Origin of the sequence: Janibacter limosus NBRC 16128 (genome assembly GCF_001570985.1) — a bacterium.
Lineage (GTDB): Bacteria > Actinomycetota > Actinomycetes > Actinomycetales > Dermatophilaceae > Janibacter > Janibacter limosus.
In genome coordinates, this window is the sequence record NZ_BCSS01000022.1 from 1 (window position 1) to 55,670 (window position 55,670).

55 protein-coding genes and 1 tRNA gene are annotated in these 55,670 nt (G+C 70.5%); 24 read left to right on the forward strand and 32 right to left on the reverse strand.

Annotation, left to right across the window (positions count from 1 at the left end; translation table 11 throughout):
• Both JLI01S_RS17130 and JLI01S_RS09585 read left to right on the forward strand, forming a co-directional pair.
• On the forward strand, positions 1 to 947 hold a 947-nt coding region (locus JLI01S_RS17130; RefSeq protein ID WP_369407375.1), incomplete at its 5' end, for a DUF6801 domain-containing protein.
• Between the two features lie 158 nt (positions 948 to 1,105).
• On the forward strand, positions 1,106 to 1,897 hold the full coding sequence (locus JLI01S_RS09585) for a class F sortase (protein ID WP_068263815.1): 792 nt from the start codon (positions 1,106 to 1,108) through the stop codon (positions 1,895 to 1,897).
• On the opposite strand, the gene JLI01S_RS09590 is transcribed toward JLI01S_RS09585, so the two are convergent.
• The 9 genes from JLI01S_RS09590 to dacB form a co-directional block, all read right to left on the reverse strand.
• The gene (locus JLI01S_RS09590; protein ID WP_068263817.1) at positions 1,890 to 2,363 is read right to left on the reverse strand and encodes a DUF3180 domain-containing protein; all 474 of its coding nucleotides are present in this window, start codon (positions 2,361 to 2,363) and stop codon (positions 1,890 to 1,892) included. The two genes, JLI01S_RS09585 and JLI01S_RS09590, sit on opposite strands and share 8 nt — an antisense overlap.
• Positions 2,363 to 3,217, reverse strand: coding sequence for a 2-amino-4-hydroxy-6-hydroxymethyldihydropteridine diphosphokinase (folK, locus tag JLI01S_RS09595; protein ID WP_068263821.1), 855 nt, complete (start codon positions 3,215 to 3,217; stop codon positions 2,363 to 2,365). The genes JLI01S_RS09590 and folK overlap by 1 nt, the downstream gene beginning before the upstream one ends.
• Positions 3,214 to 4,071 carry a dihydropteroate synthase gene (gene folP / locus JLI01S_RS09600; protein ID WP_245634581.1) on the reverse strand — a complete coding sequence of 286 codons (858 nt, stop codon included), beginning with the start codon at positions 4,069 to 4,071 and terminating at the stop codon, positions 3,214 to 3,216. The genes folK and folP overlap by 4 nt, the downstream gene beginning before the upstream one ends.
• Positions 4,068 to 4,643, reverse strand: a complete 576-nt coding sequence (folE, locus tag JLI01S_RS09605; RefSeq protein WP_068263824.1) for a GTP cyclohydrolase I FolE — start codon at positions 4,641 to 4,643, stop codon at positions 4,068 to 4,070. Before folE ends, folP begins: the two co-directional genes overlap by 4 nt.
• A gap of 4 nt (positions 4,644 to 4,647) precedes the next feature.
• Positions 4,648 to 6,762: an ATP-dependent zinc metalloprotease FtsH gene (gene ftsH / locus JLI01S_RS09610; protein ID WP_068263827.1), complete on the reverse strand. Its 2,115-nt coding sequence runs from the start codon at positions 6,760 to 6,762 to the stop codon at positions 4,648 to 4,650.
• Between the two features lie 193 nt (positions 6,763 to 6,955).
• Complete coding sequence (gene hpt / locus JLI01S_RS09615; protein ID WP_068263829.1) at positions 6,956 to 7,507, reverse strand: hypoxanthine phosphoribosyltransferase; 552 nt, start codon at positions 7,505 to 7,507, stop codon at positions 6,956 to 6,958.
• Positions 7,508 to 7,535: 28 nt separating this feature from the next.
• A complete protein-coding gene (gene tilS, locus JLI01S_RS09620; protein ID WP_068263832.1) occupies positions 7,536 to 8,540 on the reverse strand; it encodes a tRNA lysidine(34) synthetase TilS in 1,005 nt (334 codons plus the stop codon).
• A gap of 1 nt (position 8,541) precedes the next feature.
• Positions 8,542 to 9,585: a zinc-dependent metalloprotease gene (locus JLI01S_RS09625; protein ID WP_068263834.1), complete on the reverse strand. Its 1,044-nt coding sequence runs from the start codon at positions 9,583 to 9,585 to the stop codon at positions 8,542 to 8,544.
• 46 nt (positions 9,586 to 9,631) lie between these two features.
• Positions 9,632 to 11,023 carry a D-alanyl-D-alanine carboxypeptidase/D-alanyl-D-alanine endopeptidase gene (dacB, locus tag JLI01S_RS09630; RefSeq protein ID WP_068263835.1) on the reverse strand — a complete coding sequence of 464 codons (1,392 nt, stop codon included), beginning with the start codon at positions 11,021 to 11,023 and terminating at the stop codon, positions 9,632 to 9,634.
• A gap of 86 nt (positions 11,024 to 11,109) precedes the next feature.
• On the opposite strand from dacB, the gene JLI01S_RS09635 reads away from it, so the two are divergent.
• The gene (locus JLI01S_RS09635) at positions 11,110 to 11,736 is read left to right on the forward strand and encodes an inorganic diphosphatase (RefSeq protein WP_068263838.1); all 627 of its coding nucleotides are present in this window, start codon (positions 11,110 to 11,112) and stop codon (positions 11,734 to 11,736) included.
• On the opposite strand, the gene JLI01S_RS09640 is transcribed toward JLI01S_RS09635, so the two are convergent.
• Positions 11,720 to 12,166, reverse strand: coding sequence for an SRPBCC family protein (locus tag JLI01S_RS09640; RefSeq protein WP_068263842.1), 447 nt, complete (start codon positions 12,164 to 12,166; stop codon positions 11,720 to 11,722). The genes JLI01S_RS09635 and JLI01S_RS09640 overlap by 17 nt on opposite strands.
• A gap of 39 nt (positions 12,167 to 12,205) precedes the next feature.
• Here JLI01S_RS09640 and JLI01S_RS09645 point away from each other — a divergent pair, with 39 nt between their 5' ends.
• From JLI01S_RS09645 to JLI01S_RS09675, 7 genes are all read left to right on the forward strand, one after another.
• Positions 12,206 to 13,096, forward strand: coding sequence for an alpha/beta fold hydrolase (locus JLI01S_RS09645; RefSeq protein ID WP_068263846.1), 891 nt, complete (start codon positions 12,206 to 12,208; stop codon positions 13,094 to 13,096).
• A 15-nt stretch (positions 13,097 to 13,111) separates the two neighbouring features.
• A complete protein-coding gene (locus tag JLI01S_RS09650; RefSeq protein ID WP_068263946.1) occupies positions 13,112 to 13,531 on the forward strand; it encodes a hypothetical protein in 420 nt (139 codons plus the stop codon).
• Between the two features lie 74 nt (positions 13,532 to 13,605).
• Positions 13,606 to 13,682: transfer RNA gene (locus tag JLI01S_RS09655), tRNA-Thr, on the forward strand.
• A 225-nt stretch (positions 13,683 to 13,907) separates the two neighbouring features.
• A complete protein-coding gene (locus JLI01S_RS09660; RefSeq protein WP_068263849.1) occupies positions 13,908 to 15,029 on the forward strand; it encodes a glycosyltransferase family protein in 1,122 nt (373 codons plus the stop codon).
• Positions 15,026 to 16,111: a glycosyltransferase gene (locus tag JLI01S_RS09665; protein WP_068263855.1), complete on the forward strand. Its 1,086-nt coding sequence runs from the start codon at positions 15,026 to 15,028 to the stop codon at positions 16,109 to 16,111. Before JLI01S_RS09660 ends, JLI01S_RS09665 begins: the two co-directional genes overlap by 4 nt.
• Entirely contained in the window at positions 16,108 to 17,103 is a 996-nt protein-coding gene (locus JLI01S_RS09670) for a glycosyltransferase (RefSeq protein WP_068263857.1), read from the forward strand. The genes JLI01S_RS09665 and JLI01S_RS09670 overlap by 4 nt, the downstream gene beginning before the upstream one ends.
• The gene (locus tag JLI01S_RS09675; protein ID WP_068263860.1) at positions 17,100 to 17,909 is read left to right on the forward strand and encodes a glycosyltransferase family 2 protein; all 810 of its coding nucleotides are present in this window, start codon (positions 17,100 to 17,102) and stop codon (positions 17,907 to 17,909) included. The genes JLI01S_RS09670 and JLI01S_RS09675 overlap by 4 nt, the downstream gene beginning before the upstream one ends.
• Positions 17,910 to 17,936: 27 nt before the next feature.
• Here the strand turns inward: JLI01S_RS09675 and JLI01S_RS09680 are convergent, their stop codons facing one another.
• Positions 17,937 to 18,596 (reverse strand): lysophospholipid acyltransferase family protein, encoded by a 660-nt coding sequence (locus JLI01S_RS09680; RefSeq protein WP_068263948.1) that lies wholly within the window; start codon positions 18,594 to 18,596, stop codon positions 17,937 to 17,939.
• Between the two features lie 157 nt (positions 18,597 to 18,753).
• Between JLI01S_RS09680 and JLI01S_RS09685 the strand changes: the two genes are divergently transcribed.
• Positions 18,754 to 19,215, forward strand: coding sequence for a hypothetical protein (locus JLI01S_RS09685; RefSeq protein WP_068263863.1), 462 nt, complete (start codon positions 18,754 to 18,756; stop codon positions 19,213 to 19,215).
• A 22-nt stretch (positions 19,216 to 19,237) separates the two neighbouring features.
• Here JLI01S_RS09685 and JLI01S_RS09690 read toward each other — a convergent pair whose 3' ends face one another.
• The 3 genes from JLI01S_RS09690 to tmk all read right to left on the reverse strand — a co-directional run bounded on the left by JLI01S_RS09690 (position 19,238) and on the right by tmk (position 22,670).
• Positions 19,238 to 20,806, reverse strand: coding sequence for an alpha/beta hydrolase (locus JLI01S_RS09690; RefSeq protein ID WP_084349342.1), 1,569 nt, complete (start codon positions 20,804 to 20,806; stop codon positions 19,238 to 19,240).
• A gap of 77 nt (positions 20,807 to 20,883) precedes the next feature.
• Complete coding sequence (locus JLI01S_RS09695) at positions 20,884 to 22,056, reverse strand: DNA polymerase III subunit delta' (protein WP_068263866.1); 1,173 nt, start codon at positions 22,054 to 22,056, stop codon at positions 20,884 to 20,886.
• Positions 22,053 to 22,670 (reverse strand): dTMP kinase, encoded by a 618-nt coding sequence (gene tmk / locus JLI01S_RS09700; protein ID WP_068263867.1) that lies wholly within the window; start codon positions 22,668 to 22,670, stop codon positions 22,053 to 22,055. The genes JLI01S_RS09695 and tmk overlap by 4 nt, the downstream gene beginning before the upstream one ends.
• A 60-nt stretch (positions 22,671 to 22,730) precedes the next feature.
• Between tmk and JLI01S_RS09705 the strand changes: the two genes are divergently transcribed.
• Entirely contained in the window at positions 22,731 to 24,071 is a 1,341-nt protein-coding gene (locus tag JLI01S_RS09705) for a serine hydrolase domain-containing protein (RefSeq protein WP_068263868.1), read from the forward strand.
• A 24-nt stretch (positions 24,072 to 24,095) separates the two neighbouring features.
• Here JLI01S_RS09705 and JLI01S_RS09710 read toward each other — a convergent pair whose 3' ends face one another.
• The 4 genes from JLI01S_RS09710 to topA form a co-directional block, all read right to left on the reverse strand.
• Positions 24,096 to 24,533 (reverse strand): pyrimidine dimer DNA glycosylase/endonuclease V, encoded by a 438-nt coding sequence (locus JLI01S_RS09710; RefSeq protein WP_068263954.1) that lies wholly within the window; start codon positions 24,531 to 24,533, stop codon positions 24,096 to 24,098.
• 293 nt (positions 24,534 to 24,826) lie between these two features.
• Positions 24,827 to 26,395, reverse strand: coding sequence for an AMP-binding protein (locus JLI01S_RS09715; RefSeq protein WP_068263871.1), 1,569 nt, complete (start codon positions 26,393 to 26,395; stop codon positions 24,827 to 24,829).
• Between the two features lie 7 nt (positions 26,396 to 26,402).
• Complete coding sequence (locus tag JLI01S_RS09720; RefSeq protein WP_068263874.1) at positions 26,403 to 26,855, reverse strand: SCP2 sterol-binding domain-containing protein; 453 nt, start codon at positions 26,853 to 26,855, stop codon at positions 26,403 to 26,405.
• An 89-nt stretch (positions 26,856 to 26,944) separates the two neighbouring features.
• On the reverse strand, positions 26,945 to 29,725 hold the full coding sequence (gene topA, locus JLI01S_RS09725; RefSeq protein WP_068263878.1) for a type I DNA topoisomerase: 2,781 nt from the start codon (positions 29,723 to 29,725) through the stop codon (positions 26,945 to 26,947).
• 156 nt (positions 29,726 to 29,881) lie between these two features.
• Between topA and JLI01S_RS09730 the strand changes: the two genes are divergently transcribed.
• The gene (locus JLI01S_RS09730) at positions 29,882 to 30,676 is read left to right on the forward strand and encodes a dioxygenase family protein (protein ID WP_157074899.1); all 795 of its coding nucleotides are present in this window, start codon (positions 29,882 to 29,884) and stop codon (positions 30,674 to 30,676) included.
• Positions 30,677 to 30,795: 119 nt separating this feature from the next.
• Positions 30,796 to 31,185 carry a DUF4878 domain-containing protein gene (locus tag JLI01S_RS09735; RefSeq protein ID WP_068263884.1) on the forward strand — a complete coding sequence of 130 codons (390 nt, stop codon included), beginning with the start codon at positions 30,796 to 30,798 and terminating at the stop codon, positions 31,183 to 31,185.
• Positions 31,186 to 31,254: 69 nt separating this feature from the next.
• Here JLI01S_RS09735 and JLI01S_RS09740 read toward each other — a convergent pair whose 3' ends face one another.
• The 3 genes from JLI01S_RS09740 to JLI01S_RS09750 all read right to left on the reverse strand — a co-directional run bounded on the left by JLI01S_RS09740 (position 31,255) and on the right by JLI01S_RS09750 (position 35,612).
• Positions 31,255 to 32,766 carry a N5-glutamine methyltransferase family protein gene (locus tag JLI01S_RS09740; protein WP_068263888.1) on the reverse strand — a complete coding sequence of 504 codons (1,512 nt, stop codon included), beginning with the start codon at positions 32,764 to 32,766 and terminating at the stop codon, positions 31,255 to 31,257.
• 29 nt (positions 32,767 to 32,795) lie between these two features.
• Positions 32,796 to 35,132 (reverse strand): sodium-translocating pyrophosphatase, encoded by a 2,337-nt coding sequence (locus JLI01S_RS09745; protein ID WP_068263891.1) that lies wholly within the window; start codon positions 35,130 to 35,132, stop codon positions 32,796 to 32,798.
• 126 nt (positions 35,133 to 35,258) lie between these two features.
• Positions 35,259 to 35,612 (reverse strand): STAS domain-containing protein, encoded by a 354-nt coding sequence (locus JLI01S_RS09750; protein WP_068263957.1) that lies wholly within the window; start codon positions 35,610 to 35,612, stop codon positions 35,259 to 35,261.
• 18 nt (positions 35,613 to 35,630) lie between these two features.
• On the opposite strand from JLI01S_RS09750, the gene JLI01S_RS09755 reads away from it, so the two are divergent.
• On the forward strand, positions 35,631 to 37,955 hold the full coding sequence (locus JLI01S_RS09755) for a DEAD/DEAH box helicase (protein WP_068263895.1): 2,325 nt from the start codon (positions 35,631 to 35,633) through the stop codon (positions 37,953 to 37,955).
• 19 nt (positions 37,956 to 37,974) lie between these two features.
• On the forward strand, positions 37,975 to 38,490 hold the full coding sequence (locus JLI01S_RS09760; protein WP_068263898.1) for a hypothetical protein: 516 nt from the start codon (positions 37,975 to 37,977) through the stop codon (positions 38,488 to 38,490).
• Positions 38,491 to 38,533: 43 nt separating this feature from the next.
• Here the strand turns inward: JLI01S_RS09760 and JLI01S_RS09765 are convergent, their stop codons facing one another.
• From JLI01S_RS09765 to JLI01S_RS09800, 8 genes are all read right to left on the reverse strand, one after another.
• Positions 38,534 to 38,923, reverse strand: coding sequence for an Rv3654c family TadE-like protein (locus tag JLI01S_RS09765; protein WP_068263901.1), 390 nt, complete (start codon positions 38,921 to 38,923; stop codon positions 38,534 to 38,536).
• Complete coding sequence (locus tag JLI01S_RS09770) at positions 38,910 to 39,242, reverse strand: TadE family type IV pilus minor pilin (RefSeq protein WP_068263903.1); 333 nt, start codon at positions 39,240 to 39,242, stop codon at positions 38,910 to 38,912. Before JLI01S_RS09770 ends, JLI01S_RS09765 begins: the two co-directional genes overlap by 14 nt.
• Before the next feature lie 19 nt (positions 39,243 to 39,261).
• Positions 39,262 to 39,453, reverse strand: coding sequence for a DUF4244 domain-containing protein (locus JLI01S_RS09775; RefSeq protein WP_068263906.1), 192 nt, complete (start codon positions 39,451 to 39,453; stop codon positions 39,262 to 39,264).
• 163 nt (positions 39,454 to 39,616) lie between these two features.
• Positions 39,617 to 40,168 carry a type II secretion system F family protein gene (locus JLI01S_RS09780; protein WP_068263908.1) on the reverse strand — a complete coding sequence of 184 codons (552 nt, stop codon included), beginning with the start codon at positions 40,166 to 40,168 and terminating at the stop codon, positions 39,617 to 39,619.
• Entirely contained in the window at positions 40,165 to 40,842 is a 678-nt protein-coding gene (locus JLI01S_RS09785; RefSeq protein WP_068263911.1) for a type II secretion system F family protein, read from the reverse strand. Before JLI01S_RS09785 ends, JLI01S_RS09780 begins: the two co-directional genes overlap by 4 nt.
• Complete coding sequence (locus tag JLI01S_RS09790; RefSeq protein WP_084349343.1) at positions 40,839 to 41,876, reverse strand: TadA family conjugal transfer-associated ATPase; 1,038 nt, start codon at positions 41,874 to 41,876, stop codon at positions 40,839 to 40,841. The genes JLI01S_RS09785 and JLI01S_RS09790 overlap by 4 nt, the downstream gene beginning before the upstream one ends.
• The gene (locus JLI01S_RS09795) at positions 41,873 to 42,589 is read right to left on the reverse strand and encodes a CpaE-like family protein (RefSeq protein ID WP_157074900.1); all 717 of its coding nucleotides are present in this window, start codon (positions 42,587 to 42,589) and stop codon (positions 41,873 to 41,875) included. Before JLI01S_RS09795 ends, JLI01S_RS09790 begins: the two co-directional genes overlap by 4 nt.
• A gap of 274 nt (positions 42,590 to 42,863) precedes the next feature.
• The gene (locus JLI01S_RS09800) at positions 42,864 to 43,718 is read right to left on the reverse strand and encodes a Fic family protein (protein ID WP_068263918.1); all 855 of its coding nucleotides are present in this window, start codon (positions 43,716 to 43,718) and stop codon (positions 42,864 to 42,866) included.
• Positions 43,719 to 43,750: 32 nt separating this feature from the next.
• On the opposite strand from JLI01S_RS09800, the gene JLI01S_RS09805 reads away from it, so the two are divergent.
• The 6 genes from JLI01S_RS09805 (at position 43,751) to JLI01S_RS09830 (ending at position 49,765) form a co-directional block, all read left to right on the forward strand.
• Positions 43,751 to 44,950 (forward strand): sensor histidine kinase, encoded by a 1,200-nt coding sequence (locus tag JLI01S_RS09805; RefSeq protein ID WP_174521315.1) that lies wholly within the window; start codon positions 43,751 to 43,753, stop codon positions 44,948 to 44,950.
• A 10-nt stretch (positions 44,951 to 44,960) separates the two neighbouring features.
• Positions 44,961 to 45,722, forward strand: coding sequence for a LytR/AlgR family response regulator transcription factor (locus JLI01S_RS09810; RefSeq protein WP_068263919.1), 762 nt, complete (start codon positions 44,961 to 44,963; stop codon positions 45,720 to 45,722).
• A complete protein-coding gene (locus JLI01S_RS09815) occupies positions 45,719 to 46,090 on the forward strand; it encodes a hypothetical protein (protein ID WP_068263920.1) in 372 nt (123 codons plus the stop codon). The genes JLI01S_RS09810 and JLI01S_RS09815 overlap by 4 nt, the downstream gene beginning before the upstream one ends.
• Complete coding sequence (locus JLI01S_RS09820) at positions 46,087 to 47,610, forward strand: sodium/solute symporter (protein ID WP_068263928.1); 1,524 nt, start codon at positions 46,087 to 46,089, stop codon at positions 47,608 to 47,610. Before JLI01S_RS09815 ends, JLI01S_RS09820 begins: the two co-directional genes overlap by 4 nt.
• A 194-nt stretch (positions 47,611 to 47,804) precedes the next feature.
• The gene (locus tag JLI01S_RS09825) at positions 47,805 to 48,146 is read left to right on the forward strand and encodes a DUF485 domain-containing protein (protein ID WP_068263931.1); all 342 of its coding nucleotides are present in this window, start codon (positions 47,805 to 47,807) and stop codon (positions 48,144 to 48,146) included.
• A 2-nt stretch (positions 48,147 to 48,148) separates the two neighbouring features.
• A complete protein-coding gene (locus JLI01S_RS09830; protein WP_068263933.1) occupies positions 48,149 to 49,765 on the forward strand; it encodes a monocarboxylic acid transporter in 1,617 nt (538 codons plus the stop codon).
• 57 nt (positions 49,766 to 49,822) lie between these two features.
• Here the strand turns inward: JLI01S_RS09830 and bioB are convergent, their stop codons facing one another.
• Positions 49,823 to 50,899, reverse strand: a complete 1,077-nt coding sequence (gene bioB, locus JLI01S_RS09835) for a biotin synthase BioB (RefSeq protein WP_218005493.1) — start codon at positions 50,897 to 50,899, stop codon at positions 49,823 to 49,825.
• A 112-nt stretch (positions 50,900 to 51,011) separates the two neighbouring features.
• On the opposite strand from bioB, the gene JLI01S_RS09840 reads away from it, so the two are divergent.
• Positions 51,012 to 51,590 carry a TetR/AcrR family transcriptional regulator C-terminal domain-containing protein gene (locus tag JLI01S_RS09840; protein ID WP_068263936.1) on the forward strand — a complete coding sequence of 193 codons (579 nt, stop codon included), beginning with the start codon at positions 51,012 to 51,014 and terminating at the stop codon, positions 51,588 to 51,590.
• Between the two features lie 62 nt (positions 51,591 to 51,652).
• On the opposite strand, the gene JLI01S_RS09845 is transcribed toward JLI01S_RS09840, so the two are convergent.
• Both JLI01S_RS09845 and JLI01S_RS09850 read right to left on the reverse strand, forming a co-directional pair.
• Complete coding sequence (locus JLI01S_RS09845) at positions 51,653 to 52,363, reverse strand: hypothetical protein (RefSeq protein WP_157074901.1); 711 nt, start codon at positions 52,361 to 52,363, stop codon at positions 51,653 to 51,655.
• A gap of 67 nt (positions 52,364 to 52,430) precedes the next feature.
• Entirely contained in the window at positions 52,431 to 53,351 is a 921-nt protein-coding gene (locus tag JLI01S_RS09850) for a phenylalanine 4-monooxygenase (RefSeq protein WP_068263963.1), read from the reverse strand.
• Positions 53,352 to 53,626: 275 nt separating this feature from the next.
• On the opposite strand from JLI01S_RS09850, the gene acs reads away from it, so the two are divergent.
• On the forward strand, positions 53,627 to 55,561 hold the full coding sequence (gene acs / locus JLI01S_RS09855) for an acetate--CoA ligase (RefSeq protein WP_068263942.1): 1,935 nt from the start codon (positions 53,627 to 53,629) through the stop codon (positions 55,559 to 55,561).
• Positions 55,562 to 55,670: the final 109 nt, after the last annotated feature.

Here is a 55,670-nt window from a genome sequence, read left to right on the forward strand (position 1 = left end):
CCCGCCTCTCGGCGGGTGCCGCCCTCGTCACCGGGCTCGGCATGATGGGCCTCGCCACGGCCGTCCCGGCCCAGGCTGCCACCGTCACGCAGAACTACGAGTGCAGCTTTGACGTGCTCAACGTCGGCGTCACCTACGACGCGGCTCCGGTCCAGGTCGAGCTGACGGCCGATGTGCCCGCCACCGTCGAGGTCGGCGACGAGATCAACTCCGCCGTGACCGCCACGGTCACCATCCAGGACGAGCAGCGCAACGCTCTCTACGGTCTGCTCGGTGTGCGCGCGGTCGACGGCCCGGACGCCGCCGGCGCAGCCGCAGAGGACGGCGGGCTCAACACCAAGAACGCCCGCAACCAGGCCAGCTTCACCTTGAGCAACGGCACCGACTCGGCCGAGGGCATCATCCCCCTCGAGGTCCCGGTCACCGCGGTCCCCGACTCCGGCGAGCTCGTCGTCGTGGCCACTGGTGCGGTTGCCCCGATCTCGGCCGACGGCGTCGGCACCTACACGGTCGATGCCGGTGACTTCCAGGCCTACATCCGCGGCTACGAAAATGCGGATGGCACCGGGTACAAGACCAACATCACCATGGACTGCACCAATGTCTCGGAGATCACGGAGATCGCGACCGTCGAGGTCACCGAGGCCACCGACGAGCCGACCGACCCGGACCCGAGCGGCACGCCCACGGACGAGCCGACCGACCCGAGCGGCACGTCGACCGACGAGCCGACCGATCCGAGCACCACGCCTGAGCCGAGCGCCACGGTCGGCGACGGCGACGACGGTTCCACTGACCCCCAGACCCCCGGTGTCGTCCAGACCGATGACGCGTCCGTCCTCTCCGGCGACGACAACGCCGCGCTCCTGCTCGGTGGGGTCCTCCTCGCCGGTGCCGGTGCAGGCGCCGTGACCATCGCGCGTCGCCGCAGCGGTTCGCAGCACTGAGGCAGCACCACTGACATCCGTCAGTGACTGACGGCACGGGCCGTCGGGTCGGGATCACTCCCGCACCCGGCGGCCCGTACCGTTGTCCCGGGGGAACTTCTGACCGATCATGGACGTTTCACCTCATCGACTGCTCGTGAAGATCATCAGGAGGACCTGTGCCGACCCCACCGACGCGTCGCCAGCGCTGGCGGGAGCGCAAGGAGTACCGACGCACGACTGCTGTGCTCGCAGCAGCCGTGGCCGTCCTCCTGGGAGGCGGCGTCGCGGCCGGCACGTGGTGGTCACAGCAGGACGACGAGGCCGCGCTCTCCCCCGGCACCTATGTCCCGCCGAGCAGCATCATGCCGCCCTCCCAGACCATCACCTCGTCGTCGTCGACGGCGACGACGACGACGACGAAACCCAAGAAGAAGACGTCCTCGTCCACGGCGAGCTCGACGACCACGGCGAGCCCGACCGCCACGGCCGCGCCGGTGCAGGCCCCGCCCGGGAGCCCGACGCGGGTCCAGGTGACCTCGGGAGGACGCGAGCTCGTCGACGCGAGCCTCGGACCGACGAAGCTCGACGCACAAAAGGTGCTGGCTCCCCCCTTCGGCACCGCAGGGTGGTACGCCGAGCCGGGGTGGCCCAAGCCCGGCCACAAGGGCGCCAGCATCCTCGTGGGGCACATCAACCATGGCGGCAACCCCGATGTCTTCTGGAACCTGCCGAGCGTCAAGCTCGGTGACATCGTCACCGTCACCTACGGCTCAGGCTCCGCGGTGAAGTTCAAGATCACCCGCTCTGAGCCCGCGTCCAAGAAGGGCGTGCCCCAGGACGACTCGATCTGGGACTGGGACAACCCCAATCCCGTGCTGCGCCTGATCACCTGTGACCCCGGAACCCCGCTGAGCGGTGGCCACTACGAGGGCAACTGGGTGGTCTGGGCAGACCAGATGGTCAGCTGACGCCCGAGCGGGACGAAGGGTCCTCGTCGTCATCGTCGATGCGGCACCACCGCTGGACGAGCAGGCCCGCGCTGCCCAGCACCACCGCGCCCAGGCCCGCGACAGCCCACTTGAGGGCCAGCCCTCCACGGCCGGCAAACCCGGCGTCCGGAGCGAGCGCGATCGCCTGGCCGAGGTGCAGACCTGCGATGACGGCGCCGGTGAGGGCACTGGCCTGGGCCAGACCCAGGATGCGGGCCGCGACGACCGGCTCGACGTGCGTGCGGCCGTGACGCATGCGCCACATCCGCAGGCCCATCCCCAGCACGACAGCGCCCATCCCGAGCAGGACCACCCCGGCGAGCCAACCCACCCGCAGCGGGGGGTGCCCACCGGCGATCCACCAGCGGCCGAAGGCCCAGCTGAGCACCGCCGCAGCGGCGAGCACGACCGTGACGGTCGACCACCGCAGTCCGCGGTCCAGCATCAGACCTCCTCGATGTCGCTCGAGTCGACGCCCGCGAGCAGGTCGAGCACCGGGACGACCCGGCCACCGACGCGCAGGTGCGCCCCGGGGTCGACCCGCGACCAGGGCTGCAGGACGAAGCCACGCTCGTGTGCCCGCGGGTGGGGCAGGGTGAGCAGCGGGTCGCCGCTGACGACGTCCGTGCCCGAGGCCGGGTCGCCGTACTGGATCAGGTCGAGGTCGAGCGTGCGCGCACCCCAGCGGATCTCGCGGACGCGACCGTGGCGGGCCTCGACGGCGTGGAGTGCGGCGAGCAGCTCGTGCGGTGCGAGAGCGGTCCTCGCGACGAGGACCGTGTTGGTGTACCGGGGCTGGTCGGGCCCGCCGATCGGATCCGTGCTGACGAAGGGGGCCCGGCGCACCGACTGCACGGCATCACCGAGGTCGTCGATGGCCGACTGGAGCGTGCGGGATGCGTCACCGAGGTTGGCCCCCATGGCGATGACGACCGGCACGGCGCGGGTGCGGTGGATGGTCACGGCCACATCGCCGAAGGGCACGCCGACCGGGGCCGACGGCTTGTGCACGGTGACCTCGACGTCACGCACTCCGGGACGGGCCAACGCGTCGCCGGCAACCTGCTCGGCGAGGGACTCGATGAGGTCGAGCGAGGGCCCCTCGATGCGGCGGACGACATCGGCGCCGACCTCGGCGTAGTTGATCGTCCGGGCGAGGTCGTCGGTGGCCCCTGCGGACGCCAGGTCGAGGTGGAGCACGACATCGACGACGAAGTCCTGACCCTCACGCTTTTCGTCCGCGAGCACGCCGTGGAAGCCGCGCGCGCGCACACCGAGCAGGCTGATCCGGTCCGTCACGAGCTCAGCTCTCCCAGCGCGGTGGCGACGTCGATCGCGTCGACCGTGGCGGTGACATCGTGTACGCGCACGCACCACACGCCGGCCCGGGCGGCCCGGGCGCTCGTGGCGGCCGTGACCACGGCGCGGGCGTCGAGGGGTCGCTCGTCGCCCTCCGCCCGCCCCACGCTGCCGAGGAAGCCCTTGCGCGAGGTGCCCAGGAGCACGGGGTGTCCGAGGTCGACGACCCGCTCGAGATCCGCGAGGAGCTGCCAGTTGTGCTCGGCGGTCTTGGCGAAGCCGATCCCGGGGTCGAGGACGAGCTGGTCGCGAGCGGCTCCCGCGGCCAGGAGCACGTCGACCCTCGCCATCATCTCTGCGCAGACCTCGGCGACGACATCGTCGTACTCCGCGCGGGTCTGCATGTCGTGGGCATGTCCGCGCCAGTGCATGACGACGAAGGGAGCGCCGCTCGCCGCCACGAGCGCGGGCATCGACGGGTCGGCGAGGCCGCCGCTCACGTCGTTGATGATCACGGCGCCGGCGTCCAGCGCGGCCCCGGCCACGCTGGCTCGCATGGTGTCGATCGAGACGGCGATCCCGTCGGCCGCGAGGGCCTCGACGACCGGCACGACGCGACGCAGCTCCTCGTCCTCAGAGGGGCGCTCGGCACCCGGTCTGGTGGACTCACCGCCGACATCGACGATCGTGGCGCCCTCGGCCACGAGCTCGCGTCCGTGGGCGATCGCGGAGTCGGTCTCGATCCATCGGCCGCCGTCGCTGAAGGAGTCCGGCGTGACGTTGACGACCCCCATGACGACCGGTCCCGGTCGCTGGTGCGCGGCCGCGATCCGATCGAGGACCGCGTGGGTCACCGAGCGGCCCCGGAGAGCAGGGCCATCGCCTCGGCCCGGGTGGTGGAGTCGCGCAGCTGACCGCGTACCGCGGAGGTGATCGTCTTGGCGCCGGGCTTGCGCACACCACGCATCGACATGCACAGGTGCTCGGCCTCGACCACGACGATGACCCCGGCGACGTCGAGGTGCTCGACGAGCGCGTCAGCGATCTGGCTGGTGAGGCGCTCCTGCACCTGCGGCCGCTTGGCGAAGAGGTCAACCAGGCGCGCGATCTTGGACAGGCCGGTCACCTTGCCGCTGGTGCCGGGCGTGTACCCGACGTGCGCGACCCCGTGGAAGGGCACGAGATGGTGCTCGCAGGTGGAGTACAGCTCGATGTCCCGCACGATGACGAGCTCGTCGTGATCGATGTCGAAGGTCGTCGAGAGCAGCTCTGCCGGATCGGACCGCAGCCCGGCGAAGACCTCCGCGTAGGAGCGGGCCACCCGGGCGGGGGTGTCGACGAGACCATCACGGTCGGGGTCCTCCCCCACCGCGATCAGGATCTCGCGCACGGCCGCCTCGATGCGGGCCAGGTCGACATCGGACATGAGGTCAGCCGTGCCCGTTGTCGTCGCCGTCGACGCCCTCGCCCGGCGCGACCTGACGGATCTCGGTCGTGGGGCGCTCCTCCTCCGTCGGGATCGTCGCGCCTTCCTCGGCAGCGCGGTCGATCGCCCGGGTGACGCCGGGGTCACTCTGCGGCGTGCTGGTCTGTCCCTGCTCGCTGTCGCGGGCGCGCATGGCGGCCTGCTCGGCGGGCGTGAGGACCGGCGGGATGTCGGAGATCGTGCGGTACTCGCTGCTCAGCCACGTCGGACGCTTGGGCCGCTTGCGCACCTCGGCAAAGACGACCTCGAGGTCCTTGGTGTTGAGCGTCTCGTGCTCGAGGAGCTCGAGGACGAGGCGGTCGAGGACGTCCCGGTTGTCGTTGAGCGCGTGCCAGGCCTCGTCGTGGGCCTCCTCGATGAAGCGGCGGACCTCCTGGTCGACGATCCCCGCGATCTCCTCGGAGTAGTCACGCTGGTGGCCCATGTCCTTGCCGAGGAAGACCTCGCCGCTGGACTGGCCGAGCTTGACCGCGCCGATCTTTTCGCTCATGCCGAAGTCGGTGACCATCCTGCGGGCCATCGACGTGGCCTTCTCGATGTCGTTGGAGGCACCGGTGGACGGGTCGTGGAAGATGATCTCCTCCGCGACGCGGCCGCCGAGGGCGTAGGCGAGCTGGTCGAGGATCTCGTTGCGAGTGGTCGAGTACTTGTCGTCCAGCGGCATGACCATCGTGTAGCCGAGCGCGCGGCCACGCGGGAGGATCGTGATCTTCGTGACCGGAGCGGTGTGGTTCATCGCCGCGGCGACGAGGGCGTGCCCACCCTCGTGGTAGGCGGTGATCTTGCGCTCCTGGGCGCTCATGATCCGGGTGCGCTTCTGCGGCCCGGCGATGACACGGTCGATGGCCTCGTCAAGGATCTCGTCGTCGATGAAGTGCTTCTCGAGGCGGGCCGTGAGCAGCGCTGCCTCGTTGAGGACATTGGCCAGGTCGGCACCGGTCATGCCGGGGGTGCGACGGGCCACGGTCAGCAGGTCCACACCCGGTGCCATCGGCTTGCCGGCCGCGTGCACCTCGAGGATGCGGTGGCGGCCGATCATGTCGGGGTTCTCGATGGCGATCTGCCGGTCGAAGCGACCCGGACGCAGCAGCGCGGGGTCGAGGATGTCGGGGCGGTTGGTCGCCGCGATGAGGATGACATTGGTCTTGACGTCGAAGCCGTCCATCTCGACGAGCAGCTGGTTGAGCGTCTGCTCGCGCTCGTCGTGACCGCCGCCCATACCGGCACCGCGGTGACGGCCGACGGCGTCGATCTCGTCGACGAAGATGATCGCGGGGGCATTGGTCTTGGCCTGCTCGAAGAGGTCACGCACGCGGCTGGCACCGACGCCGACGAACATCTCGACGAAGTCCGAGCCGGAGATCGAGTAGAAGGGCACGCCCGCCTCACCGGCGACGGCCCGCGCCAGCAGGGTCTTGCCGGTACCCGGCTGGCCGTAGAGCAGCACGCCCTTGGGGATCTTGGCGCCGACGGCCAGGAACTTGCTGGGCTCGCGGAGGAACTCCACGATCTCCTGCAACTCCTCGACGGCCTCGTCCGCGCCGGCCACGTCGACGAAGGTCACCTGGGGGGTTTCCTTGCTGGCCAGCTTGGCCTTGGACTTGCCGAACTGCATGACCTTGGAGCCGCCGCCCTGCGCCTGGCTGAGGATGAACCAGAAGAGGCCCACGAGCAGCAGGAGGGGCAGGATCGAGAAGAGCAGGCTCGACCAGACGCTGGGCGACTCGACGGTGTCATTGCGCACCCCGTCGACATTGGCCTCGACGAGCTTGAGCATCTGACCGGCTCGCGCGTCGATGAACTCGGTCTCGACCTTGGTGGCGTCCTTGACCGACTCGTCGTCGGAGTAGGTCTGCCCGTCCTTGAGGTCGAGCTGCAGGAGGTTGTCCGTGGTGAAGTGGGCGTCCTTGACCTTGCCCTCGGTCACGAGCTTCTCCGCTGCGGAGGTGTCCACGCGCGCGTACTCGTTGCTGTTGCGCGTCGTGAACATCAGGACGAAGACTGCGATGAGCAGCAGGGCCCAGAATGCGGGTGCGCGAAAGATCTTCTTGGCGTTCATACGGGTACGGGGGCTCCCCGGACTTCCTGACTCGACGACGTGGCGACCACCGGCGACGCCGGGGACATCAGGACGAAACTACCTGACCCCCGCCATCCAGCGGTCACCAGACCAACGACCACCATGGCGGCCGTGTTCCCGCAGGCTCCACGAACCCGAGCTGACCGGCCGGAAGCGGGTGCGGGGCGGCGACCTACGAGTAGACGTGCGGCGCGAGCGTCGCGACGTCACGCAGGTTGCGGTAGCCCTCGGCGTAGTCGAGGCCGTAGCCGACGACGAACTCGTTGGCGATGTCGAAGCCGACCCAGCGGGTGTCGATGTCGACCTTGGCCGCCTCGGGCTTGCGCAGCAGGGTGAGGATCTCGACGGACGCGGGCGAGCGGGAGTCGAGATTGGCGCGGATCCACGACAGCGTCAGACCGGAGTCGATGATGTCCTCGACGATCAGCACGTGCTTGCCGCTGATGTCGGTGTCGAGGTCCTTGAGGATGCGCACGACGCCCGAGGACTTGGTGCCGGAGCCGTAGGAGCTGACCGCCATCCAGTCCATCGGGGCGGACCCGGGCAGGTGGCGCATGAAGTCGGCCATGACCATGACCGCGCCCTTGAGGACGCCGACGAGCAGCACGTCCTTGCCCTGGTAGTGCTCCCAGACCTCGGCTGCCAGCTCAGCGAGCCGCGCCTGGATCTGCTCCTCGGTGATGAGCACCTCGACGAGGTCGTCCTGGATGTCCTTGGAGTCCACAGCTCTCCTTTGTCGGGTCGGGCCGGATTCATTGTCCACCAGGCGCGCGCCCGATGCGCACCCGGTGGTCGGCTCGGCTCACCCGTAGGTCGCCGGGCAGGTGGAGGGGCCCCTGGCCGTGCCAGTCCGTGAGCAGGCGGTCGCAGCCGGCGACGTGCGCCGCACTCAGTGCACCGACCGGCGCACCGGCCCGCACGAGGAGTCGTCGCCACACGCGGGAGCGAAGGGCGGGAGCCAGCTCGACGAGATCCGTCACGGGGATGCCAGCGGGGTCGTCGTCGGGAGTGGCCCGTTCCGCGAGGTCGTCGAGCAGGTCGGCGTCGTCGCGCAGCAGGTCGGCGCTGCGCGCCAGCGCATCGGTGAGGCCCGGGCCGAGGTCCTCCTCGAGGATCGCGAGCGCCTGACGGACGCGGACCCGGGTGTAGGACCGGTCGGAGTTCATCGGGTCCTCCCAGGCCATGAGGCCCCACGCTGCGCAGGCCTGCTCGGTCGTCGAGCGGGGCAGGTGCAGCAGCGGCCGGACGAAGGGGGTCCCCTCCCGGACGACGAGGTCCGCCATCCCGGCGAGTGACCGGGCGCCCGAGCCGCGGGCCAGGCCCAGCAGCACCTGCTCCGCCTGGTCGTCGCGGGTGTGACCCAGCAGGACGACGTGTGCGGGGTGCTCCTCGCCCATCGCGGCGGCCGTCTCGGCGAGAGCGGTGTAGCGCGCCTCGCGGGCCTCCGCCTCGAGTCCGTCACCGGAGGAGGTGACGACGGCCTGCACGACCGCGACCGGAGCGAGCCCGAGGTCAGCGCACTGCTGCGCTGCGAGCAGCGCCGTGTCGGCGGACTCCTCTTGCAGCCCGTGATCGACGACGATCGCTCCGACGGTCACGTCGTGGGCTGCACCCTCCGCAGCCAGTGCCCCGGCGAGGGCCAAGGAATCGGTGCCACCGCTCACCGCAGCGAGCGCCAGCGAGCCCGCCGGGAGGCCGGCGAGGACCGCGCGGACCCCCCTTCGGCAGTCGGCCTGGGAGGGGTGGCCAGCGCCCACCTCAGCCGTGCACCCGCCGCACCCAGGCGGCGGGCTCGGTGATCTCGAGGGCGGTCGGCAGGGTCTCCGGGGAGGTCCACACGGCGTTGAAGCCGTCGACCCCGACGCGCTCGTGCACCTCGCGGACGAAGACCGCGCCGTCGCGGTACTGGCGCATCTTGGCCTCGAGGCCGAGCAGGCGACGCAGCAGGCGGTCGGCGGCTCCGGCCCCCTTGCGGCGCTTGGTGAAGCGTTCGCGGATGGTCGCCACGGTCGGCACGTGCTCGGGGCCCACGTCGTCCATCACGACATCGGCGTGGCCCTCGAGGAGGGACATCACGGCGGTGACCTCGGCCATGCGCTCGCGCTGCTCCGGGGTGATGACGAGCTCGGCGAGCCCCTGTCCGTCCCCGCTCAGGACCCGCGGCAGCTGGGTGGCGACCTGCTCGAGGCGCGACTTGAGCGACTCCGCGTCCGGCATCAGGTCCCCGGCGAGGCCTCGGGCACTGTCGATGATGTGCTGGCGCAGCCACGGCACGGCCGTGAACTGCACGCGGTGGGTCTCCTCGTGCAGGCACACCCAGAAGCGGAAGTCACGCGGCACCGCGGACAGCTCACGCTCGGTCGTGACGATGTTGGGCGCGACGAGCAGGAGCGCCGGAGTGCCGTCGGGCGCGATGTCGTACTGGCCCAGGACCTTGGTGGAGAGGAAGGCGAGCATGCCGCCGGCCTCCGCCCCGGTGAGCTTGGACCCGATGGCCTGTGCCGGCGCCCACGGCTCCTTGTCCCGCCGCTCGGCCATCGTCCGCAGCGCGGGGTCGAGCAGCGCTGACATGGAGTCGGCGTTGACCTCGATCCAGGTCGGCCGGTCGACCACCAACGGGGCAGGCGCGTCACCGGGCGCGGTCAGCCGCGAGGTGGCGGCGACCGGAGCGACGGCTGCGGCGGCGAGCTCTCGGATCTCGGCGACCGTCTCGGCAGCTTCCTCGTGGCTCACGTCGGGCCCCGGCGGGACGAGCCGCGCGCCGGCGGACTTGGCGAACTTCCAGTCGACGTATTGGGTCACGTGCCCACAGTACGGAGCGGGGAGCCATCGCCCAACCGGCGAGGTCTCAGCGGCAGCCGCAGGCGGTGAGGTCGGCGACGATCGTGTCGAGCGCCGCTCGGGCGCCGAGCGTGCCCGTCGTCGACGGGACGCGGTCGGCGATGAGGACGAAGGTGAGCAGCCGCCCGTCCGCCGTGGTCGTCGTGCCCGCGAGCGCGGAGGTCCCCGTGAGGGTGCCCGTCTTGGCCCGGGCGATGCCCGCGGCGGGGTGCGACTCGTCGGTGTCGTAGCGGTGGTGGAGGGTGCCGGTGAGGCCGGCGATCGGCAGCTCGGACAGCACGAGGCTCATCGTCTGCGCGGAGCCGGTGATCCCGAGCTGCATGACATCGGAGATGACCCTGGCCGGGATGGCCTGACCGGAGCTGAGACCGCAGCTGTCCTTGAGCTTCACTCCCGTGAGGTCGACCCCCGCGTCCTCGAGGCTGGTGTGCACCCAGGCCGCGACGTCCGCGAAGGAGCTCCCCGCGCCGTCGGCGACCGCGGCCTGCCGGGCCACATTTTCGGTCAGGGCGTTGTCGCTGTCGTCCAGGGCGAGGGCGAGCACATCGCCGAGCGGAGCGGACTCGACGGACCCGAGCTCCTCGGCGCCCTGCGGGGCCGCCTGCTTCCACGACGACGCAGAGTTGTCGACCGAGACCGTGACGCCGGCCTTCTTCAGCTGTGCCGCGAAGGCCTTGAGCACGGCCCGCTCGGGAAACTTCGGTGAGGCGTTGAAGGGCTCGGGCCGGTCCCCCGCCAGACCCACCATCGACACGCCCTGGGTGTAGCCGTCCGCCACGTCTGCCATGTCCCACGTCGGGGCGTAGCGCTCACCGGCCGCGTACGTGGAGTCCAGGCGAAGGGAGAGGCGAGCTCCCCCTTGCGTCCCCAAGGAGTCAGCGACCTGCTGGGCCAGGTCCGCCAGCCCGGCCCGACCCTCGACCTTGGTCGGGTCGCCGGCCCCCTTGGCGAGCATCGTGTCGCCGGACGCGACGAGCACCAGCTCGTCCTCGTCGCGCACGACGGTGGTCGTCATGGTGCGGGTGAGGTCAGTGCGCTCGGACACGGCAGCAGCCGTGAGCAGCTTGGCCGTGGACGCCGGGGTCTGCGGGCGGTCCGCACCCTTGGAGTAGAGGGTCTCGCCACTCAACGCGTCGCGCACGACGACGCCGACCCGAGGGCCGAGCTGCTTGTCCTGAACGTCCGTGCGCAGGGCCCTCGTCAGGCCAGCCTCTGTGGGTGCGGGCGCGTCCTTGGCCGCGGGGGGCAGGACCACCGTCGGCTCGACGGACTGCGGGACCTGCTCGGAGACGGCCTCGTCGATCGTCAGGACACCCGGGACCTGGTCGTAGGCGTCGGCCGCGCCATAGCCGATTGCGAGGGCTGCGACAGAGGTCACGGCGATCAGAGCACGTCGCACGTGCGGCCCCTTGCGGTGTTTTGACGGTGGTGGTGGAACACTGGCCTCGAGAATAGTTCACCGTCACCGAGACAAGGGGCACACCTGTGGAGTTCGACGTCACCATCGAGATCCCGAAGGGCCAGAAGAACAAGTACGAGGTCGACCACGCCACCGGGCGCATCCGCCTCGACCGCATGCTCTTCACCTCCATGGCCTACCCGAGCGACTACGGCTACGTCGAGGACACCCTCGGCGAGGACGGCGACCCGCTGGACGTGCTCGTCCTCCTCGACGAGCCCACCTGGCCCGGCTGCCTCGTGCGCGCCCGGCCGATCGGGATGTTCCACATGCGTGACGAGGCCGGTGGCGACGACAAGGTCCTGTGCGTCCCCGCGGGCGATCCGCGCAAGGAAGGCATCAAGGAGCTCGAGGACATCAGCGAGTTCGACCGCTTGGAGATCCAGCACTTCTTCGAGACCTACAAGGACCTCGAGCCCGGCAAGTCCGTCGAGGGCGCCCACTGGGTCGGTCGCGAGGAGGCCGAGCAGACCGTCCTCGAGGCCATCGAGCGCGCCAAGGCCAATGGCATGAGCACTGCCCGCTGGAACATGCCGGCCGGTCACACGCAGCAGAAGGACGTGACCCACTCGGAGGACGACATCAAGGCCGCCGCTGCCCGGGCACGCGACGAGCTCGCCACCAAGGAGAACCCGCTCAGCGACAGCGAGTGATCTCCTGAGCCAACCCGTGGCGGCCCTGTCGCATCATCCACGCGTGGTTGGCCCGCAGCACAGCAGGCGCGAGGGTCGCCGCCCGGGACAACCGGGCGGCGACCCTCACCTCTTGGTCGAAAATCGCCGTCGTCGTCCCTCCGCCCGTGACGATCGACCACTGGGCCCACCCGGTGAGGTCACCGTCGACGGCGACGCGCAGGCGGCCCCCTTCGCGGTCCTCGATCTGGCGGGTGAGGACCAGGTGCAGGGTGACGGGCAGCAGGCTGCGGATCCGCGCCCGACCGGACCGGTCGTCCAGCGCCTCCACCGATCGGACCTGGGACCACCATCGCGGGTAGTGCTCGATGTCGACGAGCGCGGCGACGACCGGCTCGGCAGGACCGGGCAGCGACCACTCGTGGTGGAAGGCAAAGCGCTGGGTGGTCACACTCCCATCCAAGCGCACATGTGAACTACGGTTCGACTCGTGCGCTACTACTCTCGTGACGGCCTGACCTTCGACGTCGACGACTCCGGACCCGCAGGGGCGGATCTCGTTGTCCTGCTGCACGGTTGGCCGCAGGACCGCACCGCGTGGAGCAAGGTGACGCCCCTGCTCAGCGCCACCGGCGTGCGGGTCATCGCCCCGGACCTGCGTGGCTACTCCCCCGGCGCGCGCCCGGGCAACCACCTCGACTACGTGATCACCGAGATGGTCGACGATGTCGTCGCGCTGCTCGACGAGGCCGGCGCCGAGCGGGCCCACATCGTGGGGCACGACTGGGGCGGGGCGCTCGCCTGGGCCGTGGCGGCCCGGGCACCGGGGCGCGTCGCGACCCTCACGGTGCTGTCGACGCCGAGCCCGGCCGGGATGGCGCACGGCGTGCGCTCCGGTGATCAGCTCAAGCACAGCTGGTACATGGCGCTCTTCGCGCTGCCGGTGCTGCCCGTGCTGTTCTTCCGCCTCTTCGCCCAGCAGATCCTCGAGCGGATCGGCATGCCGCGCGAGCGCGCCGCGTACGACGCTCGCCGGCTGAAGACGCCGGGCGCGGCCGAGGGCACCTTCGCCTGGTACCGGGCGGCCCTCTCCCCCACCCTGATGTGGCGCAAGCGTCGGGCGAAGGGGGCTCCCCGCCGCAGCGTGCACCGTCGCGTCATCCCCACCGCCTTCGTGTGGGGCAGCAAGGACCCGGCCTTCTCCGAGGTCTCGACCGCGCACACCGTGGAGCAGCTGCGCCGTCGTGCCGGCGACCGGCCCGAGCTGGCGATCACCCGCGAGCTGAAGACCGGCCACTGGCTGATGGAGACCCACCCCGAGGTCATCGCCGAGGTCGTCCTGGAGCGCATCGCGGACGTCGGCGACCAGCTCGCGAGCTGACGCCGGATGTCGTCCATGGCGATCGCCCGCCGGAGCCTGCTCATCGCCTCGCTCGCGATGGCCACTGCCGCGTGCGGCCGCCGGAGCGACATCCCGGCCGTGCAGGCTGCCCTGCAGCAGGCGGTCGAGTCCCTGCCCGCCTGGCGCAGCGGAAGGATCCAGTATCAGGACTCCACCTCGGCCGGGACCACGATCAGCGGGGTCCTCAGCCTCGCCGGTGACGACCGTGACGCGGCGGCGGCCAGCCTCGTCTCGGTCCTCGAGGCAATCATCCGCACGTACGTGGACCAGCCGAGGACGCGCACGGCCTTCGTGCGGGTCGAGGGGCACCCCGAGGGCGACCAGAGCACCCGGGTGACGGCGGCGGACGTCCTCGCGCCGGCAGAGGGCGCGAATGTCACCACCGACGACCTGGTGGAGCATTTCGGGCTCTGACGTGGGCCACCACCGCCCGATTCGGTCCGATGCCCCCGGATCCGTATACTCGTGCCTCGCGTCCTCGGGCGCACGCCGCCTTAGCTCAGTCGGCTAGAGCGTCTCACTCGTAATGAGAAGGTCGTCGGTTCGATTCCGACAGGCGGCTCCACCTGAAGCCCCCGGTCCTCCCGACCGGGGGCTTCGTCGTGCTCGCGGGTGTCGTACTGCAGTTCGCCCGGCCGTCCCGGCTGCGCCCCAGGAAAACTGGGGCCACACCCCCTTCGCGATCGTGAGCTGCAGTACGACACGCGAGGGGATGAATGCGCTCGGCAGGGGGTAAGTGGAAGGACTGCGGGCCATCAGCCCGCGGCATCTGGCTGCCCGAGGAGGATGGATGACCCAGCGAGCGTCACTGGAGCAAGGGAGCGTGCAGCCTGCGGACCGGATCACGGTGGCCTCCGTGCCGGGTTCGCACGTCTACGTCCGGCACATCGCTGCACTGGACGAGGAGAGGCCGACCGTCGTCCGGCTCGACGACCCTGACCCGGATGCCCCCGGCCGGTCCACCGTGGAGAAGTGGTGGCCGCCGGTCATGCTGGACCCCGCCTGGCTGCGCGAGGCGGACTACGACCTGCTGCACGTCCAGTTCGGCTTCGATGCCCGCGACCCGGCCCAGCTGGAGGAGGCACTGTCCGTCGTCGCGGAGCGGGGCGCTCCCTTCGTCTACACGGCCCACGACCTGCGCAACCCGCACCACCGCGACAGCAGCACCCACGCGCGCCAGCTCGACGTGCTCATGGACCACGCGGACGCGGTCATCACGCTGACGTCTGGCGCAGCCGACGAGATTTGGCGACGGTGGAGTCGTGAGGCGCTCGTCCTGCCGCACCCGCACGTCGTCGACTTCCCGACGATGCGCGCCCAACGTGCCCGCCGGGCCGCGGCGGGCGTCCCGGCCGACTTCCGCGTCGGCCTGCACGTCAAGAGCCTGCGCGCCAACATGGACCCGCTCGCGATCCTGCCGACGCTCGAGGAGACGGTGGCTTCCCTGCCGGGAGCCGTGCTCGTGGTCAACGGGCACCGCGACGTCCTGGACCGCGACGGAGCACGCCGCGACATCGAGTTGGCCGACCATCTCGAGGAGGCGCAGCGCAGCGGCCGTCTCGAGCTGCACGTGCACGACTTCCTCGACGACGCCTCCCTCTGGGACTACCTCGGCGGCCTCGACGTCTCGGTGCTGCCCTACCGGTTCGGGACCCACTCCGGTTGGCTCGAGGCCTGCCGCGACCTCGGGACGAGCGTCGTCGCACCCACCTGCGGCTACTACGCCGAGCAGGGGCCGGTCCTGTCCTACGAGATGGACGAGGAGGGCTTCGACCCCGAGAGCCTGTCCCGCGCCATCACCCTCGCCTACGAGGAGGGCCCCGCTGCGGCGGCAACCGTCGGGCAGCGACGGCGTCAGCGTGCCGAGATCGCGGCTGCCCACGAGTCCCTCTACCGGAGGCTCCTGTCATGAGCAGCACGTCCCGCACGCTGCGGATCTGCCTCATCGCCTCCAGCCGGTTCCCGGTCAGTGAGCCCTTCGCCGGAGGACTCGAGGCGCACACCCACGCCCTGGCGAGGGAGCTGCGGCGACGGGGTCACGCGGTGACGCTCTTCGCCAAGGCGGGATCGGACCCGGACCTGGACGTCCACGAGCTGCCCCTGGCCGTCTACACCCCTGACGAGACGGCCCGCAAGGACGTCGCTGCACCGCCGGCGACCTGGATGGACGAGCACCATGCCTATCTCGGGCTCATGCTCAACCTGATGAAGGGCGGCAGGCAGGACTTCGACCTGGTCCACAACAACAGCCTGCACCACCTGCCGGTCGCCATGTCGTCCGCTCTCGACATCCCCGTCGTCACCACTCTCCACACGCCGCCGCTGCCGTGGCTGACCTCCGCCGTCGAGTTCGCCGGCCCCAACTGCCACTTCGTCTCCGTCAGCAAGGCGACCGCCCTCGCCTGGGCGCACATCGTCTCGAGCACGGCAGTCCCCAACGGGGTCGACCTCGAGCAGTGGCGTCCCGGACCGGGAGGCGGTCCTGCGGTCTGGTCGGGACGCATCGTCCCGGAGAAGGCCCCCCACCAGGCGATCCTCGCGGCGCGACGTGCCGCGATCCCGCTGCGGCTGGCCGGGGAGGTCCTCGATCGCACCTACTTCGAGCGCGAGGTCGAGCCCCTGCTCGGCGACGATGTCGAGTACGTGGGGCACCTGGCGCACGGCGAGCTCGTGGAGCTGGTCAGGGAGGCGTGCGTCGCGCTCGTCACGCCGGCGTGGGAGGAGCCCTTTGGTCTCGTCGCCGCGGAAGCGATGTCCTGCGGCACCCCTGTCGCGGCGTTCGCCCGCGGGGCACTCACGGAGCTCGTCACCCAGGACACCGGGGCACTCGCCACGCCCGGGGACGTCCAGGGCCTGGCCGATGCCATGCACCTCGCCGCGGCGCTGGACCGACGGCAGGTCAGGCGTGTGGCCGAGATGCGCTTCTCCCACCGCGCCATGGTCGACGGCTACGAGAGCGTCTACCACGACGCACTGGAGACCAGCGGCGCGTGATCGGCTACTACGTGCACCACCACGGCTCCGGGCACCTGCACCGGGCCCGGGCCGTGGCCGACGCCTGGGGAACTGAGATCACCGGGCTGTCCACCCTCCCCCGCCCCACCGGATGGCCGGGCGAGTGGGTGCAGCTGGCGGACGATGCTCCGGTGGGCGATGCTCCCGCGGACGAGGACCGTGACGTCGCTGCACGCGATCACCTGCACTGGGCCCCGCTCGGGCATCCCGGGCTGTCCAGCCGGATGGCGCACCTCGCGTCCTGGCTGGACGCCGCGCGGCCCGGCCTGCTCGTCAGCGATCACTCCGTCGAGGTCACCCTGCTCGCACGCCTGCACGGCGTGCGCGTCGTCGGCGTCGTGCTGCCGGGTCTGCGTTCCGACCCTGCGCACCTCCTCGGGTACGGGGTCTGCGACGCGCTCGTGGCCATGTGGCCCGACGGAGCTCGCATGCGCACCGGTCTACCGCCCGAGCTGCGCTCGCGCCTGCGATGCCTTGGCGGGATGTCCCGCTTCGCCCCCGTCACGCACCCCGAGGAGCGCGACCCGGTCCCCCGGGTGGCCGTCCTGTGGGGACGAGGCGGCGACGGACCGCCCCTGAGGGAGATCGCGACAGCCCGTGAGCAGACCCACGGGTGGACCTGGACCGTGCTCGGGGGCGAGGACTGGGTGGGCGATCCCTTCACCGTCCTCCGCTCGGCCGACGTCGTGCTCACCCACGGCGGGCAGAACGCCGTCGCCGAGACCGCGGCCGCCCGACGCCCGGCCATCGTCGTCCCGCAGGCTCGCCCCTTCGACGAGCAGAGCCAGATGGGGCACGCGCTGACCGACGAAGGGTGGCCGGCCGTGGTCTGCCCCTCACTCCCCTCGCGTGGTTGGCCGGAGTTGCTGGAGCGAGTCCGGGCGCTCGACGGACAGCGGTGGGGACCGTGGTGCGACGGCCGCGCCGCCGAGCGCTTCGCCCAGGTCCTGCGCGAGGTCGATGCACCATGAGCACCGTCGCCACCGTCACCATCGCGCACGGACGCCACGGGCACCTGGCCAACCAGGCCGCGAGCCTCGATCTCGGCACCCGCCAACCGGAGCACCGCGTCGTGGTCGCCATGGACGATCCTCGGATCGATCTGCGGAGTGCGCACGTGGTCCACCTCCGCACCGGGTCCGCGGAGCTGCCTCTCGCGGCTGCCCGCAACCTGGGGGCCGAGCGTGCGCTCGACCTCGGGGCAGAGGTCCTGGTCTTCCTCGACGTCGACTGCCTGGCGGGCCCCCGTCTCGTCGAGGACTACGCGCTCGCGGTGAGCGAGGAGCCGGACGTCGTCTGGTCGGGCCCGGTCACCTACCTCCCGCCGCCTCCCGCGCACGGGTACGACCTCGCGGCACTCGAGCAGGAGGACGACCCGCACCACGGCCGTCCGGCGCCCCGGCCCGGAGAGCGAGTCCCCAACCCCAGACCAGAACTCTTCTGGTCGCTCTCCTTCGCGGTCGCGCACGACACCTGGTCGCGGATCGGCGGCTTCTGCGAGGAGTACACCGGCTACGGCGGGGAGGACACCGACTTCGGTCGTCTGGTCGAGGCCCGGGGCGCGCGCCACGGCTGGGTCGGCGGTGCCCGCGCCTACCACCAGCACCACGACGTCGAGTCGCCTCCTGTCAGGCACCTGGACGCCATCCTGCGCAACGGGGCGGTCTTCAACGATCGCTGGGGCGAGTGGCCGATGACGTCGTGGCTCCACGAGTTCGCGGACATGGGGCTCGTCGAGTGCTGTGACGGTCACTGGCAGCGGACGGACTCGGCGTGACGCCGCACCAGTGACGTGTCGGTGTCGCTAGCGCTCACTCCACATCTGCTTGGCGTGCGCGATCTCAGTACGGATGGCGTCCATGACGACGTCGGTGACCTCGCGAGCAGCAGCATCGTCGGTGCGACCGGCCCACGCTGACAGATCGAGGCGGGGGCCGACGGACAGGCACGCCGTGTGACGGTGCCAGAGGTGGTGGTGCCCCTGCTGGGGTCCCCACGTGCCGATCGGGATCACGACTGCCTCGGGGTGACGCAGGGCGAGACGAGCGGCACCGGTCCGCGCGGGCCCCGGCATCCGGTCGGGCTCAGTCGTGAGTCGCCCTTCGGGGTAGAGCGCGACGAGCGCGTCCCGGCCGAGCAACTCGGAGGCGCGGTCGAGGGCATCGCCCGCTGACGCCGAACCTCTCGCCACCGGGATCTGCCCGGTGGCTCGCGCCAGCGCGCCGACACCCGGCCAGCCGAAGACCTCCTGCATCACGAGGAAATGCGGGAAGCGGCGATGCCCGATCGCCACTCGCGCCACGGCGAGCGGGTCGCTCATCGTGAGGTGATTGGCCACGACGATCACTGGCCCGGTGCGGGGGATCCCTCCCGCCCGGAATCGCACCCGGTGGGCCACCTTGGCGATGAGCCACACCAGCACGAAGCCTGTGGCGTTCTTGACGTGCCGACGTGGTGAGGTCACCCACGCATTCTGACCCATGGGTCCCAAGAGCTGGCCCACCTTCGTCCACGAACTGCCACGTCGCACGCCGGCCCGACGGGGCCCGCCTCACGACCCTGGATCCATGGGGGATGCGGATAGCCTCACTGGAACAACCCGACTCCAGAGAGGCCCACTCATGCGCGCACCTCACCAGATCGACACGCCCTTCCCTGCTCCCGCAGACGCAGTCTTCGACAGCGCCCTCGGCGTCGTGCAGAACACGAAGAACCTGCAGATCCTCGCTGTCCACACCCAGGGGCGAAGGCTCGTGGCGCTGGAGAAGTCCAAGATGTCCAACCCCAAGATCTTCGTCGTCGGGGTCGATGAGCAGGACGGCAAGGGCCAGCTGCACGTCGTGGTCGGGTCCGACCCGCGCACCCGCAAGGCCCTGATGGACGGCAAGTTCAACAAGACGGCGGCCGGCAAGTACGTCGAGGCCGTCGAGGCTGCCGTCTCGGGCGCAGCGCCTGCACCCAGCACGCCGGTGACCAACCACTACGTGCAGAAGAAGAACCAGGTGCCGTGGGAGGACCCGACGGTGGAGCCGGACATCGACCTCGGCTTCTCGTGGCTGGGCCTCGTGGCCCACATGCACTGACGAGCCGTCCCGGACAGCACGCTCACTCCGCGCAGGTCAGCGCGTCCCCATCAGGCGTCTTGCCGGTGAGCCAGTACTGGTCCACCGCCTTGTCGACACAGTCGTTCTGCCGCATGTACGCAGTGTGGCCATCCCCCTCGTGGGTGATGAGCGCGGAGTCTGCCAGCTGGTCGTTGAGCTGCTCGGCCCACTCGTAGGGAGTTGCCGGGTCGCGGGTGGTGCCGACGACGAGGATCGGGTCGGCTCCCTTCGCGTCGACCGTGTGGGGCGTGTTGGTCGCCGCCAGAGGCCACTGAGGGCACGGGGACTCCGAGGCCAGCGCGCGGCCCCAGATCGGTGCGGCCTCGACCGCCTTGTCGATGAGCGCCGCCTTGTCGACGTCCTTCTCCCCCCGGTCGAGGCAGTTGACGGCCGGGAGCGCCTCCAGGAGGTTGGAGGCGTACTGACCGCCCGCGTCCCGACCGGCGTAGGTGCGACCGAGCTCGCTGAGCGGTCCGCCGTCACCGTCCTCGGCGCTCACGAGGGCGTCGGTCAGCTGCGACCACATGCCCTGGTCGTAGAGGGCCTGCGCGATCCCCCACGTCGCCCACCCCTCGGTCAGCTCGATGCCCGCGGAGGCCGGCAGCGGCGAGGCATCGAGCTCCTCGAGCAGGTCCTCCATGGTCCTGACGACCTCGTCGACGCTGTTGCCGAGCGAGCAGTCGTTGTCCACGCAGTCCTGGGCCCATGCCTTGGTCGCCCGATCAAAGCCCTTGGCCTGACCGATGACGACGTCCTCCGCTGTCGCGTCGGGAGGTATGACCCCGTCGAGCACGAGACGCCCTGCCCGGTCGGGGAAGAGCTCTGCATAGGTCGCCCCGAGGTAGGTGCCGTAGGACTTGCCGAGGTAGGTCAGCTTGCCGTCGCCGAGCACCGCACGGAGCACGTCCATGTCGCGGGCTGCCTCAGCCGTGGAGACGTGCCCGAGGAGGTCACCGCTCTTGGTCGTGCAGCCCTCCGCGAAGGTCTTCTGCTCCGCGTCGTCCGCCGTCCGCTCCTCCGGGGTGTCGGGCGTCGGGTCCTTGGCCAGGTAGTCGTCCATGTCCTCGTCGCTCAGGCAGTCGACCGGCGACGAGCGCGCCACGCCCCTGGGATCGAAGCCCACGATGTCGAAGTTGCGCCGGATCTGCTCGCTGACGACATAGTCCGCCGCAGCTGCGTAGTCGACACCCGACCCGCCGGGACCTCCCGGGTTGACGACGAGCGACGCCGCGGCCTCCTTCTTGGCCTTCATCCGCAGGATGGCGATCTCGATCGTCTCGCCCTCCGGGTCCTCGTAGTCCACCGGCACCTTGAGCTGCGCGCACTCCCCCGCCCCGCGCTCGCAGTCCCCCCACTCGAGCTCCTGGTCGTAGAAGGGCTCCAGCCCGTGCGTCCCCTTGGGCGGCGTCCGGTCCCCTGACGACAGGCCCGTCGGCGCGGTGTCGGGCTCGAAGAGCGAGCAGCCCGCCACCGGCAGGAGCAGTGCCACCGACATCGCAGCGACACGAAGGCGTCGTCGTGAGGTGCGAGGGACGAGCCTCGAAGGGGAGCGGCTCACGCGAAGACTCATGGCGCAGACGCTACCTGCGCGGCAGGGCCCGGCACGAAGGCGACGGGCCGCACCGACGGATGGAAGCCGCCGCCCACCTATCGACGCGCGGGCAGCTGCAGCGAGACCGCCATGGCCTCGAGCGCGAGGAGCGGCGCGACATTGGCCGCGATGCGATCGCGAGCGGTGGCGATCGCCTCCATGGCGATGAGCAGGCCCTCGCCGCTGAAGGAGCGCGCAACCTCCTCGACGACCGGCCTAGCGTCCTCGTTGACCAGGGCCACGGGTGACCCGGCGAGCTGGACGAGTGCGTCGCGGTAGACCGACAGCAGATCGACGAGGGCGCGGTCGATCATGTCGCGGGTGAAGCGGGTGGCTCGGGTCTTTTGCTCCTTCTCCAGCGCAGAGACCTGCGCCCGCACGTGCGGCGGCTGCGTCCGTGCGCTCGGGTCGGCGCCGAGGGTCTCGAGCAGGCGCTGCTTCTCGGCAGCACCCCGGGTCTCGAGGGTGCGATCGCGCTCCTGCTCTGCGATCTGGAGCAGGTCGGCGGCGGCCCCGACGGCGTCGGAGACCCCACGGATGCGCGCAGCCATCGTGATCGTGTCGCGCCGACGGATGCGCGCGCCCTCGTCGGTGGCCAGTCGCTTGGCCAACCCGATGTGGCTCTGCGCGGCCCGCGCGGCATAGGTGGCCATCCCGGGGTCGATGCCGTCGCGACGCTGCAGCAACTTGGCGACCTCGGCGACGGGCGGCGTGCGCAGCCGCACGTGCCGCGAGCGCGAGCGCACCGTGATGAGCACGTCCTCGAGGCTCGGGGCGCACAGCAGCCACACGGTCCGGGGCGTCGGCTCCTCGAGCGCCTTGAGCAGCGCATTGCCCGACTGCTCGGTCAGACGGTCCGCATCCTCGATGAGGATGATCCGGTAGCGACCGACGCTCGGCGACCGGCCCGCCAGCTGGACGAGGTCACGGGTCGCGGCGACGCCGATCGAGAGCGCCTCCGTGGCCAGCAGGTCGACATCGGCGTGCGTCCCGTCGAGCGCGGTCCGGCACTCCCGACAGTCGCCGCAGCCGCCGGCGGGACACAGCAGGGCCCCGGCGAAGGCCCGCGCCGCCGTGGAGCGTCCGGATCCGGGAGGGCCGGTGAAGAGCCAGGCATGGGTCATCGCGGCGGCGTCGCTGACAGCCCGCTGCAGGGTGTCGATGGTCTCGGACTGGCCGACGACATCGCGCCAGATCGGGGCCTGCTGCCCTGCTGCCGGGACGCTCACAACAGCCCCTCCTGAGCCAGCCGCTGGAGGACCTGCGCGGCGATCTCCTCGGCCCGGGCAGAGCCGTCGACGACGAGGTACCGCTCAGGGGCTCCATGCGCCATGGCGAGGAAGTGCTCGCGGACCGCGGTGTGGAAGGCGTCGGCCTCCGACTCCATCCGGTCGTGCGTGCCACCGCGACGTCGCCTCCCTTCGCTCGGGTCGACGTCGACGAGCACGGTGAGGTGCGGAGTCAGCCCACCGACGGCCCAGGACTGCAGGTCGGCGACCTCCTGCGCGCCCAGCGAGCGCCCGGCGCCCTGGTAGGCGACCGAGGAATCGGTGTAGCGATCGGTGACGACCACCGCTCCGCGGGCGAGCGAAGGGAGGATCACCTCCTGCACGTGCTGGGCCTTGTCGGCGGCAAAGATCAGCGCTTCGGCGCGCGGCGTGATGGCCTCGCCGTGCAGCACGAGGTCACGCAGCGCGGAGCCGAGCGTCGTGCCACCGGGCTGGCGGGTCACGACGACCTCGCGGCCGGCCGCCTCGAGCGCCGCCACGAGGTGACGCACCTGCGTCGACTTGCCCGCGCCGTCGCCGCCCTCGAAGGCGATGAAGTACCCACTGTCCGTCACGTCGTCGACCCTATGGCACCGGTCGGACACCCGGCGCCAGCCGGCGATACGTTGGGGATCATGAGTTTCAGCGACGAGACCACCCGAGCCCTCACCCTCCGCGCCCTGACCGCCCAGACCGACGGCCGCGTGCCGGGCCTCGCGGCCGGTGTCGCCCGCGCCGGGGCCCTGGAGTGGTCCACCGGCATCGGCTCGATCGACCTGGCCTCTCCCGGCGACGCACCGGACGCGGACACCCAGTACGCCGTCGCCAGCAACTCCAAGACCTTCACCGCCGTCGCGATCATGGCGCTGCGCGACGAGGGCCGGCTCGACCTCGACGACACCGTCGAGACGCACCTGTCCGACAGCTCGCACGCGCGCGTGACGATCCGCCAGCTGCTCTCGCACACCTCCGGGATGCAGCGCGAGCCGATCGGCGATGTCTTCGACACGATGGTCATGCCCAGCCGCGAGGAACTGCTCGCCGGCTGGTCCGAGGCCGAGCGCGTCGGCCGTCCGCACGACCGGTGGCACTACTCCAACCTCGGCTTCTCCGTCCTCGGCGAGATCATCTCCCGCCTCGACGGGTGCTCGTGGGAGGACTCGATCCGGCGCCGCATCCTCAACCCGCTCGAGATGACGCGCACCGGGACCGTCCCGGCCGGGCGGCGGACGAAGGGGTACTACGTGCCCCCCTTCGCCGATGTCCCGCTCGACGAGCCGGTCTTCGAAGCGCACGCCATGGACCCGGCCGGTGGTCTGCGCTCGACCCTCACCGACATGGCCCGGTGGGGCGGCTTCATCGCGGCCCCGGTGGACGAGGTCCTCTCCCCCGACACCCTCGAGGAGATGTGCCAGCCACAGGTCATGGCGGACACGGTCGGCTGGACCTCAGCGTGGGGCTTGGGGCTGCAGCTCGTCCGCCACGAGGGACGCACCTGGGTCGGCCACACCGGCGGTTGGCCGGGATCGATCACCGGCGTCTTCACCGAGCGGGCCTCTGCGACAACGGGGCTGATCTTCATGAACAACTCTGCACCCGTCCCGCCCGGCACCGCAGCCATCGATCTCGGCACCATCGCGATCGAGCGTGAGCCCGTCGTCCCCGAGCCCTGGCAGCCCGGCACCACCGTCCCCGAGGAGCTCGTCCCGCTGCTCGGGCACTGGTACTCGGAGGGATCCCACTTCGTGCTCTCGGTGCGGGAGGGCAAGCTCGAGGCACGCGTGGCAGGTCAGCCCAAGGAGCAGCCGCCGTCGGTCATCGAGCCCGAGGGCCCCGACCGCTACCGCACGATCTCCGGTCGTGAGAGCGGCGAGCTGCTGCGGGTCCAGCGCGATGCGTCTGGTGCGGTCAGCCACTTCAACTGGGCGACCTACCGCTTCACCCGCGAGCCGCTCGCCTTCGGCGCCTGGCTGTGAGCCGGGTCCGGCCCTGAGCCGACCTCACGGCAGGACGGCCCGCTCCCACGAGGCGATCGGGCCGTCCACGACGTCGAAGATCGGGTGCGCTCGCACCGGCTCTCCCTCCAGACGCGCGGCCCACTCGGGGGCTCGCTCGCGGCACTTGGCGAGCAGGTGGGCCCGCTCGAGGTCGAGCTGTCCTGCGGTGACCGTCATGCGCAACGAGGGGTTCGGCTCCCCCACGAGGCGTGTGCGGTCGAAGCGGTAGCCCCGCTGGTCCGCCTCGCCCGCGAGTCCGGACAGCCAGGTGACGACGCCCGTCACTGGCTCGTCGAGGTCGCGGAAGCGCTCGAGCTGCGGGTGGCGGGTGTAGCCCTTCGTCCGCCCGAGCAGCACCGCCTGGGCGAGCAGGCCCTCACGCCAGCCCGAGACCAGCGCCGCCCGGTCCAGCTGGCTCGGATCCAGGCTCCACAGCCGCATCGCCACTCCGATCCTTCGTAGTTGCGTGCGGGTACGACGTGCACCTCGCGTCGCCTCGTGCCGGCGAGTCCCGGATTTCCGGGGAACGCCATCACGACTGCTCGACAGGTGCACGTCGTACCCGCAAGTAGCCAGATGGAACCGGAGAAGAGGGCGAAGGCGAGGGGATGCCCGACTCATGACTCAGGCCGGGCTGTCGATCCCGCGAGGTGCCCGACCAACGACCCGGCCTGAGCCCTAGGGCCGACACCACATCTTCGCCCCCAACCAGCGAGACCGAAGAGGAGCTCACCTCACGCGAAGTGCTTGCGCAGCTCCCGGTTGAGGATCTTGCCCGTCGCGTTGCGCGGTAGCTCATCCATGAAGACGACCTCGCGCGGGACGCAGTGGCGGGCCCGGTGGGCGCGCACGTGGTCCTTGAGCTCGTCGGCCGACAGCTCGTGCCCGTCGTTGAGCGCGACGAAGGCCGCGAGCCGCTGGCCGAAGTCGGGGTCCGGGACACCGATGACCGAGATCTCGCGCACGGCAGGGTGCTCGGCGAGCAGGCCCTCGACCTCGATGGGATAGACGTTTTCGCCGCCGCTGACGATCATGTCGTCGTCACGGCCGTCGACGAAGTACAGGTCGCCCTCGACATGCCCCATGTCGCCGGTCGAGACGAGCCCGTCGATGAAGTCCTTGGTGTTGCCGTTGGTGTACCCGTCGAAGACGAGCTCGTTGCCGCAGAAGATCCGACCCTTGTCGCCCGGGGCGACCTCGCGTCCGCCCTCGTCGAGGATCTTGACGACGGTGCCCAGGGGCGGGGTGCCAGCGGTGTTGGCGTTGCGCCGCATGTGCTCCGGGGTGGCGATGCAGACCCAGGAGGCCTCGGTGGACCCGTAGAGGTTGTAGAGGACGTCGCCGTACTCGTCCATGAACTTCGTCGTGAACCCGGATGGGTAGGCCGAGCCGGAGGTCGCGACGACGCGCAGCCTGCGCAGCGAGCCAGCGGCCGGGTCGCTCGGCAGCTCCATCATCCGCTGGAGCATGACGGGGATGGCGAACATCGCGTCGGGCTGCATCTCGTCGAGCGCAGCGCGCGCAGCCTCGGGCTGGAAGCGGCGCTGCAGGATGATCGTGGCGCGCAGCGCCATCGACAGCTGCATCGCGGCGTAGCCCCACGTGTGGAAGATCGGCGCGGAGATGAGGATCCGGTCGTGCGCCTTCAGCGGGATCCGGTCGATGATGGAGATGAGCGGGCCGAAGCCGCCCGGGGTCTTGCGGGCAGCACCCTTGGGCGTGCCGGTCGTCCCGGACGTGAGGATGACCGTGCGGCCCCCCTTGGCTGGGACGGGAAGGGAGTCGGGCCGCGCGGTCTGCTCGACGCGGCGGGCCAGCTCGGTCTCGGTGACCTTGGGCATCGACTCCGGCAGGTGCGAGACGACCTCGGCGAACTCGTCGTCGTGGATGAGCGCCTTGATCCCCTGCTGCTCCGTGACGACCGCCAGCTGCGGCCCGGCCAGACCGGTGTTGCCCAGCACCAGGTCGATCCCGACGGCGGCCGTGGCGGTCATGACCTCGATGGCCTGCACGTGGTTGCGGGCCAGCAGACCGATGCGGTCGCCGGGGCCGAAGCCCATCTCATCCAGGATGACCGCGATCTTCTCGGAGTTGGCCAGCAGCTGCGCGTAGGTCGTCTCCCCACGGGTCTCGTCGATCACCGCGATCGTCTCCGGGGAGCGGTTGGCGGCCTGGCGCAGCTCGCCGGCGAGGCCGAAGCCCCACTTCTTCAGGGCAGTGAGCTGCTTGACCTGGGCCACAGGGGGCCCGGGGTTGAGCATGCCGCGCTTGGCCATGGTCTTGGCGATGATCAAGGGGTTCATTGCAGTATCAGGCCTTCGGGATGTCGAAGAGGGTGGGGAACTTGGCGGCCGTGGCGATGTCGCCCTTGACCTTGATCTTGCCGCGCATGACGAGCATCGTCGGGTTGCCTCGACCGGTGGCGATCTTGGTGAACTCCGTCGGCGCCATCATCAGCGACGCGTCGAACTGCTCGCCGGGCACGTCCGAGACCTTGCAGGCCCCGTTGTCGATGACGATCTCGTAGGTGTCGTGCGGGCGCTCATCGGGGCCGCCCGTGATGCGGAACTGGATGACGCTGCTCAGCCCGCCCGCCCTGTCGGGGCGAAAGAGCTCGGGAAACCGCGCAAAGATCGCGTCCAGGATCGGCAGACGGTGCTCGCCGCGCATCACCTCGGCGATCTCCTGGTCGGACATGGCCTTGACGGTCTGGGCGAACTCCTGCGGAGTCATCGTCTCGAAGGTGGACGGGTCCAAGTCCATGTGGCAGCTCCTCTGGTGCGCGGTCGAGGCGACCATACCCACGAGTAACGAGCCCGGCAACGGTGTCCGCTGCCGGGCTGTCCCCCGGATCAGGCCTTCTTGGCCGCCGTCTTCTTGGCGGTCTTCTTGGCTGCCGTCTTCTTCACGGCCTTCTTCGCGGCCTTCTTGGTCGTCTTCTTCGCCGACTTCTTGCGGGTGCTGGGCCCCTTCGCGCGCTTCTCCGCGATGAGCTCATAGGCCCGCTCCGCAGTGAGCGTCTCGGGCTCGTCGTCGCGGCGCAGCGTGGCATTTGTCTCACCGTCGGTGACATAGGGACCGAAGCGTCCGTCCTTGACGACGACCTTCTTGCCGCTCACCGGATCCTCGCCGAACTCGGCCAGCGGCGGTTTGGCAGCCGCCCGCCCCCGCTGCTTGGGCTGGGCGTAGATCGCCAGCGCCTCCTCGAGCGTCATCGCGAAGATCTGCTCCTCGGTCTCGATCGAGCGCGAGTCCGTCCCCTTCTTCAGGTACGGGCCGTAGCGGCCGTTCTGCGCGGTGATCGGCACCTCGCTCTGCGTCTCGGTGCCGTCCTCGGCCGTCGTGGTCTCGGTGACGGTGCCGATGGTGCGGGGAAGGGAGAGCAGGCGCAGCGCCTGCTCCAGGTCGACCGTCGCCGGGTCCATGCTCTTGAAGAGGGACGCCGTGCGCGGCTTGACCTTGGCCTTGCCGCGCTTGGGCTTCTCGTCCGCGGCCTCCTCGAGCACTTCGGTGACGAAGGGCCCGTAGCGGCCGTTCTTGACGATGACATCGCGACCGGTCTCGGGGTCCTGCCCGAGCACGCGACCGTCATCGGCCGCGGCCACGAGGAACTCGCGGGCCATCGCGGGCGTCAGCTCGTCGGGCGCCACGTCGTCGTTGATCGTCGCCCGCTTGGTCGCCGGCGTCGTCGTGCTGTCGTCGGTGACCTCACCCGTCGCGGGGTCGACCCCCTTCGGCACGACCTCCTCGACGTACGGGCCGTACCGACCGACCCGGACCACGACCCCGTCACCGATGTCGATCGTCGAGATCGCGCGAGCGTCGATGTCGCCCAGGTCGGAGACGAGAGCGGCCAACCCTTCGCTGCCCTGGTCGTCGCCGTAGTAGAAGCGCTGCAGCCAGGCCACCCGCTCGGCAGAGCCGGAGGCGATCTCGTCGAGGTCCTCCTCCATCGACGCCGTGAAGCGGTAGTCGACGAGGCGGCTGAAGTGGACCTCCATGAGCCGGGTGACGGCGAAGGCGAGCCAGGTCGGGGCCAGCGCGCTCCCCTTCTTGCGCACGTACCCGCGGTCCTGGATGGTGCTGATCGTCGAGGCATAGGTGGAGGGGCGGCCGATGCCGAGCTCTTCCATCTTCTTCACGAGGGAGGCCTCGGTGTAGCGGGCCGGCGGCGAGGTCTCGTGGCCGGAGGCACTGGCGTCCGCGACGTCGACAGCGGCACCCTCGGAGAGCTTGGGCAGGCGCGCCTCGCCGTCCTTCTTCGCCTCGCGCGGCTCGTCCGTGCCCTCCTCGTAGGCGGCCAGGAAGCCCTTGAAGGTGATGACGGTGCCGGAGGCGGAGTACTCGGCCGCCTTGGCGACCTCGCAGCCGCCGAGGTCGGCGCCCAGCTTGATCGTCGCCGTGGAGCCCTTGGCATCGGCCATCTGGGAAGCGATCGTGCGCTTCCAGATCAGCTCGTAGAGCTTGAACTGCTCGCCGCGCAGCTCGCCGGCCACCTGGGCCGGCGTGCGGAAGCGGTCACCTGCGGGGCGGATCGCCTCGTGCGCCTCCTGGGCGTTCTTCGACTTCTTGCCGTAGACGCGAGGCGACTCCGGGACGAAGTCGGCGCCGTACATGTCCCGGGCCTGGCCCCGAGCGGCCGAGATCGCGGACCCCGACAGGTTGGTGCTGTCGGTACGCATGTAGGTGATGTAGCCGTTTTCGTACAGCTTCTGCGCGACACCCATGGCCGCCTTGGCGCCGAGGCCGAGCTTGCGGCCGGCCTCCTGCTGCAGCGTCGACGTGGTGAAGGGGGCGTACGGCCGGCGGGTGTAGGGCTTCTCCGTGACGGAGGAGACGGTGACGTCCGCGGCGATCGTGGCCTCGGCGACCGCGGTCGCGGCCCGCTCGTCGAGCTGGCGGGCGTTGCCCTTGAGCGCGCCGGTGTCATCGAAGTCGCTGCCGGTGGCGACCTTGGTCCCGTCGAGCGAGGCCAGCCGGGCGGCGAAGGGGGCGGAGGAGGAGCTGAACTTGCCCTCGACGCTCCAGTACGAGGCAACCTTGAAGGCCATCCGCTCGCGCTCACGCTCGACGACGATGCGGGTCGCGACGGACTGGACACGACCGGCGGACAGGCCGGCCTTGACCTTGCGCCACAGGACGGGTGAGACCTCGTAGCCGTAGAGGCGGTCGAGGATGCGACGCGTCTCCTGGGCGTTGACGAGGTCGATGTCCAGCTCACGGGTCTCCTCGACGGCGCGCTGGATGGCCTCCTTGGTGATCTCGTGGAAGACCATCCGCTTGACGGGGACCTTGGGCTTGAGGGTCTCGAGGAGGTGCCAGGCGATGGCCTCCCCCTCGCGGTCCTCATCCGTGGCGAGGTAGAGGGTGTCGGCGTCCTTGAGCAGGCGCTTGAGCTCGGCGACCTTCTTCTTCTTGTCCGGGTCGACGACGTAGAAGGGCTCGAAGCCCTCCTCGATGTTGATCCCGAAGCGGCCGAAGGGGCCCTTCTTCATGTCCGCCGGCATCTCGGAGGGGGTCGGGATGTCGCGGATGTGTCCCACCGACGCCTCGACGACGTAGTCCTTGCCGAGGTACCCGGCGATGGTCTTGGCCTTGGCGGGGGACTCCACGATGACGAGCTTGGTGGTCATGCGTGCCTCATTCCTGACCCCACGTGCAGCGGATTCGTCGCTGCTTCGACGTCGGGGTGCATCTGGCGCCGACCGTACTACGAGCCGTCCACCCCCTTCGCAACGCGGGTGGGGCGGGACGGCCTCTTCTTGATTTTAATTGTAGGTACAAGTATTATGGCTGGCATGACACCTCCTCCCGTGCTCTTCCTGTCCCATGGCGCTCCCCCGCTGGCCGGCGACGCGCGCTGGACCGCCGAGCTGGCCCGCTGGTCGGGCTCCTTCGAGGCGCCGAAGAACATCCTGATGATCTCCGCGCACTGGGAGGACGCTCCGGTGACGGTCAGCCCGACGCAGCGCAAGGTGCCGCTGACCTACGACTTCTGGGGGTTCCCGCAGCACTACTACGACGTGCAGTACGACGCTCCCCTCGCTCCCGACCTCGCCGACGACGTCTCCGGCCTGCTCCGGGCGAAGGGGGTCGACGTCCAGCGCGACGAGACCCGCGGCCTGGACCACGGCGCCTACGTGCCGCTCGTCGAGATGTACCCCGACGCGGACGTCCCGGTGCTGCAGATGTCGATGCCGACCCTCGACCCGCACGAGCTGGTCGAGCTCGGCCGCGCGCTCGCTCCCCTGCGTGAGCAGGGCACGCTCATCGTCGGCTCGGGGTTCACCACCCACAACCTGCGGTGGTTCAACCCCCGTGCCGGCGCGGACACCGCCCCACCGACCGCCTCCAGCGAGTTCGACCACTGGGCTGCCGAGACCGTCGACGCCGGCGACCTCGATGCGCTCGAGCGGATGCTCGAGGTTGCCCCGGCCGCCCACGAGGCGCACCCGCGCACCGAGCACTGGGCCCCGCTCTACGTCGCGGCCGGCGCGGCAGAGGCATCGGGTGCCACCCAGCGGACCACCGCTGTCGACGGCTTCTGGTTCGGTCTGTCCAAGCGCTCGTGGCAGTTCAGCTGATGTGAGCGGCGCCACCTGCGCGGGGCAGTGCTCCCCATCGCAGCGTCGCACCGTCCTCGTTAGGGTCGTCCCCAGTACCGCCTGGCGCACTGCCGGGCCACGACGGGGAGGACCCACCCATGAAGAAGTTCGCCACCATCATCGCCACGAGCGGCCTCGTCCTCGGTCTGGCCGCGTGCGGCAGCAGCCCGGAGGACGACGCAGAGAAGGCGGTCACCGACTTCGCCCAGGCCTTCGAGGACAAGGACTACGAAAAGGTCTGCGACAGCATCGACCCCGCCATGGTCAAGACCATGGAAGAGGGCGGCATGGACTGCGTCGACGGCATGAAGGCCGGCGGTGACGAGGCCGCTGGCGAGATCAACGCCGACGACATCGAGATCCTCTCCTCCGAGGTCGCCGAGGACGAGAAGACCGCCACCGTCAAGGTCAAGAACAGCAAGGGCGAGGAAAACGACGTCAAGCTGATCAAGGCCGACGACGCGTGGAAGATCTCCATGGGGTCATGACCTGACCGGCCCGAGCGTCTCGGGCCTGTTGACGAAGGGCGGCCGGGTCTCCGGCCGCCCTTCGTCGTCTCACTCCGGCAGCAGCAGACCGTCCGCGGCCAGCCGCCGCACGAGAGCGGCGCCTGCCGCGAGCGACTCCCCGGTCGGCAGGTCGAGCAGCGCCGAGATGGCCGTGAGCGACTGGCGCGCGGTGAGCTCACCGTCGCTCACCGAGACCAGCGCAGCGTCCAGAGTGTCGAGGCGGATGGAGCGGGCCAGCCCGCCGCCCTGCCGCAGGACGATGACGTGGGGGTCGGTGGCGCCGGGTGCTGCATGCGTCTCGGTCGTCACGTCGTCCGCGCAGCGCCACGCGGTGTCGAGCAGCGCGTCGTCGTCGAGCCCCGCGAGGCGGTCCCGAGCGAGGAGACCCGCCGCGATGGTCGGTCCCATCGGGGAGGCCACCGGCCCGGTCAGCTCGACGAGGTCGACGAAGGGGGTGCGCTGCGTCGTCGGCTTGTGCAGCGTGATGATGCCGAAGCCGATCTGCTCGACGCCGCGCGCCGCGAAGTCGTCGAGCCAGGCGCCGACGAGCGCCTCGTGCTCACTGGTCCCGGGCAGGTGGCCGCCGTCGCGGGACCACAGCTCGGCGTACTCCGCCGGGTCCTGCACATCGCGCTGCACGACCCAGGCGTCGAGCCCGCTGGCCGCGGCCCACTCCCCCAGTCGCTCGCGCCAGTCCTGCCCGGCCGCGGTCTCCCAGTTGCCGAGGAGCTGGGCCACGCCACCGGGGGCGAGGTGGGCGCCGACCCCCTTGGTCAGCGCCTCGACGACGGCGTCACCCGCCGCGCCGCCGTCGCGGTACTCGTAGAGCGGCACGCCCGCGGTCCGCGGTGTGATGACGAAGGGGGGATTGCTCACGATGAGGTCGAAGGACTCGCCCGCGACCGGCTCGAGGAAGGAGCCCTCGCGCAAGTCCCAGTCGGCCTGGTTGAGCGCTGCGTTGAAGCCCGCATAGCCCAGCGCTCGTCGTGACAGGTCGGTGGCGACGACGGCGTCGGCGTGGCCGGAGAGATGCAGCGCCTGCACCCCGCAGCCGGTGCCGACATCGAGGGCCCGGGCCACCCGAGTGCGTGGGGTCCACGACGCGAGGGTCGAGGAGGCCCCACCGATGCCGAGGACGTGGTCGACGGGCAGCGGCCCGGTCCGGGTGTGGTCGGTCGGGTCGGAGGCCACCCACCACGAACGGCCTTCGTCGTCGCCGTAGGGCCGCAGGTCGCACGTCGCGACGACGTGGGCACCGTGGGGCTCGACGATGCCGAGCGCGACCGCGCCGGTGACCCCGGTGCGAGGCAACGCCCGCGCGAGATCGTCTGCGGCCGTGGGCAGCCCGAGCCCGAAGCACCCGATGAGCACCCCGAGCGGGTCCCGGGCCCCCGCGACCGCGCGTCGGGCCGGGAGCGTCTGCTCACGACCGAGCGCGTGGGTGGCCAGGTCACCGAGCCGCTCCCGGACCTCATCGACGCCGAAGGGGGCATCAGCGAGGTCCTGCCGGAGGGAGTCGAGCAGGGCTGGGTCGGTGCGCGGGGTCGCCGTGGAGGTCACGTGCCCGACCCTAGCCCCGCTCGCCCGGCTCAGACCCGCTCGACCGCGGCCTCACCCTCGGTGCTGCTCATCGCCACGTCGTCGCGCTTGGTGATGACCAGGGCGACGACGACGATGAACAATGCCGCGAGAGCGATGCCCCAGCGGATCAGCTGGTCGGTGCTGTCCCCGAGGTAGAGGGTGATGATGGCCGGCGCGATGAGGACGGCGACGAGGTTCATCACCTTGATCAGCGGGTTGATGGCCGGACCGGCGGTGTCCTTGAAGGGGTCGCCGACGGTGTCACCGATGATCGCGGCCTCGTGTCCGGCCGAACCCTTGCCACCGTGGTTGCCGTCCTCGACGATCTTTTTCGCGTTGTCCCATGCCCCACCGGAGTTGGCGAGGAAGACGGCCATGAGGGCACCGCACGCGATGGCTCCGGCGAGGAAGCCGGCGAGCGCCCCGATGCCGAGCCCGAAGCCGACGATGATCGGTGTCAGCGCCGCGAGCAGGCCGGGGGTCGCGAGCTTGTTCAGCGAGTCACGGGTGCAGATGTCGACGACGCGCGCGTACTCGGGCTTTTCCGTGCCCTCCATGATCCCGGGGTGCTCGCGGAACTGGCGACGGACCTCGTGGACGATCGACCCGGCGGCGACGGTGACGGCATTGATCGCCAGACCGGAGAAGAGGAAGACGACCGCGCCGCCGAGGAGCACGCCGACGAGGACCCCGGGCGAGACGATCTGGGTGTTGACCATGAGCTCGAGGTCGGCGATCCGTTGCGGGCTGACCGTGCCCTCACCGATCCCGCTGAGCGCCGAGCGCCAGGCATCGGTGTAGCTGCCGAAGAGCGCGGTGGCGGCGAGCACCGCCGTGGCGATGGCGATGCCCTTGGTGATCGCCTTGGTCGTGTTGCCGACGGCGTCGAGCTCGGTGAGGATCTGCGCCGCCTCCTCGTCGACGTCACCGGACATCTCGGCGATGCCCTGGGCGTTGTCGGAGACGGGGCCGAAGGTGTCCATCGCGACGATGACACCGACCGTGGTCAGCAACCCGCAGCCCGCCAGCGCGATGAAGAAGAGGCCGAGGACCACGGACGAGCCGCCGAGGAGGAAGGCGAGGTAGATGACGACGGCGATCGTCACGACCTTGTAGACCGCCGACTCGAGGCCGAGGCTGATGCCGGAGAGGATCACGGTGGCCGCCCCGGTCTCGGTGGTGCGCGCGACGTCCATCGTCGGCCGCTTGTCGGTGCCGGTGTAGTAGCCGGTCATCCGCAGGATGACCGCGGCGAGGACGATCCCGAGGATCACCGCGAGCAGGGCAGCACGACGCGGGTCGCCGACGAGCTGGGCGACGGTCTCGTCCGTGGAGCCGAGGTCGGCGTAGGCGCCGGGCAGGTACAGGTAGGCCGCGCCAGCGCACAGCACGGCCGAGATGACTGCCGAGATGTAGAAGCCCCGGTTGATGGCGTCGAGCGCTGACTCGCCTGCGCGGGCCTTGGTGATGAAGATGCCGATCATCGCGGTCACCGCCCCGATGGCGGGGATGAGCAGGGGGAAGACCAGCCCGTAGGCGCCGAAGGCCGCGGAGCCGAGGATGAGCGCCGCGACGAGCATGACGGCGTAGGACTCGAAGAGGTCTGCGGCCATGCCCGCGCAGTCGCCCACGTTGTCGCCCACGTTGTCGGCGATGGTCGCCGCATTGCGGGGGTCGTCCTCGGGGATCCCGGCCTCGACCTTGCCCACGAGGTCGGCGCCGACGTCGGCGGCCTTGGTGAAGATGCCACCACCGACGCGCATGAACATCGCGAGCAGCGCTGCGCCGAAACCGAATCCCTCGAGCACCTTGGGTGCGTCACCCCGGTAGACGAGGACGACGACCGCGGCACCGATCAGCCCGAGCCCGACGGTGAACATGCCGACGGTGCCTCCGGTGCGGAAGGCGATGCGCATCCCGTCGTCGCGCCCGGTGGAGCGAGCCGCCTCTGCCACACGGACATTGGCCTTGACCGCGAGCGACATCCCGAGGTAGCCGATGGCCGCGGAGAAGGCGGCGCCGAGGATGAAGAACCCGGATCGGCCCCATCGCACGGCCTGCGAGTCGGCCGGGAGCAGGAGGAGCAGCAGGAAGACGAGGACGACGAAGACGACCAGGGTGCGGAACTGCCGCCGCAGGTAGGCGTGCGCCCCCTCCTCGACCGCCCCGGCGATCTCTTGCATGCGCTCGGTGCCGGCTCCGGCAGCGAGCACCTGCCCCCGCAGGACCACCCCCAGCACGAGGGCGACGAGACCGACGACGGCGACGCCGCCGACCAGCCCCAGGTTGGCTCCGCCCAGCTCGATCGATGAAGCGCTGATCACGGTCGTGTGCGTGCCTGCCATGCCATCCTCCTTGATGGACGCGGGTCACGGCCGGACCGTCGTCGTGGCGGCACGACCGTTGGCCCACACTACTGCTCAGCAGCCTCCGCGGGGCGGAGCGAGCGCACCGACTGCGTCAGTGCGCGATCAGGCGCTGACGGCCCCCGCCGCACGGACGGCACCCTCGAGGTCGGGATGGATGTCGATGAGCCGGTCGAGGCCGGTGATGGTGAAGACGCGCAGCACCCGCTCGTGGGACACGACGACGGTGAGCGTCCCGCCGTGGCGGGTCAGCTTCTTCAGCCGGCCGACGACGATGCCCAGCCCGGTGGAGTCCATGAAGGTGACGCCCCCGAGGTCGAGGGTCAGACGGCGGCGTCCATCGGCGATGAGCGCCTCAAGGGCATCGCGGAGCACGGCGGCAGAGGCCACATCGATCTCACCACTGACGTGGACGATGTTGACCTCTCCGGCTTCGCTGGTCGTGACGGAGATCGGCATCCGCCTACCGTAGATCACATGTCCCGCACCCGTCCGCAGGCTCCCGATCTGCTCGCCGCCCTGTCGGCGGGCCGCGAGGACCGCGTCCGCCATGTCGAGCACATCGCGGCGCGGCCTGCGGAGCATGCCGAGCTCCCCGACTGGGTGGCTCCTCCCCTGCGCCAGGCGCTGGCCGGGGCGGGCATCGACCGGCTCTGGTCGCACCAGGCGCAGGCCGCGCAGACAGCCCACGACGGACAGCATGTCGTGCTCTCCACGGGGACGGCCTCGGGCAAGTCACTGGGCTACCTCCTCCCTTCGCTCACCGCGGTGCTCGACGGGAGGTCCGCGGCCAACGGGCGGGGCGCAACCGCTCTCTACCTCTCGCCGACCAAGGCGCTGGCGGCCGACCAGCTGGCCCGCATCCAGTCGTGGGCGGTGCCGGGCATCCGGGCAGCCACGTACGACGGCGACACCCCGATGGACGAGCGGCGCTGGATCCGCGACCACGCGGACGTGATCCTCACCAACCCCGATCTCGTCCACCACTCGCTGCTGCCCGGGCACGAGCACTGGGCCCACGTGCTGCGGCGGTTGCGCTATGTCGTCATCGACGAGTGCCACGTCTACCGGGGCGTCTTCGGCTCGCACGTCGCGCTGCTCCTGCGCCGGCTGCGGCGGGTGGCGCGGCGCTACGGCGCGGACCCGGTCTTCGTCCTCGCGTCGGCGACCGTCGGCGAGCCCGGCGGGCACGCGTCGCGACTCATCGGGGACGACGTCCTCGCGGTGACCCACGACGGGTCCCCGCGCGGAGCGCTGACCTTTGCCCTGTGGCAGCCGCCGGAGGACGACGAAGGGAGCCGCCGCTCCCCCACGACCGAGGCCGCCGAGCTCATGGCGCAGCTCGTGGGGAGGGATGTGCAGACGCTTGCCTTCGCCCGCTCCCGGGCGGGGGTCGAGGCACTCGCCTCCTCCGCGTCACGCCAGGTGAGCATCGTGGACGAAGGGAGGATCGCTGCCTACCGCGGCGGGTACCTCCCGGAGGAGCGCCGGATCATCGAGCGACGGTTGCGCGAGCGCGACCTGCTCGGGCTCGCCGCGACCAATGCCCTCGAGCTCGGCATCGACATCGCTGGCCTCGACGTCGTGCTCATCGCCGGGTGGCCCGGCCGCCTGGCCTCGGTCTGGCAGCAGGCCGGTCGGGCTGGCCGCGACGGGCAGGACGCTCTCGCAGTGCTGCTCGCCGCGGATGATCCTCTGGACACGTGGGTGGTCGAGCACCCGGAGGCGATCTTCGAGGCGCCCGTCGAGACGAGCGTGCTCGACCCGCACAACATCCACGTGCTCGTCCCCCACGTCGCGTGCGCCGCGGCGGAGATCCCGGTGACGATGGACGACACCCGGTGGTTCGGCGACGGGCTCGCCGGGGTGCTCGAGGTCCTCGTCGCGCGCGGGGTCCTGCGGGCCCGCCCCGGCGGGTGGTTCTGGACCCGGCCGGACCGGCCCGGGGACCATGTCTCCCTGCGCGGCATCGGTGACGTGGTGAGCATCGTCGAGGGCAGGTCCGGTCGCATCCTCGGCACGGTCGACGAGGGCTCGGCGCACGCCCAGGCCCACACCGGCGCGGTGCACGTGCACCAGGGGCGCACCTACGTCGTCACGGACCTCGACCTCGAGCAGGCGACGGCCACGGTCACCCAGGGGGATCCGGGCTGGTCGACGCACGCGCAGTCGGTCTCCTCCTTCGACATCGTCGCGGAGGACCAAGGCGTCGACCACGGACCGGTGCGGATCTCCTTCGGCCGGGTCGACGTGCGGCGTCAGGTGACGGGATTCCTCCGGCGCCTGCCGAGCGGCGAGGTCATCGGTCGGCACGACCTGGACCTGCCGGAGCGGACCCTGTCGACGAGGGCCGTCTGGTGGACGATGACACCCGAGTCGCTGGCGGCGGTGGGAGTCTCCGAGGCCGACGTCCCGGGCGCCGCCCACGCTGCCGAGCACGCCGCGATCGGGATGCTGCCCCTGCTGGCGACCTGCGACCGGTGGGACATCGGCGGGGTCTCGACCGACCTGCACCCGCAGACGGGGCTGCCGACGATCATGGTCTACGACGGGCATCCCGGAGGCGCAGGTTTTGCTGCTCGCGCTCACGAGCGGATCGGCCAGTGGCTGGCGATGACCCGCGAGACGATCGCCTCCTGCGGGTGCGCGGGCAGCGGCTGCCCGGCGTGTGTCGTCTCTCCCAAGTGTGGCAATGGCAACGAACCGCTCGACGCGCCGGGCGCCGTTGCGCTGCTTGACCTGCTGCTGGACTCCCTCGGTCATACAGTGAGTGGAGAAGCTCCGTCGGCGACCGCCGGCTGACGTACCCGGAAGGACTGTCATGGTCATCCTCGGCCTCATCCTCGTGCTCGTCGCCCTCGCTCTCGGAGCCGCGCTGCTCATGGGCACGTCCGCGCCCGAGGTGTCCGGGCAGGACGTCGACATCCGGCTCTTCGACACCGTGACGATCAACCTCAACCCCCTGACCCTGGTCATCGTCGGCATGCTGACGATGCTCCTGCTGTGGCTGGGCCTGGTCCTCATCAAGGCGGCCCTGACCCGCAAGGCGAAGCAGCGTCGCCTGCGCAAGGAGCAGGCGGCCGAGGCCCGCGAGCGTCAGGCCCGTCTCGAGGCTGAGCACCAGGAAGACATCGCGCAGCGTGAGCGTGAGCTCGAGGACCAGCGCACGTCCACCGAGATCGCCCGCGAGCGGGCCGAGGCCGCCGAGCGCCACGACCCGACGCTCGAGACCCAGCGCATGGACACCCGTGGTGAGGCAACCCGTCCGGTCAGGCGCGACGGCGCTGTCGACGACGCCACTCGGCCGATGCCTCGCAAGGGCGACCGCCGGCTCTGATCGTGGTGTGTCGTGAACCCGCGGATGACACTCGTCCGCGGGTTCACTGCTGCCCGCCTCCGGGCTCGGGCCCCGCTCGCGCTCTGCCCTCGGCGTGGTCGGGTCCGACACCACCGAGACGAAGGGGGATCCCCGCCGACACGGTGACCGTCACGTCCCCGGCATCCCCGACCTCGCAGGCGAGGACCCGGACCTCGTGCAGTGCTGCGACTCGCCCGGCTTCCGCGCACGCGGCCTCCGGGTCGAAGGCCTGCTGGAGCTGGAGCGCTCCTGCCAGTGCCGACAGGTCCGCCGCGGAGCGTGCGACGTGAGCCGCTCGCACCGCGCTGAGTACAGCCAGCGCCGCGAGGGTGATGGTCAACAGGACCGCGATGAGGCCGACGGCCGAGACCGTCGATGAGCCGCGCTCAGCGCCCGGGTCAGAGGACTGCATCGATCGACTCCACCCTCGCGGTGGACGAGCACGAGGTGTCCTCGGCTGCGAAGGACAGAGCAGGCGGCGCAGGACTCGTCACCGTGACCATCACGTCCTGGCCGCTGCGGGTGACCGTGAGCCGGGCGTCGGCAGGTGCCGTGCTCTCTGCTCGGCCGAGCGCCTGTGCTGAGGACTCCCCGCGAGCCAGCTCCCGGACCGCGACCCGGGCCGCATCGACGCACCGCACATGGTCGACTCCCCACGACAGGGCGGAGAGGCACAGGACGAGCACGAGGACGACGGCGGGGAAGGTGAGGGCGAGCTCGGCCGTCACCATCCCCGCGTCGTCGCCAGCTCTAGCGGATGCCGAGCGCCTCGAGGATGACACCCGACAGGCCCGTCTTGATCGTCCCCGACTTCACGACTGCCAGCAGCACGATCGCGAAGGTGCACGCTGCGAGCGTGCCGACCGCATACTCGGCGGTGGTCATCCCCGCCTCGCACGCCAACCTGACCCGGTGGCCCCACCGGACGATGGACCTCTTCATGGGAAGCTCCTCCCCTTGGGCGGCACCCGATGCGCCGCGGTGAGAACCACCCTTCGCCCTGCAAGGGACCATCGCGAGCTGCTCCGCGGACCTGTGGATGCCCGCTGCGGGGGTTGCCCCGATGGGGACAACCGGACCGACCCACCGACCCGGGAGGATCGGCTCACCCCAGCTGGGTCCCCACGAGTACGGCGACGATCGGCACGACGGCAGTGGCGATGAAGGCAGGCAGGAAGCACAGGCCCAGCGGGAGCACGAGCATCACTGCAGCCTTGCCGCCGGCCTCCTCCAGCCTCCGCGCCTCCGCGTCGCGCAGGCTCGTTGCCGCGTCGAGCAGGACCGATGCCGATGGTGCTCCCACAGCATCGGCCACGACGAAGGCCGTCGCCGTCGGACCCCACACACCACGGGCATAGGTCCACGCCTGGCTCATCGAGCGACCCCAACGCAGTGCGGCCGCCACCCGACGCAGGTCCTCACCCGCACCTGCCGCAGAGACCCCGGCGACCTCCTCGAGCGCCTGGACCATGCCTCTGCCGGACTGGAGGGCCAGGGCGAGCAGCACGCTCGCGTCAGCGACTTCGTCGACGGTCAGGGCGGCGGCCGCCGGCTCGTCCACCGCCCCGGTCTCGCTCCGCAGCCACCCCACGTGAGTGGCCTGCCCTGGCCACACGGCCACTGCCACGACCACGAGGGCGACGGCCAGCAGGCTCACCGGTGCACCGTGGGCGCGACGGCCCGCGCCAGCACCCAGCGGCAGATGCACCAACCGATCGCCGTGAGCACGAGACCGAGCACAGCGCAGGCCATCGTCACCGCGCTGTGCCCGTAGACCTCCCACGGGGTCAGACCGAAGGCGAAGCCAGCGAGCAGACCCACGAGGGGCAGCGCCGTGAGCATCCGCATCGTCGCCCGCGCACCCGCGGTCGAAGCCTCCAACCGCCGTCGTGCCTGCACCCTCGCCCGCAGGACCTGGGCACTCGTCGCCATCGACGGCGCCAGCGCCACCCCCAGGTCCTCGCTGAGCGCCCACGCACCTGCGACCGCGCCGAGCTCCGGATGATCCTCCGCGTGCCTGCGCCACACCTGCCCCGCTGCACCGCCCGTCGTCAGCTCCTGGTGCACCTCCTCCAGGACCGGCTGCCACGGCCTGGGGGCCTGCGCCGAGACGACGCGCACGGCAGAGACCGGAGTCGCTCCTGACCGCAGTGCCATCGCCAGCAGGTCAGCGACCCCGGCGAGGGACTCGAGATCTTGCAACCGGCCACCCTCGGGACGCCGCCACCCGCGCCACGACGACGTTCCCCCTCCGGCCAGCCCCACGCCTGCGGCCCGTCCCGGCCACATCAGCACCGCGACGATGATCAGGCCCACAACCGTGATCGTCATGACGTCACCACCGGCAGCGGGCCGATCGAGTCGACGACCCGCCGACCGCCCACCCGGCGCAGGTGCACCACCACCTCGAGCGCGCTGGCGACCTGCGCTCGCACGGCCTCCCGGCTCATCCCGGCGAGCGCACCGAGCGCCTCGATCCGGCTGGGCACGTCCTCCGCGCGGTTGGCGTGGAGTGTGCCGCACCCGCCTTCGTGCCCGGTGTTGAGCGCGAGCAGGAGATCCCTGACCTCGGCGCCACGCACCTCCCCCACGACCAGCCGGTCCGGCCGCATGCGCAGTGCCTGCCGGACGAGGTGGACCATCGTCACCTCACCCGCTCCCTCGGTGTTGGCAGAGCGTGCCTGCAAGCGCACGACGTGTGGGTGGCCGACCTGGATCTCACCCACGTCCTCGACGACGACGAGCCGCTCGTCCGCGGGGACCTCGGCGAGCAACGCGGCGAGGAGAGTGGTCTTGCCCGTGCCCGTCCCTCCGGTCACGACATAGGCCTGTCGAGCTCGCACCATCTGCCGCAACTGCTCCGCCTGCTCGAGCGTCGCCATCCCCAGATCCACGAGCGAGGCCAGCCCGCCGCCCCGGTGACGAGGGATCCGCAGGCTGACGTGGGCCCCACCGGCGACCAGCGGCGGCAGGACCGCGTGCAGGCGGATCCCCCGCGGCAGCAGCCCGTCCACCCACGGCTGGGCGTCATCCAGTCGACGGCCGGCCAGCGCGGACAGCCGGGTGGCGAGCCGTCGCACGGCGTCGTGGTCGCCCACCTCGACCGTGGCACGAGTGACCCCCTCGCCCCGATCGACCCACACGGAGCCGTCGCCATTGACCAAGACGTCGGTCACCCGCTCGTCGCCGACGAGCGGCTCGAGCGGACCGAGCCCCATGAGTCCGGCCCGCAGCTCCCCCGACCGTCGCAGCGCACCGGAGCTGCCCAGCCGCACCTCCTCGGCACGGGCCACCTGGTCGATCACCTGCTCGTCGGGAGCGCGACCGGCCTGCACGTGCGCGTCAATGGCGCTCGACCACCTCATGACGCCAGCCCCAGGACGTGCTCGGCGAGTGCCCCGGTGGCCGGTGGCAGTGCCGCCACCAGCGATCTGGCCACCACGCCGACGGGCCCCTTGGGTCGTGGTGAGCGTCCGTGCGCCTCGTCGCGCTGTACCCCGGCGTCGTCTGCCAGGTGGTCCAGCAGCGGCAGCCCGAGATGCTCCGCTGCACGCTCGCAGACCTGCTCGGCTCGCCGGGGGCCGCGGGTGACGAGCAACGCGGAGTCACTGCGCTCCCCGAGCGTCGAGGTCCATGCCTCCCCGTCGCGCAACCAGCGCGGCCGCAACCCCACGAGGACCACGACGAGGTCCGCGAGCTCCGCCCACACCGGCGGCACCCGACCCGAGCACGGCAGGTCCACGACCACCGGCCCCAGTCCCGCCAGCCCGGTCACGACATCTCGGACGGCCGCTGGTGTCGGCCGGCGCCCTCGTACCGCGAGCGTCGGCACCGGTCCCAGCGGGAGCGCTCCCCGTAGCCGCGCGGCGTCGACCGCGCCCTCGTGCTCGGCCAGGTCGCCCCAGCGCAGGCCCTCCACGTGCTCCACCGCGACCGTGGCATCCAGGCCACCCGCACCGAAGGCGCCATCGACCAGGGTCGGCGAGCCGTCGCGGGCAAGGACGGTGGCGGTGACGGCCGCGAGGGTGGAGGTGCCCAGGCCGCCCGAGGCTGCGGTGATGACGACGACGGGATGCATGCCCTCGACCCTGCCGCCGCCCACCATGCTCCGGGGTGCGGATCAGAGGGCTGGGGACAACCCCCTTCGGCCACCTGTGCCTGTGGACGAACCGCGAAAACCGATCCAGGAAAGGGGACGGCCCCGGCGGGGGAGCGCCGGGGCCGTCAACGCGCGGGCCCCGGGGGGAGGGAGCCGTGCGTTGGCCGCTCGACCCGAAGGGAGCGGCTGGAGAACAACTGTAATCGTGATTCCTGTGAGCGCAATTCGACGGGCACGCGCCTCGACGTGGCGGTTATCCGAGCCGCCCGGCACGCACGGACTCAGCCACGCGCCAGCCTTCCTCCGCGCCCGCCACGAGCGACTCACCACAGTGCTTCAGCCACAACGAGACGCCCGGAGCCCCGCCGTGGACATACCCGTTGAGCGAGCCGAGATAAGCCGGTCCCCCGGCGTGCCCGTGACCGGCCTCGGGGACCGCGACACCCGTCGGATCCAGCCCGGTGGCGGCGATGAGGGCACGCTCGACCGCCCGGGCCACGAGCCCGTTGCCGACGACAAAAGGGCGCACGGTGGCGATCTCCGCGTGGACGATCGACGCGACCACGAGGGCAGGAGCCTCGCTGGCGGAGCGCATCAGCTCGATGATCCCGTCCAGCCGTTGGCGCAGCTCGTCTCCGGTCGGGGCGGGTCCGAGGTCGGCGAACTCCTCGCAGCCATCCCCCTCGACACGAGGGCGGCCGAGCTGATCGCGGTCCTGCACCAGCTGCGCTGCGGCGGCGGTGTGCAGCCGCGCGAGCGCCTGCCCGGGCGAGTGCGTCACGAGCTCACGCAGGCTCTCGCTCTCGGCCGTGGCCGCGATCGCACCGTGGATGACCCGCTCGGCCGGGTCAGGGTGCTGGCTTCGCTCCCGCGCGCCCATCATGATCTCGCGCACGATCGACGCGGTCGACCGCGCGCCGTCCAGCTCCGCGCTCGCCCACGCCCCACGGACGCGCGACTCGGCCGCAGCCTCCGGGATCCGGCGGCGCAGCGCCTCGTGCCAGCGCAGTTGGGTGCACACCTCACGGGCCTGGTCGGAGGCGTGCGCCACCTCGGGCAGCGCGGCGAGCTCGGTCAGGGCAACAACAAGCGGGCTGGAGTCGGACACCCCGACAGCGTAGGCCGCACTAGGGTGCGCCCATGACTGCCGGCCTGCACCTCCCCACCGAGGTTGTGGTCACAGGCGCCTTCCTCGCGCTCTGGCTGGTCGTCGCCCTCATCCGGTGGCGACGCGCCCGCCCCGGCTTCATCTCCGTCACCGACCAGGCGACCTACGAGACCCTGCACACCGCCTCCGAGGCGGCCCGGCACCTGGCCGACGGCTTCACGGACGACGGCTGCGAGCGCGCGGCCCCCTACCTGCGCGCGATGCTCGCGACCCCCGGTCTGGCCATCTGCGACACCTCCGGCGTCATCGTCTGGGAGGGCGAAGGACGTCACCACCTGCCTGCCGTCATGGACCAGGCCGCGCAGGTCCTCGCCTCGGGCCAGACCGTGGTCCTGGGCCCCGATGTGGTCACCTGCTCCGGTACCGACTGCCCCATCCGTGCCGCGGTCATCGCCCCGGTCACCGCCGACGACCGGGTCATCGGAGCCGTCGCGGGGTACGGGCCAGCAGTCTCGGCCGGTCTGGCGCGGGCCGCGGAGGAGGTCGCCTCGTGGGTGGCAACCCAGGTCGAGCTGGCCGACCTGGGCTACGAGCGCACCCGGGCGATGGAGGCCGAGCTGCGGGCGCTGCGGGCCCAGATCTCCCCGCACTTCATCTACAACTCCCTGGCTGCGATCGCTTCCTTCGTGCGGACCGACCCCGCCCGTGCCCGGGAGCTCCTGCTCGAGTTCGCCGACTTCACGCGCTATGCCCTGCGTCGCGGCGGCGCCTTCACCACCGTCAGCGAGGAGCTGCGCAATGTCGAGCGCTACCTCGTGCTGGAGCAGGCTCGCTTCGGCGACCGCCTCGGGATCACGCTCAAGATCGCGCCGGAGGTGCTGCCCGTCCGCGTGCCATACCTCGCGATCCAGCCCCTGGTCGAAAACGCGGTGCGTCACGGGCTCGCCCCGCAGGAGGGCCCGGGCCACGTCACGCTGAGCGCCTCCGACCACGGGGCCGAGGCCGAGATCAGCGTCGAGGACGACGGCGTCGGCGCCCACCCCGAGGCGATCCGCAAGATCCTGGACGGGCAGTCCCGCGCGGACTCGGTCGGCCTGGCAAATGTCGACGCCCGGCTGCGTCAGGTCTACGGCGAAGAGTTCGGTCTCGTCGTCGACACCGCACCCGGCGCCGGGATGAAGGTCTCCTTCCGAGTACCCAAGTACTCCCCGGCGCTCGAGGAACCGGCCTAGTCTGGTGGCCATGCCGCGACCGACACAGCCCGCAGCGCTGACCGTCCTCGTCGTCGACGACGAGGCGCCCGCGCGCAACGAGGTGGCCTGGCTGCTCGACCAGGACGAGCGGGTGGGCCGTGTCCTCACCGCTGCCAGCGGCACGGCAGCGCTGGCTGCGCTGGAGCGCGAGCACATCGATGTCGTCTTCAGCGACATCTCGATGCCCGGCCTGGACGGCATGCAGCTGGCTCGGGTCATCCGCAGGTTCACCGAGCGGCCACAGGTCGTCTTCGTCACCGCCCACGACACCCACGCGGTCGATGCCTTCGACCTCGACGCCGTCGACTACCTGATGAAGCCGGTGCGCCCCGAGCGCATCGGCGAGGCCGTGCGTCGGTGTCTCGCCGCCAGCGAACGCGAGACCCAACCCTCCGCCCCCGAGGACGACGAGACGATCGCGGTCGAGCTCGGCGGAGTCACCCGCTTCGTCCCGCGCAGCGACATCCACTGGGTGCAGGCCCAGGGCGACTACGCCCGCCTGCACACGCCCACCGGCTCGCACCTCGTGCGCATCCCCCTGGCCACCCTCGAGGAGCAGTGGGCCGACGCGGGATTCGTCCGCATCCACCGATCGACGCTCGTCTCGACCCGCCACATCAGTGAGATCCACACCGACGGGGGGCGCTGCACCGTCATCGTCGACGACACCGAGCTGCAGGTCAGCCGCCGTCACACCCGCCACCTGCGCGGCACCCTCCTCCGACCGCGCACGGGCACGGACGACGGGTGAGCAGCCCGCCGCAGAGGGTGCGCGTCACCCGCACCCGGCGCCCCAACCGACGCGAGGGGCCCCGGACCGTCCGCGACGAGATCGCCGGGCACTCGCACCTCGGCACCGCCTATGTCCGCTCCCTCGTGCGCGCGCAGCTGCAGTTGTCCCTCAGCACGCTGGCCTTCGGCGTCGTGACCCTCGGTGCGCTTCCCCTCCTCTTTGCCCTCGTCCCGGCCACCCGACGAGCCAGCGTCCTCGGCCTGCCCCTGACCTGGCTCGTGCTCGGTGGTCTGGTCTACCCCGGGATCGTGCTGACGGCCCGGTGGTACACGCGCTCGAGCGAACGTCTCGAGGCGGAGTTCAGCGACCTCGTGGGCCGCCGGTGAGCCAGCCGCTCAGCGTCCTGGCGATCGCGCTCGTCTGCTTCACCACGCTCACCCTCGGCGCGCTCGGCCTGCGGCTGGCCAAGGGGACGAGCGACTTCTATGTCGCCGGTCGAGCCGTCACCCCATGGCGCAACGCGAGCGCCATCGGCGGCGAGTACCTGTCGGCCGCGAGCTATCTCGGGGTCGCTGGACTCGTCTACGACCAGGGCATCGACATGCTGTGGATGCCCATCGGCTACACCGTCGGCTACCTCGTGCTGCTCCTCCTCGTCGCCGCCCCGCTGCGCCGCTCGGGCGCCTACACACTCCCCGACTTCGCCGAGTCCCGGCTCGAGTCGCGCTCCCTTCGGCGCGGCTGCGCCCTGCTCGTCGTCGGGATCGGGTGGCTCTACCTGCTGCCCCAGATGCAAGGCGCCGGTCTCGCCCTACGTCACGTGAGCGGGCTGCCCACGTGGGTCGGCGCCACCGTGCTCACGGTGATCGTCGTGCTCAATGTCGCGGCCGGCGGCATGCGCTCGGTCACCCTCGTCCAGTCCGTCCAGTACTGGATCAAGTTGACCGCGATCGCTGTCCCGGCCTTCGTCCTGCTCCTCGTCTGGCACCGGTCAGGCGGGCCCACCCCGCAGGCCGACGCCTCGTGGTGGGAGCCCCTCACGAGCGACGAGCCCACGAGCCGCTCCCTCTTCACCACCTACAGCACCCTGGCCGCCCTGTGCCTCGGGACCATGGGTCTGCCGCACATCGCCGTGCGCTTCTACACCAACCCTGACGGCGTGGCCGCGCGCCGCACCACCGTCTCCGTGCTGGCGCTGCTCAGCATCTTCTACGTCTTCCCACCGATCTACGGATACCTGGGTCGCGCCTACCTGGACCCCAGCGACATCGCCGGCGACGCCAGCCGCACCGTGGTCCTGGCACTGCCGGGAGCGATGCTGCCCGGGATCGACGGTCAGCTGCTCACCGCGCTCGTCGCCGCGGGCGCCTTTGCCGCCTTCCTCGCGACCGCCTCGGGCGTCGCGATGTCCGTGGCCGGAGCCATCGACCAGGACGTCCTGCGGCCACTCACCGCCAAGCTGAGCCGGGGGGACGCCGCTCCGGCCGCCTCCTTCCGTGCCGCTGCGCTCGTGGGGGTGCTCGCCCCCTTCGTCGCGGCATGCACGGCGGAGCCGATCGGGATCTCCTCGGCCGTCGGCCACGCCTTCGCCATCGCGGCCGCCACCTTCGCGCCGCTCCTCATCCTCGGCGTCTGGTGGACCCGGCTGACGGCGAAGGGAGCAGCCGCTGGCGTTGCCGTGGGCGGGCTGAGCACGGTCGCGGCAACGATCATCTCCGTCCTGCACCTCGCACCCGCCGGGTGGCCCGGAGCGCTCGTCGCGGCTCCGACCGCCTGGGCGACCCCACTCGCCTTCGTCGTGACGATCACCGTCTCACTGCTCACGCCGGCATCCCGACCGCGCCGCTGGGCGCGCACGATGACCCGGCTGCACACACCCGAGGACGTGCTCTCCGAGACGGGCTGACTCCGACCCGGGCCGTGACGACCGCTCGTCGCGCCGAGAGTGCCGCTCGTCGTGCTCGAGCGACCCGCACGGCGACGGCACCACCCGCCGACCGCGCAGGACCCGGCAGACCACTCATCGACGACGTGATCCGGGACACCCTGTGGTCTGTCCGGCCATCGATGTCCGGGCCACCCACTACCCGGAGGTGAGCCATGAGCAACGACGCTCAACCGCTCGGCGAGCGCTACATCGCCGTCCAGGAGTCTGAGGAGTTCGGCGATCTGCGCCGCACCTTCCGCGGCTTCGTCTTCCCAGTCACCGCGTTCTTCCTCGCGTGGTACTTCCTGTACGTGCTGCTGTCGATGTTTGCGCACGACTTCATGAGCACCAAGGTCTTCGGCAACATCAACATCGGGGTCCTCCTGGGCCTGGGTCAGTTCGTCACGACCTTCGCCATCACCATCATCTACGTGCGCTGGGCCGGCAGGGTCCTCGACCCCAAGGCCCACGCCGTCTTCGACCAGGTCGGCGCCGTCGGCCCCAAGGAGGACTGACCATGAGCTCCCTCGTCGCCCTCGCCGCGGAAGCCAAGACCGGCTCTCCCGCCCTCAACATCACCATCTTCGTCGTCTTCGTCGTCGTGACGCTGGCGATCGTCATCAAGGTCGCCTCCGGCACCAAGACCGCCAGCCAGATGTACACCGGCGGCGCGGCCTTCTCCGGCCGGCAGAACGGCCTGGCCATCGCCGGTGACTACCTCTCCGCCGCGAGCTTCCTGGGCATCGCGGGTGCCATCGCCCTCCAGGGGTATGACGGCTTCCTCTACTCCATCGGGTTCTTGGTGGCCTGGCTCGTCGCCCTGCTGCTCGTCGCAGAGCTCTTCCGCAACACCGGTCGCTTCACGCTCGCCGACGTGCTCACCTACCGCCTCAAGCAGCGCCCGATGCGCATCGCGACGGCCAGCTCGGTCCTCGCGGTCTCCTTCTTCTACCTGTTGGCCCAGATGGCCGGTGCCGGCGGTCTGGTCTCCCTGCTGCTCGGCGTCGACGGCTCCATGGCGCAGAACCTCGTCATCGCCGTGGTCGGCATCGTCATGGTCGCCTACGTGATGATCGGCGGGATGAAGGGCACGACCTGGGTCCAGATGATCAAGGCCGTCATGCTGATCTTCGCTGTCGCGATCATGACCTTCTGGGTGCTGGGCAAGTTCGGCATGAACCTCTCCGGGGTGATGCAGGCTGCCGTCGACAAGAATCCCGAGGCCGGGGAGAAGCTCCTCGAGCCGGGCCTGAAGTACGGAGAGTCCCTGACGACCAAGATCGACTTCATCTCGCTGTCGCTCGCCCTCGTCCTCGGGACCGCCGGGCTGCCCCACGTGCTGCAGCGCTTCTACACCGTCCCCACGAGCCAGCAGGCCCGCAAGTCGGTCGAGTGGGCCATCTGGCTCATCGGTGGTTTCTACCTCCTGACGCTCGTCATCGGCTACGGCGCCGGTGCCCTCGTCGGCCCGGACGTCATCGCCAACGCCCCCGGCAAGGCCAACGCGGCCGCCCCGCTGCTCGCCTTCGAGCTCGGTGGTTCGTGGCTGCTCGGCATCGTCTCCGGCATCGCCTTCGCGACGATCCTCGCGGTGGTCGCCGGACTGACGATCACGGCCAGCGCCAGCGTTGCCCACGACCTGTACAACCAGGTCTTCAAGAACGGCAAGGCCACCCAGGAGCAGGAGGTCAAGGTCTCGCGCTACGCGGCCCTGGGCACCGGCGTCGTGGCGATCCTCGGCGGCATGCTCGCCAAGGACCAGAACATCGCCTTCCTCGTGGCCCTGGCCTTCGCCGTCGCGGCGAGCGCCAACCTGCCGACCATCCTCTACAGCCTCTTCTGGAAGCGCTTCAACACCCGTGGCGCCCTGTGGTCGATGTACGGCGGTCTCGGGTCGGCGCTCATCCTCATCGCCTTCTCCCCGGTCGTCTCCGGCTCGGAGACCGCGATGATCCCGGGAGCGGACTTCTCGATCTTCCCGCTGGCCAACCCCGGTCTGATCTCCATCCCGCTGGGCTTCTTCCTCGGCTGGCTCGGCTCGGTGACGAGCAAGGAGTTCAACCGCGCGAAGTACGCCGAGATGGAGGTGCGCAGCCTCACCGGTCACGGTGTGGCCGAGGTGATCGAGCACTGATCATCCGCACGACATGACGAAGGGGGAGAGCCGCGGCTCTCCCCCTTCGTCATGTCCTCAGGCGTTGGCCGGGGCCGCGGTACCGGCTCCGCGGCGACGGATCACGGGGTGGTCCTCGCGGGGCGACGACCCGTCCGGCTCCTGCGCGCCCAGCACGGTGAAGCCGTTGTCGGCCAGCATCCTCAGATCGTCCTCGGCAGCCTGGCCCTCTGCCGTGAGGTAGTCACCGAGGAAGATCGAGTTGGCCAGGTGCAGCGCCATCGCCTGGAGGCTGCGCAGGTGCATCTCACGCCCTGCGGCAATGCGGATCTCGGCAGTCGGCGCGACCACGCGCGCCGCGGCGAGGATCCTGATGCAGCGCAGCGGTGACAGCTCCCAGGTCTGCTGCTTGGGGGTGCCGTCGAAGGGGATGAGGAAGTTGATCGGGATTGACTCCGAGCCCAGCTGACGCAGGGCGAGCAGCGCCTCGACGAGCTGCTCGTCGCTCTCCCCGAGCCCCGCGATGAGGCCGCTGCAGGCCGACAGCCCAGCACCCTGTGCCGTGGCGACGGTGCGCACCCGGTCCTCGTAGGTGTGGGTCGTGACGATCGAGTCGTGGTGAGACTCCGCGGTGTTGATGTTGTGGTTGTAGGCATCGACGCCCGCCTCACGCAGCCGCTCGGCCTGCCCGTCCTTGAGCAGCCCGAGGCAGGCGCAGACCTCGACCTGCGGGTGCTCGCCCTTGATGGCGTCGACCATGCCGGCGACCCGGTCGATGTCCCGATCGCTCGGACCGCGACCGCTGGCCACCATGCACACGCGCGTCGCGCCACCGCGCAGGCCCGCCTGGGCCTGGACCAGGGCCTCGTCCGCCGAGAGCCACGTGTAGCGCAGGATCTCGCTCGACGAGCCGAGCGCCTGGGAGCAGTACCCGCAGTCCTCGGGGCAGAGGCCGGACTTGAGGTTGACGAGGTAGTTGACCTTGACCGTCATGCCGAAGTGCTCGCGCCGCAGCCGGGACACCGCGGCGACGAGGTCGATCACCTCGTCGTCCGGTGTGTGCAGGACGGCCAGCGCCTCCTGCTCGGTCGCTGCGGCGCCGGCGAGGATGCGGTCGACGAGGATGCGGTCGACGAGGTCGTGGTGGACGGTCACTTGTGGCTCCTGAATGGCACCGAACGGCGTTCTGCTACTGAACGCCGTTCAGGCTAGAGGGTGCGGGAGGTAGGGTCAAACTTCTTGGCCACCCCCGTCGAAGGCAGCCGTCGTGCCACCCCCGCGCAACCCACGCACCCCACTCACCCGCGAGCAGGTCGTCGACACCGCGCTGTCGATCCTCTCGCGCGTCGGCCTGCCCGATCTCACGATGCGCGCCATCGGCGCCGACCTGGGCGTGCAGCAGAGCGCCCTGTACCACCACTTCGCCAACAAGCAGGCCCTGCTCGGAGCCGTCGCCGACGAGATCCTGGCCCGCGGACCACGCGTGCCACGCAGCGACGCGGGGTGGCAGGAGCAGGTCCGCCTGCACTGTGCAGCCCTCCACGCCGCCGTGACCGGCTACCCCGACGGGGCCGACCTCGTCATGAGCATGTGGGCCTTCGGCATGGGGGCGCAGGCTCCCTTCGACGAGCTGTGCGGTCTGCTGACCGAGGCCGGGCTGCCCGATGACATCGTCCCGACCGCGGCACGCACGCTCCTGCACTTCGTCTACGGACATGCCTACGACGAGCAGTCGCACGCCCATGCGACCCGTTCGGGGATCGCCACACCCCAACGCACGCCGAGCGACTTCGGCATGGGCCTGACGATCGTGGTCACGGGCATCTCGGCCCTGCACACGGCCTGAGCCACGGCGACACGACGAAGGGGGAAGAGCCTCGGCCCTCCCCCCCCTTCGCCTCATGCGCGCTACTTCGTCCAGACGACCGCGCCATCGTCGGAGTAGTCCCCCTCGTAGGGCGCGTACTGCGCCCCCGTGACCTCCTGGCCCGAGGCGACCATGGCCACCTGGCAGGTGGTCTCGGTGTCACCGGGACCGAAGTCCTTGGGGATGGAGTTGCGGTCACACTTCTTGAAGGGCGAGGTGCCGATGAGGATCAGGGTCGACGCCTTGCGACCGTCGGCGAGGATCGGGTCGACATCGTCGAGGATGTCGCCGCCGAGCTCGGTCGAGCTGTCGGTACCCGTCATCTTGTACTGCACGTAGACGGGCGTGTAGTCCTTGTACTTGTCGGCGTCCTTGAGCTTGGCCAGGTCAGCCGAGGAACCCTTGGTGATCTCGGTGACGGTCACCGTCACGGTGGCCCCGTCATCACCCTGCGGGATCGTGGCGGGCTTGCCGATGGCCAGCTCGGTGCCCGGGTCGGTGAGACCGGCAGGCGCGGCGCCCTCGCTGCCCTCACCGTCGGACTCGGACTCCGACGAAGTGGACTCCTCCGTCGGCTCCTCGGTGGCCTCGGTCTCCGACGTCGCGTCCGTCGTGCTCTCGGACGTGCTGTCCGTGCTGGTCGTGGAGCTCGTCGTCGAGCTCGTCGTCTCCGTGTCGGACCCGCCACAGGCGGACAGGCCGAGCGCCGCAACGGCGAGCAGGCCGGCGGCGCTCGTGCGTCGACTGGTCATCGTGGTCATCCCCTCGTGTCATGGGGATGCGGTCCGCCTCCCCTGACCCGGAGCCTATGGGCACGGATCACTGCGACGACATGGGGAGCAGTCCCCGCCGCACAGCCTCGGACCGCAGGGCCGCAGCCGTGTCATCGTCCACGGTCGCGAAGAAGTCACCGACGACGTCCTCGAGGTGGCCCATCGAGCGGGCGGCGAAGAGCACCGGCTGATAGACGGTGATGTCGTAGTTGAGCGTGCCCATGTCAGCGACGTCGAGGTCACGGATCTCCATGTGCGCAAACTCCTGGATCTCGCCGTAGCTCGACAGGATGCCCGCGCCGTATGCCTTGAGGTCCTCCCCCTCGTACATGACGCCGAACTCGATGGAGAACCAGAAGACATCGGCCACGAGCTTCATCGCCTCCTCGCTCTCGAGACGGAGGGAGGCCTGCCCGGCAGCTTCGGTGATGGCGGCGAAGCGAGGACTGGCCAGCTGGTTGGCGTGTCCGATGACCTCGTGGATGATGTCCGGCTCCGGCGTGTAGAGCGGCTGCGATCCATGACGCAGGTACTGCGTGGAGTTGAAGGTGCGGTCACCGAGATCTGCGTAGAAGTCGCGAAGGGGCACCAGCCCCGGCGCACACACATACCGCCATCCGGTGAGAGGCAGCAGCCGCCCGGTGACCTCTGCCAGCTGCGGGACGTGGTCGGTCGGGAGCCCCAGTCGCTCCTTGGCAGTGAGGTACTCGCTGTGGGCGAAGCGGGCGTGCAGCGGAGCGAGCTCGCGGCTCACCCGGCTCCACACGGCGTGCTCCTGCTCGGTGTACTCGATCGTCGGAACCTCCTGGCTCCCTCGACGCCAGGCGAGGGCGGCCCCCGCGATCTCGCCGCGGCGGCGCAGGTACTGCGGGTCCTCCCGCCCGGGATGCGTGTCTGCGAGGTGCACCTCGACGGTGCCGTCCTCGTGCTCGGTCACGGGTGAGTACAGCTGTCCCTCGGTAAACACGTCGACCACCTCCTTGTGGTCAGACAACCGTCCCAGAGTGCGCCGATCAGCACCATGGAACCCGAAAGTACTGATCAGACTGTGCACCGTCAGCAGGGTCGAGGTGACACGACGCTGTGCAGTCTGCGCACGCTCCACGAGACCGCTCGTCGCCCCGCGCCCCACGCCCGGCGACAAAGCGAGACCCCGCCGTTGTGATCCCGTGGCGCTGGGTGAAAGGTGGGGCATGACACACGTTCGCGCGATGGCGCGCGATCACTCGATGAGGAGGACATGTGACGGACTACGCCCCCACCCCCGCGTTCACCGAGCAGGCGGTCGGCAAGGCCGAGCTCTATGACGAGGCCGCCGCTGACCACGAGGCCTTCTGGGCCACCCGGGCCAGGGAGTACGTCACCTGGAGCAAGGACTTCGACACCACGCTCGACTGGAGTGATGCCCCCTTCGCCAAGTGGTTTGTCGGGGGCGAGCTCAACGCCTCCTACAACTGCGTCGACCGGCACGTCGAGGCCGGCAACGGCGACCGCGTGGCGATCCATGCGGTCAGCGCCAACGGCGAAGACCGCGCCATCACCTACTCCGACCTGCTCCGTGAGGTATCCCAGGCAGCCAACGCCATCGAGGCGCTCGGCGTGACGAAGGGGGATCGTGTCGCCATCTACATGCCGATGATCCCCGAGGCCGTCGTCGCGATGCTTGCCTGCGCCCGCATCGGCGCACCCCACTCGGTCGTCTTCGGCGGATTCTCCGCAGACGCGCTCCGAGCACGGATCGAGGACGGCGAGGCCAAGCTCGTCATCACCAGCGACGGGCAGTTCCGCAAGGGCAAGGCCATGCCGCTCAAGGACGCCGTCGACAAGGCGGTCGAGGGCACGACGGCCAGCAAGGTCCTCGTCGTCCAGCGCACCGGGATCGACGTCACGTGGGAGGACGAGCGTGATGTCTGGTGGCACGAGGTTGTCAGCTCGGCCTCCGACCAGCACGAGGCCCAGCCCCACGACAGCGAGCACCCGCTCTTCATCCTCTACACCTCCGGTACCACCGGCAAGCCCAAGGGGATCCTGCACACCACCGGTGGCTACCTGGTGCAAAACGCGTACACCAACGCGGTCGTGCACGACCTGCACCCCGAGTCCGACGTCTACTGGTGCACGGCCGACATCGGCTGGGTGACGGGCCACAGCTACATCGTCTACGGGCCACTGGCCAACGGCGCGACCCAGGTGCTCTTCGAGGGCACCCCGGACAGCCCGCACCAGGGGATCTTCTGGGAGATCGTGGAGAAGTACAAGGTCTCCATCCTCTACACCGCGCCCACGGCGATCCGCACCTTCATGAAGTGGGGAGCGGACATCCCGGCCAAGTTCGACCTGTCCTCGCTGCGGGTCCTCGGCTCGGTCGGCGAACCGATCAACCCGGAGGCCTGGCGCTGGTACCGCGAGCACATCGGTGCAGGCACAGCGCCGATCGTCGACACCTGGTGGCAGACCGAGACGGGAGCCATCATGAACTCTCCCCTGCCCGGTGTCACCGAGCTCGAGCCCGGCAGCTCGCAGAAGCCGATCCCCGGTATCTCTGCCGAGATCCTCGATGACGAGGGCAAGCCCCTGACCGAGCCCGAGCAGGTGGGATATCTCGTCCTCACCAAGCCATGGCCGGCCATGCTCCGTGGGGTGTGGGGAGACCCGGAGCGTTACAAGGACACCTACTGGAGCCGCTTCGGTCCGGAGTACTACTTTGCCGGTGATGGCGCCAAGTACGACGACAAGGGAAACATCTGGATCCTCGGTCGCGTCGATGACGTCATGAACGTCTCGGGGCACCGCCTGTCGACCGCGGAGATCGAGTCCGCTCTCGTCTCGCACCCGCGTGTGGCCGAGGCCGCCGTCGTGGGTGCCACGGACGAGACGACTGGTCAGGCCGTCGTCGCCTTCGTCATCCTGCGCGAGGACGGTGCGGCTGGTGGCTCCACCGGAGACGAGCTCGTCCAGGAGCTGCGCAACCACGTCGGTCAGCAGATCGGGCCAATCGCCAAGCCCCGGTCGATCATGGTGGTCGACGAGCTGCCCAAGACGCGCTCCGGCAAGATCATGCGTCGGTTGCTCAAGGACGTGGCCGAGAACCGCGAGATCGGTGACGTCACCACGCTCGCAGACTCCTCGGTCATGAACTTCATCAAGGACGGCATGAACAAGCCGGCTGAGGACTGACCACCAACAGAACGCAGAAGGGGCCCCACCGAAATCGGTGGGGCCCCTTCTGCGATACATGTGGTGAGGACAGCTCTGGCCTCACGGAAGGGGCACAGCACAATGCCCT

Bases quoted from the DNA above. Each gene is read 5' to 3' on its own strand.
- topA (WP_068263878.1), bottom strand. From the start codon at position 29,725: ATGACCACCAAGCTCGTCATCGTGGAGTCCCCCGCCAAGGCCAAGACC.
- folE (WP_068263824.1), bottom strand. From the start codon at position 4,643: ATGTCCGATGTCGACCTGGCCCGCATCGAGGCGGCCGTGCGCGAGATC.
- JLI01S_RS09705 (WP_068263868.1), top strand. From the start codon at position 22,731: ATGAGTTTCAGCGACGAGACCACCCGAGCCCTCACCCTCCGCGCCCTG.
- JLI01S_RS09675 (WP_068263860.1), top strand. From the start codon at position 17,100: ATGAGCACCGTCGCCACCGTCACCATCGCGCACGGACGCCACGGGCAC.
- JLI01S_RS09810 (WP_068263919.1), top strand. From the start codon at position 44,961: ATGCCGCGACCGACACAGCCCGCAGCGCTGACCGTCCTCGTCGTCGAC.
- JLI01S_RS09710 (WP_068263954.1), bottom strand. From the start codon at position 24,533: ATGCGGCTGTGGAGCCTGGATCCGAGCCAGCTGGACCGGGCGGCGCTG.
- JLI01S_RS09750 (WP_068263957.1), bottom strand. From the start codon at position 35,612: ATGCCGATCTCCGTCACGACCAGCGAAGCCGGAGAGGTCAACATCGTC.
- JLI01S_RS09735 (WP_068263884.1), top strand. From the start codon at position 30,796: ATGAAGAAGTTCGCCACCATCATCGCCACGAGCGGCCTCGTCCTCGGT.
- JLI01S_RS09790 (WP_084349343.1), bottom strand. From the start codon at position 41,876: ATGAGGTGGTCGAGCGCCATTGACGCGCACGTGCAGGCCGGTCGCGCT.
- JLI01S_RS09590 (WP_068263817.1), bottom strand. From the start codon at position 2,363: ATGCTGGACCGCGGACTGCGGTGGTCGACCGTCACGGTCGTGCTCGCC.
- JLI01S_RS09765 (WP_068263901.1), bottom strand. From the start codon at position 38,923: ATGCAGTCCTCTGACCCGGGCGCTGAGCGCGGCTCATCGACGGTCTCG.
- JLI01S_RS09795 (WP_157074900.1), bottom strand. From the start codon at position 42,589: ATGCATCCCGTCGTCGTCATCACCGCAGCCTCGGGCGGCCTGGGCACC.
- JLI01S_RS09685 (WP_068263863.1), top strand. From the start codon at position 18,754: ATGCGCGCACCTCACCAGATCGACACGCCCTTCCCTGCTCCCGCAGAC.
- JLI01S_RS09805 (WP_174521315.1), top strand. From the start codon at position 43,751: ATGACTGCCGGCCTGCACCTCCCCACCGAGGTTGTGGTCACAGGCGCC.
- JLI01S_RS09650 (WP_068263946.1), top strand. From the start codon at position 13,112: ATGGCGATCGCCCGCCGGAGCCTGCTCATCGCCTCGCTCGCGATGGCC.
- JLI01S_RS09755 (WP_068263895.1), top strand. From the start codon at position 35,631: ATGTCCCGCACCCGTCCGCAGGCTCCCGATCTGCTCGCCGCCCTGTCG.
- JLI01S_RS09825 (WP_068263931.1), top strand. From the start codon at position 47,805: ATGAGCAACGACGCTCAACCGCTCGGCGAGCGCTACATCGCCGTCCAG.
- JLI01S_RS09760 (WP_068263898.1), top strand. From the start codon at position 37,975: ATGGTCATCCTCGGCCTCATCCTCGTGCTCGTCGCCCTCGCTCTCGGA.
- JLI01S_RS09775 (WP_068263906.1), bottom strand. From the start codon at position 39,453: ATGAAGAGGTCCATCGTCCGGTGGGGCCACCGGGTCAGGTTGGCGTGC.
- JLI01S_RS09830 (WP_068263933.1), top strand. From the start codon at position 48,149: ATGAGCTCCCTCGTCGCCCTCGCCGCGGAAGCCAAGACCGGCTCTCCC.
- JLI01S_RS09690 (WP_084349342.1), bottom strand. From the start codon at position 20,806: ATGAGTCTTCGCGTGAGCCGCTCCCCTTCGAGGCTCGTCCCTCGCACC.
- JLI01S_RS09715 (WP_068263871.1), bottom strand. From the start codon at position 26,395: ATGAACCCCTTGATCATCGCCAAGACCATGGCCAAGCGCGGCATGCTC.
- JLI01S_RS09665 (WP_068263855.1), top strand. From the start codon at position 15,026: ATGAGCAGCACGTCCCGCACGCTGCGGATCTGCCTCATCGCCTCCAGC.
- JLI01S_RS09720 (WP_068263874.1), bottom strand. From the start codon at position 26,855: ATGGACTTGGACCCGTCCACCTTCGAGACGATGACTCCGCAGGAGTTC.
- JLI01S_RS09660 (WP_068263849.1), top strand. From the start codon at position 13,908: ATGACCCAGCGAGCGTCACTGGAGCAAGGGAGCGTGCAGCCTGCGGAC.
- ftsH (WP_068263827.1), bottom strand. From the start codon at position 6,762: ATGAACGCCAAGAAGATCTTTCGCGCACCCGCATTCTGGGCCCTGCTG.
- JLI01S_RS09845 (WP_157074901.1), bottom strand. From the start codon at position 52,363: ATGACCAGTCGACGCACGAGCGCCGCCGGCCTGCTCGCCGTTGCGGCG.
- JLI01S_RS09745 (WP_068263891.1), bottom strand. From the start codon at position 35,132: ATGGCAGGCACGCACACGACCGTGATCAGCGCTTCATCGATCGAGCTG.
- JLI01S_RS09770 (WP_068263903.1), bottom strand. From the start codon at position 39,242: ATGGTGACGGCCGAGCTCGCCCTCACCTTCCCCGCCGTCGTCCTCGTG.
- JLI01S_RS09785 (WP_068263911.1), bottom strand. From the start codon at position 40,842: ATGACGATCACGGTTGTGGGCCTGATCATCGTCGCGGTGCTGATGTGG.
- JLI01S_RS09730 (WP_157074899.1), top strand. From the start codon at position 29,882: ATGGCTGGCATGACACCTCCTCCCGTGCTCTTCCTGTCCCATGGCGCT.